The sequence below is a fragment of the Pseudomonas gregormendelii genome, assembly GCF_017114825.1.
GTDB lineage: Bacteria > Pseudomonadota > Gammaproteobacteria > Pseudomonadales > Pseudomonadaceae > Aquipseudomonas > Aquipseudomonas gregormendelii.
The window spans coordinates 1-57,125 of record NZ_JADEVO010000031.1 but is presented as its reverse complement, the minus strand read 5'-3'; the positions used below and the strand labels follow the sequence as shown (position 1 = coordinate 57,125).

The 57,125-nt window shown below is 59.3% G+C and carries 52 protein-coding genes (1 of these 52 running past the window's edge); 25 read left to right on the top strand and 27 right to left on the bottom strand.

The window, feature by feature from the left end; genetic code table 11:
- The 4 genes from IMW75_RS19970 to rpsU form a co-directional block, all read right to left on the bottom strand.
- Positions 1-748, bottom strand: the 5' portion of a protein-coding gene (locus IMW75_RS19970; RefSeq protein WP_205893524.1) for an EAL domain-containing protein. Its footprint begins 2,999 nt before the window's first position; only the first 748 of its 3,747 coding nucleotides appear in the window; it begins with the start codon at positions 746-748; its stop codon lies off the left edge, out of view.
- A gap of 122 nt (positions 749-870) precedes the next feature.
- Entirely contained in the window at positions 871-2,718 is a 1,848-nt protein-coding gene (gene rpoD, locus IMW75_RS19965; RefSeq protein ID WP_045059956.1) for an RNA polymerase sigma factor RpoD, read from the bottom strand.
- Between the two features lie 67 nt (positions 2,719-2,785).
- The gene (dnaG, locus tag IMW75_RS19960) at positions 2,786-4,765 is read right to left on the bottom strand and encodes a DNA primase (protein ID WP_205893523.1); all 1,980 of its coding nucleotides are present in this window, start codon (positions 4,763-4,765) and stop codon (positions 2,786-2,788) included.
- A gap of 480 nt (positions 4,766-5,245) precedes the next feature.
- Positions 5,246-5,461, bottom strand: a complete 216-nt coding sequence (gene rpsU / locus IMW75_RS19955; RefSeq protein WP_002551877.1) for a 30S ribosomal protein S21 — start codon at positions 5,459-5,461, stop codon at positions 5,246-5,248.
- Between the two features lie 199 nt (positions 5,462-5,660).
- Between rpsU and tsaD the strand changes: the two genes are divergently transcribed.
- Positions 5,661-6,686: a tRNA (adenosine(37)-N6)-threonylcarbamoyltransferase complex transferase subunit TsaD gene (gene tsaD / locus IMW75_RS19950; protein WP_045059958.1), complete on the top strand. Its 1,026-nt coding sequence runs from the start codon at positions 5,661-5,663 to the stop codon at positions 6,684-6,686.
- A gap of 34 nt (positions 6,687-6,720) precedes the next feature.
- Here tsaD and plsY read toward each other — a convergent pair whose 3' ends face one another.
- Positions 6,721-7,290 (bottom strand): glycerol-3-phosphate 1-O-acyltransferase PlsY, encoded by a 570-nt coding sequence (plsY, locus tag IMW75_RS19945; protein WP_045059959.1) that lies wholly within the window; start codon positions 7,288-7,290, stop codon positions 6,721-6,723.
- 74 nt (positions 7,291-7,364) lie between these two features.
- On the opposite strand from plsY, the gene folB reads away from it, so the two are divergent.
- Together folB and folK are read left to right on the top strand one after the other, a co-directional pair.
- Positions 7,365-7,721: a dihydroneopterin aldolase gene (folB, locus tag IMW75_RS19940; protein ID WP_045059960.1), complete on the top strand. Its 357-nt coding sequence runs from the start codon at positions 7,365-7,367 to the stop codon at positions 7,719-7,721.
- A complete protein-coding gene (gene folK / locus IMW75_RS19935) occupies positions 7,712-8,230 on the top strand; it encodes a 2-amino-4-hydroxy-6-hydroxymethyldihydropteridine diphosphokinase (RefSeq protein WP_205893522.1) in 519 nt (172 codons plus the stop codon). Before folB ends, folK begins: the two co-directional genes overlap by 10 nt.
- Positions 8,231-8,319: 89 nt before the next feature.
- Here folK and IMW75_RS19930 read toward each other — a convergent pair whose 3' ends face one another.
- The 11 genes from IMW75_RS19930 to IMW75_RS19880 form a co-directional block, all read right to left on the bottom strand.
- Complete coding sequence (locus IMW75_RS19930) at positions 8,320-9,543, bottom strand: multifunctional CCA addition/repair protein (RefSeq protein ID WP_205893521.1); 1,224 nt, start codon at positions 9,541-9,543, stop codon at positions 8,320-8,322.
- A gap of 63 nt (positions 9,544-9,606) precedes the next feature.
- Positions 9,607-11,169 (bottom strand): SpoVR family protein, encoded by a 1,563-nt coding sequence (locus IMW75_RS19925; protein WP_045059963.1) that lies wholly within the window; start codon positions 11,167-11,169, stop codon positions 9,607-9,609.
- Positions 11,166-12,437 carry a YeaH/YhbH family protein gene (locus IMW75_RS19920; RefSeq protein ID WP_045059964.1) on the bottom strand — a complete coding sequence of 424 codons (1,272 nt, stop codon included), beginning with the start codon at positions 12,435-12,437 and terminating at the stop codon, positions 11,166-11,168. Before IMW75_RS19920 ends, IMW75_RS19925 begins: the two co-directional genes overlap by 4 nt.
- Positions 12,438-12,578: 141 nt before the next feature.
- Positions 12,579-14,501, bottom strand: a complete 1,923-nt coding sequence (locus tag IMW75_RS19915; protein ID WP_045059965.1) for a PrkA family serine protein kinase — start codon at positions 14,499-14,501, stop codon at positions 12,579-12,581.
- 296 nt (positions 14,502-14,797) lie between these two features.
- Positions 14,798-15,127 carry a thiosulfate sulfurtransferase GlpE gene (gene glpE / locus IMW75_RS19910; protein ID WP_205893520.1) on the bottom strand — a complete coding sequence of 110 codons (330 nt, stop codon included), beginning with the start codon at positions 15,125-15,127 and terminating at the stop codon, positions 14,798-14,800.
- 33 nt (positions 15,128-15,160) lie between these two features.
- Complete coding sequence (locus IMW75_RS19905) at positions 15,161-16,045, bottom strand: symmetrical bis(5'-nucleosyl)-tetraphosphatase (RefSeq protein ID WP_045059967.1); 885 nt, start codon at positions 16,043-16,045, stop codon at positions 15,161-15,163.
- Positions 16,045-16,425 carry a Co2+/Mg2+ efflux protein ApaG gene (gene apaG / locus IMW75_RS19900; RefSeq protein WP_045059968.1) on the bottom strand — a complete coding sequence of 127 codons (381 nt, stop codon included), beginning with the start codon at positions 16,423-16,425 and terminating at the stop codon, positions 16,045-16,047. Before apaG ends, IMW75_RS19905 begins: the two co-directional genes overlap by 1 nt.
- Positions 16,426-16,539: 114 nt before the next feature.
- Positions 16,540-17,358 carry a 16S rRNA (adenine(1518)-N(6)/adenine(1519)-N(6))-dimethyltransferase RsmA gene (gene rsmA, locus IMW75_RS19895; protein WP_122841255.1) on the bottom strand — a complete coding sequence of 273 codons (819 nt, stop codon included), beginning with the start codon at positions 17,356-17,358 and terminating at the stop codon, positions 16,540-16,542.
- A complete protein-coding gene (gene pdxA, locus IMW75_RS19890; RefSeq protein ID WP_045059970.1) occupies positions 17,355-18,344 on the bottom strand; it encodes a 4-hydroxythreonine-4-phosphate dehydrogenase PdxA in 990 nt (329 codons plus the stop codon). Before pdxA ends, rsmA begins: the two co-directional genes overlap by 4 nt.
- A complete protein-coding gene (gene surA / locus IMW75_RS19885; RefSeq protein ID WP_045059971.1) occupies positions 18,341-19,657 on the bottom strand; it encodes a peptidylprolyl isomerase SurA in 1,317 nt (438 codons plus the stop codon). Before surA ends, pdxA begins: the two co-directional genes overlap by 4 nt.
- On the bottom strand, positions 19,638-22,436 hold the full coding sequence (locus IMW75_RS19880) for an LPS-assembly protein LptD (RefSeq protein ID WP_045059972.1): 2,799 nt from the start codon (positions 22,434-22,436) through the stop codon (positions 19,638-19,640). Before IMW75_RS19880 ends, surA begins: the two co-directional genes overlap by 20 nt.
- A 130-nt stretch (positions 22,437-22,566) precedes the next feature.
- Here IMW75_RS19880 and IMW75_RS19875 point away from each other — a divergent pair, with 130 nt between their 5' ends.
- From IMW75_RS19875 to IMW75_RS19865, 3 genes are read left to right on the top strand one after another with little or no spacing between them, the layout of a single operon-like run.
- Complete coding sequence (locus tag IMW75_RS19875; RefSeq protein ID WP_205893519.1) at positions 22,567-23,586, top strand: aminoglycoside phosphotransferase family protein; 1,020 nt, start codon at positions 22,567-22,569, stop codon at positions 23,584-23,586.
- A complete protein-coding gene (gene murU, locus IMW75_RS19870; protein WP_205893518.1) occupies positions 23,583-24,254 on the top strand; it encodes an N-acetylmuramate alpha-1-phosphate uridylyltransferase MurU in 672 nt (223 codons plus the stop codon). Before IMW75_RS19875 ends, murU begins: the two co-directional genes overlap by 4 nt.
- Position 24,255: 1 nt before the next feature.
- Entirely contained in the window at positions 24,256-25,023 is a 768-nt protein-coding gene (locus IMW75_RS19865) for a DnaJ domain-containing protein (protein ID WP_045059975.1), read from the top strand.
- Between the two features lie 5 nt (positions 25,024-25,028).
- On the opposite strand, the gene IMW75_RS19860 is transcribed toward IMW75_RS19865, so the two are convergent.
- Positions 25,029-26,015: an alpha/beta hydrolase family protein gene (locus IMW75_RS19860; RefSeq protein WP_205893517.1), complete on the bottom strand. Its 987-nt coding sequence runs from the start codon at positions 26,013-26,015 to the stop codon at positions 25,029-25,031.
- 73 nt (positions 26,016-26,088) lie between these two features.
- On the opposite strand from IMW75_RS19860, the gene IMW75_RS19855 reads away from it, so the two are divergent.
- From IMW75_RS19855 to trpE, 10 genes are all read left to right on the top strand, one after another.
- Complete coding sequence (locus IMW75_RS19855) at positions 26,089-28,485, top strand: PAS domain-containing sensor histidine kinase (protein ID WP_205893516.1); 2,397 nt, start codon at positions 26,089-26,091, stop codon at positions 28,483-28,485.
- Positions 28,486-28,640: 155 nt separating this feature from the next.
- Positions 28,641-29,270: a response regulator gene (locus IMW75_RS19850; RefSeq protein WP_003210977.1), complete on the top strand. Its 630-nt coding sequence runs from the start codon at positions 28,641-28,643 to the stop codon at positions 29,268-29,270.
- Positions 29,271-29,499: 229 nt separating this feature from the next.
- Entirely contained in the window at positions 29,500-30,624 is a 1,125-nt protein-coding gene (locus tag IMW75_RS19845; protein WP_045059978.1) for an ABC transporter ATP-binding protein, read from the top strand.
- A gap of 43 nt (positions 30,625-30,667) precedes the next feature.
- Entirely contained in the window at positions 30,668-31,711 is a 1,044-nt protein-coding gene (locus IMW75_RS19840) for an ABC transporter substrate-binding protein (RefSeq protein ID WP_045059979.1), read from the top strand.
- Between the two features lie 169 nt (positions 31,712-31,880).
- A complete protein-coding gene (locus IMW75_RS19835; RefSeq protein ID WP_045059980.1) occupies positions 31,881-33,128 on the top strand; it encodes an ABC transporter permease in 1,248 nt (415 codons plus the stop codon).
- Between the two features lie 12 nt (positions 33,129-33,140).
- Positions 33,141-33,965 (top strand): ABC transporter permease, encoded by an 825-nt coding sequence (locus tag IMW75_RS19830; RefSeq protein ID WP_045059981.1) that lies wholly within the window; start codon positions 33,141-33,143, stop codon positions 33,963-33,965.
- A 203-nt stretch (positions 33,966-34,168) separates the two neighbouring features.
- The gene (locus IMW75_RS19825) at positions 34,169-35,317 is read left to right on the top strand and encodes an iron-containing alcohol dehydrogenase (protein WP_122841264.1); all 1,149 of its coding nucleotides are present in this window, start codon (positions 34,169-34,171) and stop codon (positions 35,315-35,317) included.
- 80 nt (positions 35,318-35,397) lie between these two features.
- Positions 35,398-36,072, top strand: coding sequence for a ribulose-phosphate 3-epimerase (gene rpe / locus IMW75_RS19820; protein ID WP_028621492.1), 675 nt, complete (start codon positions 35,398-35,400; stop codon positions 36,070-36,072).
- Complete coding sequence (locus IMW75_RS19815; protein ID WP_045059984.1) at positions 36,069-36,887, top strand: phosphoglycolate phosphatase; 819 nt, start codon at positions 36,069-36,071, stop codon at positions 36,885-36,887. The genes rpe and IMW75_RS19815 overlap by 4 nt, the downstream gene beginning before the upstream one ends.
- A gap of 71 nt (positions 36,888-36,958) precedes the next feature.
- Positions 36,959-38,440, top strand: coding sequence for an anthranilate synthase component I (gene trpE / locus IMW75_RS19810; protein WP_045059985.1), 1,482 nt, complete (start codon positions 36,959-36,961; stop codon positions 38,438-38,440).
- Between the two features lie 78 nt (positions 38,441-38,518).
- Here trpE and estP read toward each other — a convergent pair whose 3' ends face one another.
- Positions 38,519-40,426 (bottom strand): esterase EstP, encoded by a 1,908-nt coding sequence (estP, locus tag IMW75_RS19805; RefSeq protein ID WP_205893515.1) that lies wholly within the window; start codon positions 40,424-40,426, stop codon positions 38,519-38,521.
- A gap of 407 nt (positions 40,427-40,833) precedes the next feature.
- Between estP and IMW75_RS19800 the strand changes: the two genes are divergently transcribed.
- The 4 genes from IMW75_RS19800 (at position 40,834) to IMW75_RS19785 (ending at position 44,118) form a co-directional block, all read left to right on the top strand.
- Positions 40,834-41,427, top strand: coding sequence for an aminodeoxychorismate/anthranilate synthase component II (locus IMW75_RS19800; protein WP_007980194.1), 594 nt, complete (start codon positions 40,834-40,836; stop codon positions 41,425-41,427).
- Positions 41,428-41,436: 9 nt separating this feature from the next.
- Positions 41,437-42,486, top strand: coding sequence for an anthranilate phosphoribosyltransferase (gene trpD, locus IMW75_RS19795; protein WP_045059987.1), 1,050 nt, complete (start codon positions 41,437-41,439; stop codon positions 42,484-42,486).
- Positions 42,483-43,319, top strand: a complete 837-nt coding sequence (gene trpC / locus IMW75_RS19790) for an indole-3-glycerol phosphate synthase TrpC (protein ID WP_045059988.1) — start codon at positions 42,483-42,485, stop codon at positions 43,317-43,319. The genes trpD and trpC overlap by 4 nt, the downstream gene beginning before the upstream one ends.
- Before the next feature lie 97 nt (positions 43,320-43,416).
- Positions 43,417-44,118, top strand: coding sequence for a lipoate--protein ligase family protein (locus tag IMW75_RS19785; RefSeq protein WP_205893514.1), 702 nt, complete (start codon positions 43,417-43,419; stop codon positions 44,116-44,118).
- Here IMW75_RS19785 and crp read toward each other — a convergent pair.
- On the bottom strand, positions 44,115-44,759 hold the full coding sequence (gene crp, locus IMW75_RS19780) for a cAMP-activated global transcriptional regulator CRP (protein WP_045059990.1): 645 nt from the start codon (positions 44,757-44,759) through the stop codon (positions 44,115-44,117). The two genes, IMW75_RS19785 and crp, sit on opposite strands and share 4 nt — an antisense overlap.
- A 260-nt stretch (positions 44,760-45,019) precedes the next feature.
- On the opposite strand from crp, the gene IMW75_RS19775 reads away from it, so the two are divergent.
- Together IMW75_RS19775 and speD are read left to right on the top strand one after the other, a co-directional pair.
- Positions 45,020-45,442, top strand: coding sequence for an OsmC family protein (locus tag IMW75_RS19775; RefSeq protein ID WP_045059991.1), 423 nt, complete (start codon positions 45,020-45,022; stop codon positions 45,440-45,442).
- A gap of 239 nt (positions 45,443-45,681) precedes the next feature.
- A complete protein-coding gene (gene speD / locus IMW75_RS19770; RefSeq protein WP_045059992.1) occupies positions 45,682-46,476 on the top strand; it encodes an adenosylmethionine decarboxylase in 795 nt (264 codons plus the stop codon).
- 190 nt (positions 46,477-46,666) lie between these two features.
- Here the strand turns inward: speD and coq7 are convergent, their stop codons facing one another.
- From coq7 to hemJ, 6 genes are all read right to left on the bottom strand, one after another.
- On the bottom strand, positions 46,667-47,314 hold the full coding sequence (coq7, locus tag IMW75_RS19765) for a 2-polyprenyl-3-methyl-6-methoxy-1,4-benzoquinone monooxygenase (RefSeq protein ID WP_045059993.1): 648 nt from the start codon (positions 47,312-47,314) through the stop codon (positions 46,667-46,669).
- Positions 47,315-47,532: 218 nt separating this feature from the next.
- Positions 47,533-47,871, bottom strand: a complete 339-nt coding sequence (locus IMW75_RS19760) for a histidine triad nucleotide-binding protein (protein WP_045059994.1) — start codon at positions 47,869-47,871, stop codon at positions 47,533-47,535.
- A gap of 80 nt (positions 47,872-47,951) precedes the next feature.
- Positions 47,952-48,740, bottom strand: coding sequence for an SDR family NAD(P)-dependent oxidoreductase (locus IMW75_RS19755; RefSeq protein ID WP_045059995.1), 789 nt, complete (start codon positions 48,738-48,740; stop codon positions 47,952-47,954).
- Positions 48,741-48,802: 62 nt separating this feature from the next.
- Positions 48,803-49,774 (bottom strand): DUF805 domain-containing protein, encoded by a 972-nt coding sequence (locus IMW75_RS19750; protein ID WP_205893513.1) that lies wholly within the window; start codon positions 49,772-49,774, stop codon positions 48,803-48,805.
- Between the two features lie 48 nt (positions 49,775-49,822).
- Positions 49,823-50,791, bottom strand: coding sequence for an NAD(P)H-dependent flavin oxidoreductase (locus tag IMW75_RS19745; RefSeq protein ID WP_045059997.1), 969 nt, complete (start codon positions 50,789-50,791; stop codon positions 49,823-49,825).
- Positions 50,792-50,824: 33 nt separating this feature from the next.
- Complete coding sequence (gene hemJ / locus IMW75_RS19740) at positions 50,825-51,253, bottom strand: protoporphyrinogen oxidase HemJ (RefSeq protein WP_045059998.1); 429 nt, start codon at positions 51,251-51,253, stop codon at positions 50,825-50,827.
- 134 nt (positions 51,254-51,387) lie between these two features.
- On the opposite strand from hemJ, the gene argC reads away from it, so the two are divergent.
- Both argC and erpA read left to right on the top strand, forming a co-directional pair.
- The gene (argC, locus tag IMW75_RS19735; RefSeq protein WP_205893512.1) at positions 51,388-52,422 is read left to right on the top strand and encodes an N-acetyl-gamma-glutamyl-phosphate reductase; all 1,035 of its coding nucleotides are present in this window, start codon (positions 51,388-51,390) and stop codon (positions 52,420-52,422) included.
- 168 nt (positions 52,423-52,590) lie between these two features.
- Complete coding sequence (gene erpA, locus IMW75_RS19730; RefSeq protein ID WP_007947969.1) at positions 52,591-52,941, top strand: iron-sulfur cluster insertion protein ErpA; 351 nt, start codon at positions 52,591-52,593, stop codon at positions 52,939-52,941.
- An 80-nt stretch (positions 52,942-53,021) separates the two neighbouring features.
- On the opposite strand, the gene IMW75_RS19725 is transcribed toward erpA, so the two are convergent.
- Together IMW75_RS19725 and IMW75_RS19720 are read right to left on the bottom strand one after the other, a co-directional pair.
- Complete coding sequence (locus tag IMW75_RS19725) at positions 53,022-54,113, bottom strand: anhydro-N-acetylmuramic acid kinase (protein ID WP_205893511.1); 1,092 nt, start codon at positions 54,111-54,113, stop codon at positions 53,022-53,024.
- A gap of 3 nt (positions 54,114-54,116) precedes the next feature.
- Positions 54,117-55,538, bottom strand: a complete 1,422-nt coding sequence (locus IMW75_RS19720; RefSeq protein ID WP_205893510.1) for a peptidoglycan DD-metalloendopeptidase family protein — start codon at positions 55,536-55,538, stop codon at positions 54,117-54,119.
- Positions 55,539-55,764: 226 nt separating this feature from the next.
- Here IMW75_RS19720 and tyrS point away from each other — a divergent pair, with 226 nt between their 5' ends.
- Complete coding sequence (tyrS, locus tag IMW75_RS19715) at positions 55,765-56,964, top strand: tyrosine--tRNA ligase (RefSeq protein ID WP_205893509.1); 1,200 nt, start codon at positions 55,765-55,767, stop codon at positions 56,962-56,964.
- The last annotated feature ends 161 nt before the right edge of the window (positions 56,965-57,125 follow it).

Below are 57,125 nucleotides of genomic sequence, written 5' to 3'. Positions count from 1 at the left end.
TGGCGCTGATTTCAGCCGGGCTCATGTCCGCCAGGACCTTGTCCAGGATGCCAACCAGTATTTTGTTGTCCTTGGGCACGGCCATGGCCAGTTGATAGCGGTAGGGCGTCTCGCCGCTCACATACAGGCCGTCGAGCTTCAACTGGCGCAGGCTCCAGACGCTGGAGGCGAGATCGCCGACCACGGCGTCTACTTCATCCGTCGCCAGCGCCTGCAGTGCCGAGCTGACGTTGGGCATGGCCACCAGGTTCAGGTCGGGATGATGGGTGCGTAGCAGTTCATGGGGGGCGTAGTTGTCCACCACGGCGATTTTCAGCCCGTATAAGTCCGCGATTTTGCGCGGCTGGGCGCCCCCCACGTGGGCGAGGATGACGATCGGAAAGTCCAGGTAAGGGCGCGTGAAGGATAAATAAGACTGGCGTTCCGGGGTCGACATGATGCCCGGCAACAGATCCAGCTTGCCTTGCCTGACCTGTTCCAGGACCACCGTCCAGCTGACGGGCTCGACCGGTTTGAGGTCGACCGACAGGCGTTGCCGAATCACGTCGATGTAGTCTGCGGCAAGACCCTGGTAGCGGCCCTGATCGTCCCGAAACTCGAAAGGTGGCCAGGACGCATCGACACCCAGGCGCAGGTGCGGATGGGCGTCCAGCCAGCTACGTTCTTCGTCGGTTAGAGTCAGAGCGCCAGCCGTTGTGGTCCAGGTGATCAGCGACAGTAAAAAAAGCACGGTCGGCAGTCTGGGCATAACGCTCTCGTTATGGCTCGGGGGAATGTTTCGAGTGTAGACGGGCAATTCGGCGGGAGGGAAGTGCGGGGGATTTAATCTACATAAAGCAAAACCCCCGGCCTGGGCCGGGGGTTTTGTGATCACTCGTCGAGGAAGGAGCGCAGATGCTCGCTTCTCGTCGGGTGGCGCAGCTTGCGCAGCGCCTTGGCTTCGATCTGACGAATCCGTTCACGGGTTACGTCGAACTGCTTACCAACCTCCTCGAGGGTGTGGTCGGTATTCATGTCGATACCGAAGCGCATGCGCAGTACCTTGGCTTCACGGGCAGTGAGGCCGGATAGTACTTCGCGAGTCGCTTCTTTAAGGCTCTCAACGGTAGCTACATCGATTGGCGACTGCATGGTCGAGTCTTCGATGAAGTCACCCAGGTGGGAGTCTTCGTCATCACCGATCGGGGTTTCCATGGAGATCGGCTCTTTAGCGATCTTCAATACCTTGCGGATCTTGTCCTCAGGCATTTCCATGCGTTCGCCCAGCTCTTCCGGAGTCGGTTCGCGACCCATTTCCTGCAACATCTGCCGGGAAATACGGTTGAGCTTGTTGATCGTCTCGATCATGTGCACCGGAATACGGATGGTGCGGGCCTGGTCGGCGATCGAGCGAGTGATCGCCTGACGGATCCACCAGGTGGCATAAGTCGAGAATTTGTAGCCGCGACGGTATTCGAACTTGTCCACCGCTTTCATCAAGCCGATGTTGCCTTCCTGGATCAGATCAAGGAATTGCAGGCCACGGTTGGTGTACTTCTTGGCGATGGAGATCACCAGACGCAAGTTCGCTTCAACCATCTCTTTCTTCGCGCGGCGGGCCTTGGCCTCACCGATCGACATGCGACGGTTGATGTCCTTGATTTCGGCAATCGTCAAACCGGTTTCGGTTTGCAGCGCGATCAGCTTCTGCTGGCAACGAATGATGTCCGGCTGCAGGCGACCAATGGCTTCAGCGTATTTGCTTTTGCCTTTGGCCAGTGCATCGGTCCAGCTTTCGTCAACTTCATTGCCTGGGAACTGACGCAGGAAGTCGGCACGCGGCATGCGGGCATCACGAACGCACAGTTGCATGATCGCTCGCTCTTGCTGACGCAGACGATCCAGGGCACTGCGAACACGCTCGACCAGGCCTTCGAATTGCTTCGGCACCAGTTTGATCGGCATGAACAGCTCAGCCAGAAGCACCAGCTCGGCAATCGCCAGCTTGTTGCCACGACCGTGCTTTTTCAGGGCCTTGCGGGTGACTTCCATCTGGTCGGAGACAGCGCCAAAACGCTGTGCTGCGATGACCGGATCCGGACCGCTTTCGGCTTCTTCTTCGTCGTCAGTTGCTTCGGCGTCGTCGTCATCGGTGTCGTCATCCGCTTTCACGGCTTTCGGATCGACTGGCGGCGGCACTTCTGCAGCAGGCGGCGCAATACCGTCGTCCGGGTCGATATAACCGCTCAGGACGTCGGACAGGCGGCCACCTTCGGTGGTGACGCGAGTGTACTCGGAGAGAATATGGTCAACCGTGCCAGGGAAGTGCGCGATTGCGCCCATCACTTCGCGGATGCCCTCTTCAATACGCTTGGCGATTTCAATTTCGCCTTCACGAGTGAGGAGCTCTACCGTACCCATTTCACGCATGTACATGCGCACTGGGTCGGTGGTGCGACCAATGTCGGTCTCGACCGCTGCCAACGCTGCTGCTGCCTCTTCGGCCGCAGCTTCGTCGGTATCGGCGTCGGCCAGCATAAGGGAATCCTTATCTGGCGCAACCTCGAATACGTTGATCCCCATGTCGTTGATCATGCGGATGATGTCTTCCACCTGTTCCGGATCTGAAATATCCTCCGGCAGGTGGTCGTTGACCTCCGCGTAAGTCAGGTAGCCCTGCTCACGACCAAGTGTGATCAACTCTTTGATACGAGACTGCTGTTGCGCTTTTCCGGACATAACACCCTATCCACTGAAGGTCTTGGCGGGCAAAAAACAAGCCGAGGATTATACCTGAGCTATGACCTCACGCGCCAGTTGAGGTCGGGTTTGATACAGCCACATTACGTTTTAATAGGTCGCGCATCTGATTTGCGATCTGATTTGCTTCCTCGGCAGTCAATCCTGGCTGCCTTGCTTTCCTGATCAGAACTTCCAGGCTGTCTGTGTGTTGACCTGCTGATAACCTAGTAATGGTGTCTAAAAACTGTTGTTCAAGGTTGTCGCCGTCAATCAGCCACTCCTTTTCCGCCAAAGCCTTGAGCAGGCGACCCTGTTCGGTGCCGTGCCAGCGGGCCATCAACTGGATAGAGTTTAGCTTAGGATTTTTCTGCACCGCCTCGATAAGGGCGACCAGCAGTTGTGCGTAGGTATTGCTTTCATTGGCGAAATGGTCGGCGGTTTCCACCTTGCCGGCCAGTTGCGGATGATGAATCAGCGTGCGCAGTGCAATCAGTGTAGGGGCTTCGACAGCGATCGGCGTGCGTGGTGCGCTCTGCTGATCGCGATCACCGCCACGCTTGCCGTTCTTGTCCCAGGGCTTCTTGTCCCACTTCTTGCCGCCGGCGCCAGGCTTCTTCGGCGTCCACTCCTGCTGCGGCGTGTACATGTCGGGTGATTGCGGCTGATGATAGTCGCTGTAGTCGGGCATGGCGTCATAGTCGATGCCTGGATCGTAGGCCGGCGGCGCATCTTGCGGAGCGCTTTGCACCAACTGGCTGACGGCTTCGCCACTCAGGCCGGTGATTTCACTCAGGCGCTGGCGCATCAGGATACGCAGGTTGGCGCCGGGCACCTTGTCGATCAGCGGTGCGGCCAGCGTGGCCATATGGGCCTTGCCTTCGAGCGAGCGCGGGTCCGATTCTTCAGTCAACTGCTGGAAAAAATAGTCGGCCAGCGGTTGTGCGTGCTGGTTGATCCTTGCGCGGAAGGCATCGGTGCCCTCCGAGCGGACCAGGGTATCCGGGTCCTCGCCTTCGGGCAGGAACAGGAACCGCGCACGCCGCCCGTCCTGCAGGCACGGCAGCGTCGCTTCGAGCGCGCGCCAGGCGGCATTGCGGCCGGCCTGATCGCCGTCAAAGCAGAACAGCACGTTGGGCACGACGCGAAACAGTCGCTTCAAGTGTTCTTCGCTGGTGGCTGTGCCCAGCGTTGCCACGGCGTTGCGCAGGCCTTGCTGCGCCAGGGCGATGACATCCATGTAGCCCTCAACCACGATGATTTCATCGAGATTGCGGTTGTTCTTGCGTGCTTCGTAGAGGCCGTAGAGTTCCTGGCCTTTATGAAACACCGGGGTTTCCGGCGAGTTCAGGTATTTGGGCTTGTCGTCGCCCAGCACCCTGCCGCCAAAGGCAATAATGCGGCCGCGGCTGTCGCGGATCGGGAACATCACGCGATCGCGGAAGCGGTCATAGCGTTTGCCGGTTTCGGCGTTCTCGATCAGCAGGCCGGCATCGACCATGGCTTTCTGCTGCAAGGTGTCGCTGCTCAAGTGCTTGAACAGGTTGTCCCAGCCAGGCGGAGCGAAACCAAGGCCAAAGTCCCGGGCTATTTCGCCGGTCAGGCCGCGCCCCTTCAGGTAATCCACGGCAGCCTTGCGCGACGGATGGCTCTTGAGCGCCTGGCGATAAAATTCGGCGGCGGCAGTCAGCAGGGGATATAACGGGGAGTCGGTGGGCTGTCGTGGTTTGTGCGGCCGGCCACTTTCTTCCCTGGGGATTTCCATGCCTGCGGCTTTGGCAAGCTCTTCGACGGCCTGGACGAAATCCAGGTTGTCGTGGTCCATCATGAAGCCGAGGGCGTTACCGCCAGCACCGCAGCCGAAGCAATAGTAGAACTGCTTGTCGGGGCTGACACTGAAAGACGGGGTTTTTTCTTTGTGGAACGGGCAGCAGGCAGTGTAGTTCTTGCCGGCTTTTTTCATTTGCAGGCGCGAGCTCACCACATCGACGATGTCGGTGCGGTTCAGAAGGTCGTCAATGAAGCTCTGGGGAATTAGCCCGGCCATGGCGTTCTCGTCATCTGCGCTGAATGGATCCAAAACCTGCGGCGAGCGAGCGCGGTCCGTTGCTTGAGGCGCGTGTTAAGGCGGCTCGAACCTGTCGTTTGCGTAATCGCCGTAGGGAAGTGTATCTGTCGAAAATCAACTGACGTTAGTACCCATCAGTATTCGACCATTTGAAAATATTGCGCTGAAATCCGCTACCGCCAGTCGGTGGCCTCGGATAGCTCATAAGCGGGCACGCAAGAGGGTGCCTTGGGCTGATCGTCGTGAGAGGAATCAGTGGGTGTGCTCGTCAGTAGCCTTGGAAGGCTCGTCAGAAAAGACGTGCACCGCTGGCAAAAGAGCCAGGTCTGACGCTGTGAAGCGGATTTTGTCTAGGTCGCGTCTGCGGCTTTGACGGTGAAGCATCAAGCGTTTTCCGCAAATGCCATAAGCCCGGCTGAGGGCCGGGCTTGGCAGAAGCTTGCTACGAACGTCTGTGTATTAGTACAGACGAACGGCGCGGCGCTGTTCGCGCTGTACTTTCTTGGCGTGACGCTTAACAGCGGCTGCTGCTTTACGTTTACGCTCAGAAGTAGGCTTCTCGTAGAATTCGCGGCTACGAACTTCAGCCAGTACACCGGCTTTTTCGCAGGAGCGCTTGAAACGACGCAGAGCTACGTCGAAGGGTTCGTTCTCTTTTACTTTGACGGCTGGCATCCAGAGCTACCTTCATTCATTACCGGGGTCAACATCCTCGTGGCAAAAGAGCACTTGAAGACGTCGGTTTTTAAGGGTTGCGGATGTTAACCCCTCATCGCTCGGAATGCAAAGCCTCTGATCGAAAACCGCTGGTCGGGGCATCGCGTGGCGACTATTATGCGCGCCTTCGAATTCAGCCTAAACAAGGCGCAAACCCATGCTAGTACTGGGATTAGAGACTTCTTGCGACGAAACTGGTGTCGCATTATACGACAGTGAGCGCGGTCTGCTCGCCGACGCGCTGTTCAGCCAGATAGACCTGCATCGCGCCTATGGCGGGGTGGTCCCGGAGCTGGCCTCGCGTGACCATGTCAAGCGCATGCTGCCCTTGATTCGTCAGGTGTTGGCCGAGGCCGACTGCGTGCCTACCGAGATCGACGCGATCGCCTACACCGCAGGTCCCGGGCTTGTCGGTGCATTGCTGGTGGGGGCGTCTTGTGCCCAGGCGCTGGCCTTTGCCTGGGGCATTCCGGCCCTCGGCGTGCATCACATGGAAGGCCACTTGCTGGCGCCCATGCTGGAGTCGCAACCGCCGCAATTCCCGTTCGTCGCTTTGTTGGTGTCAGGCGGTCATACGCAGTTGGTTCAGGTCGACGGGATCGGCCAATACACCCTCTTGGGCGAGACGCTCGACGATGCTGCCGGTGAAGCTTTCGACAAGACCGCGAAGATGATGGGGCTCAACTATCCGGGTGGTCCTGAAATTTCGCGCCTGGCTGAGCAGGGCGTCGCCGGACGTTTCACCTTTCCGCGGCCAATGTGCGACCGCCCGGGCCTGGCCTTCAGCTTCAGCGGCTTGAAAACCTTCGCGCTGAACACCTGGCAGCAGTGCGTGAGCGCCGGGGACGACGGTGATCAAGCCCGTTGCGACATCTCGCTGGCGTTCCAGCAGGCCGTGGTGGAGACTTTGACCATCAAGTGCAAGCGCGCCCTGAAACAGGCCGGCATGAAGCGCCTGGTGATCGCTGGGGGCGTCAGCGCCAACAAGGCACTGCGCACCTCGCTGGAAAAAATGCTCGGCGAAATGCAAGGCGATGTGTTTTATGCGCGTCCGGAATTCTGCACTGACAACGGTGCGATGATCGCGTTTGCCGGTTGTCAGCGTTTGCAGGCTGGCCAGCATGAAAGCCTGGCGATCAGTGTGCAGGCCCGCTGGCCGATGGAACAGTTGTCGGCGCTTTGAGCCGCCTGCGATGCACGGCGCTCACAGCGCTGAATTAGAAATGCCGTTCGCGCCCGGCAAACAGGTCGCGTAGATTGCCACGGTGACGCCAGACAATCAGGCCGGTAAGCGCGCTCATCGGTAGCAGGGCAGCGGGCTCTTGCCACGCCAGCAGTGGCAGGGTCAGAGGGGTGGCAATCAACGCGGCGAGCGAGCTGGTGCGGGTCAGGTAGAACGTCAGCAGCCAGGCGCAAACGGCCAGTAATGCCGCTGGGGGGTAAAGCCCCAGCAGCATCCCGGCAGCGGTGGCGACACCCTTGCCGCCGCGAAATCGGAAGTATAACGGGAACAGATGGCCGATCACGGCGCAGACGCCGATCCAGGCTTGCTCCTGCAGTGAAAGGCCGGCAACACCCGCGATCAATACGGGCACCAGGCCTTTGCAGAGGTCTCCGATCAAGGTCAGGACCGCCAGTTTCTTGCCGGCCAGACGCAACATGTTGGTGGCGCCGGCATTGCCCGAGCCACTCATTCGCGGATCGGGATTACCGGTCAGGCGGCTGAGCAAGATGGCAAAGGACAGCGAGCCGAGCAGGTAGGCGAGAGTCGCCAGTAACCAAAACATGCTAACTATTCCGGGCGAGGACGCCCTGATTCTAACGGCGCATTGCGCCCTTGTCGTGCAGCGGAGAAAAGTGCTTGGACAGAGTGTTTATCGAGGGCCTGGAAGTCGACACCGTCATTGGTGCCTACGACTGGGAGCGAGGCATCCGGCAGTGCTTGCGTCTGGATCTGAGTTTTGCCTGGGATAACCGCCCGGCTGCGGCGGGAGACGACCTGACCCTGGCACTCGATTACGCCAGCGTTTCAGCGCGCATCCAGGCTTTTGCCGAGCAGGCGCAGTACCAACTGGTCGAGACTTTTGCCGAGCGTCTGGTGGAAGTCCTGATGAGCGAATTCGAGATCACCTGGGTTCGGCTCAAACTGACCAAGCCAGGTGCTGTCCCCGCGGCGACCGGGGGTGTGGGTGTGGAGATCGAGCGCGGATGTCGCTGACCCAGGTTTATCTCGGGCTCGGTAGCAATATCGAGCGCGAAGCCCATCTGCAGGCGGGCCTGGAAGCCCTTGCGGGTTTTCTGGTGGATATACGCTGCTCGGCGGTGTTCGAAAGCCAGCCGGTGGGCATCAAGAGTGGGCCGTTTTTCAATTTCGTGGTATCGGCCTGGACTGATCTGCCGTTAATCGAGCTGGACCGTCGGCTCAAGTTTATCGAGGCGGATAACGGTCGTTATGCGCCAGATCGCCGAGGTTTGCCCCTGGATATCGACGTGTTGCTGTTCGGTGACCTGGTGGGCAACTTCGATGGCCTGGTACTGCCGAGGGCAGAAATTCTTAAAAATGCCTTTGTGTTGTGGCCGTTGTCGCTGATTGCCCCGGACCGTGTGCATCCGGGTGTAGGAAAAAGCTTTGCGACCTTGTGGAGTGAAGCTCAGATTGATCAGGTGTTGGCCCCGGTGGCGTTTGAGTGGCGCGGTGAGCAACTGACGCCTGCTGAGCTGCTGTAATAGCAAAAGATCGCAGCCTTCGGCAGCTCCTACAGAATTTGCGTCAATCCATGTAGGAGCTGCCGAAGGCTGCGATCTTTTGATCTGCTCTACGCGTGCTCCTTATAGGCTTTGAGTGCTTTGAGCCTTTCGCGCTTGATCGCTTCTCCCAGTTCAGGCCCTTTGAATCCCTGCTCCAGCAGCGGCTGAACCGCCACACCGCGGGCTGCCGCTGCAGCCCCGCGCAGGTAGTCCGCCTGCGGATAACTTCGCTGCTCCAGCCCCTTGCGCCCGCGCGCATCCATCTCGCACGCCGCAATAAACTCCTCAAACCGCTGTGGCCGGCGGTACACATCGAAACTCTGCAACAGTTCCAGCAAGGTCGAGGGCTTCAGCTCCAGGGCGCGGTGGCCATGGGTGTGGTATTGCCCCACCAGCAACGCCAGTTCCTGACAGTCCTTCGGTGCCTTGAAGCGTTCGTTGACCGCCTTGATCAGCTTCAGCCCGGTGTGCTCGTGGGCGATATGGCGTGGCCATTCCTCCGTGGGGGTCAGCCCCTTGCCCAGATCGTGCAGCAGGCAGGCCCAGCGCACGGTCAGGGGGAGCTTGTGCAGGGCAGACTGCTGCAACACGCTCAGGGTATGCACCCCGGTGTCGATTTCCGGGTGATGGGCTTCCGGTTGCGGTACCCCGAACAGGGCGTCGACTTCAGGCATCAACACCTTGAGCGCGCCACATTCGCGCAACACCTCGATAAATATTTGCGGCTGGTCTTCCATCAGTGCGCGGGAGATTTCCTTCCAGCTGCGTTCAGCCGTCAACGCCTGCAATTCACCGGAATCGGCGAGCTGGCGCATCAATTCCAGCGTTTGCGGAGCCACCGTAAATCCGAGCCCGGCGTAGCGAGCTGCAAAGCGGGCAACGCGCAGTACTCTGAGCGGATCTTCGGCGAACGCAGGTGAAACATGGCGCAGAAGGCGATCCTTCAGGTCCTGCTGGCCGTGGTAGGGATCGGTCAGATTCTGCTGATCGTCCTCGGCCATGGCGTTGATCGTCAGGTCGCGGCGGATCAGGTCTTCTTCGAGGGTGACTTCAGGGCTGGCATGGAAGGTGAAGCCACCGTAGCCGCGCCCGCTTTTGCGCTCGGTGCGGGCGAGGGCATATTCTTCACCGCTTTTGGGATGCAGGAACACCGGAAAGTCTGCGCCCACGGGCCGGAAACCCTTGGCGAGCATCTCTTCGGTGGTGGCGCCTACCACTACCCAATCGATATCGGTGACCGGAATACCCAGCAGGCGATCGCGCACTGCACCGCCGACTTTATAAATCTGCATAAAAAACCTCCGTTAGCTCGACAGAATAACCTTTGCGTCGAACCACCGGAGGCACTAACGGATTCAAAGATGAATGACAGCCAGGTCCAGCCGGCCGTAATCACCTTCAGCGTGTTCGCCTTTGGGAGGCACATGTTGGGTCTTCATCACCTTCTCCCCTTGCAGGGTTTCCAGATGAATATCGAAGCCCCACAGCCTGTGAAGATGTTTGAGAACCTCGTCGGTCGACTCGCCCAGCGGTTTGCGATCGTGCTGCTGATGGCGCAGGGTCAGGGAGCGGTCGCCGCGCCGATCGATGCTGTAGATCTGCACGTTGGGTTCACGATTGCCGAGGTTGTACTGCGCCGCCAGGGTCTCCCTGATGGTGCGGTAACCGCCTTCGTCGTGAATGGCCGGAACCAGCAGATCGTCCTTTTGATCATCGTCGAGAATGCTGAACAGCTTCAGGTCACGTATCACTTTGGGTGACAGGTACTGCAGGATGAAACTCTCGTCCTTGAAGCTGCTCATGGCGAATTTGATGCTCGAAAGCCAGTCCGTACCAGCAATGTCTGGAAACCAGCGGTAGTCCTCCTCGGTAGGGCTTTCGCACATGCGGCGGATGTCGCGGTACATCGCAAAGCCCAGGGCATAAGGGTTGATGCCACTGTAGTACGGGCTGTCGAAGCCCGGTTGCATGACCACGCTGGTGTGAGAAGTCAGGAACTCCATCATGAAACCATCGGTGACGAGGCCTTCATCGTAAAGGTCGTTCATCAGCGTGTAATGCCAGAACGTGGCCCAGCCTTCGTTCATGACCTGGGTCTGGCGTTGCGGGTAAAAATACTGGGCGATCTTGCGCACGATGCGCACGATCTCACGCTGCCAGGGCTCCAGCAACGGTGCATGTTTTTCGATAAAGTACAGGATATTTTCCTGAGGTTCGGCGGGGAAGCGCGCATTGTCCTTCTCGCTGTACTTGTCCGCGCCTTTGGGAATGGTGCGCCACAGGTCGTTGATCTGCTTCTGCAGATGCTCTTCGCGATCCTTCTGACGGCGGCGTTCTTCCTCGGCTGAAATAGGGTAGGGGCGCTTGTAGCGGTCGACCCCGTAGTTCATCAGCGCATGGCAGGAATCCAGCAGGTCCTCTACCGCGTCGATGCCATGCCGCTCTTCGCACTGCATGATGTACTGCTTGGCAAACACCAGGTAATCGATGATCGAACTGGCGTCGGTCCAGGTGCGGAACAGGTAGTTACCTTTGAAGAAGCTGTTGTGGCCATAGCAGGCATGCGCTACCACGAGTGCCTGCATGCAGATGGTGTTCTCTTCCATCAGGTACGCAATGCACGGGTCGGAGTTGATCACGATCTCGTAGGCCAGCCCCATCTGGCCGCGGCTGTAGGATTTTTCGGTGCTGAGGAAGTGCTTGCCGTAGGACCAATGGTGATAGCCCAGCGGCATGCCCACTGATGCATACGCATCCATCATCTGTTCGGCGGTGATCACTTCTATCTGGTTGGGATAGGTATCGAGTGCGTAGCGAGCGGCGATACGACTGATTTCGCGGTCATAGGCCTGGATCAGCTCGAACGTCCACTCGGAGCCGGTGGAAATGGGTTGGCGCTTCTGCTCTTTGGCGGTCATGTCACTAACCTGCGCTGGAAGAGTTCACGGAAGACCGGATAGATATCCCCGGCCGAGACCAGTTGCTGCTGGGCAAAAGTGTCAGAGAAGGCTTCGGCAATGCGTTCGTACTCGAACCACAGAGCCTGGTGCTCCCGAGGGGTAATCTCGACATAAGTGTAGTACTGCACGAACGGCATGATCTGATTGATCAGGATGTCGCGGCAAATCGGTGAATCGTCGTTCCAGTTGTCCCCGTCGGAGGCCTGTGCCGCATAGATGTTCCACTCATTGCTTGGATACCGCTCCTGCATGATCTCCTGCATGAGCTTCAGGGCGCTGGAAACGATGGTGCCGCCGGTTTCGCGAGAATAGAAAAACTCTTCCTCGTCCACTTCTCGTGCGCTGGTGTGGTGGCGAATGAACACCACGTCGATCTTGTCGTAGTTACGTTTCAGGAACAGGTACAGCAAGATGAAAAAGCGCTTGGCGATGTCCTTGGTCGCCTGGGTCATGGAGCCTGAGACATCCATCAGGCAGAACATGACCGCCTTCGAACTGGGGTTGGGTTGCTTGATCAGCAAGTTGTACTTGAGGTCGAAAGTGTCCAGGAAAGGCACGCGATGGATGCGCGCACTGAGTTTTTCGATTTCTGCCTCTATTTCCTGGATATCGCCGAAGTTGTCCGGTTCATCCCGCTTCAGTCTCAGCAACTCCTCCTTGGCTTCACGCAATTTTGCCCGGCTGCTGCCAGACAGAGCAATACGCCGTGCATGGGCTGAGCGCAGGGTGCGGATGATGTTAATCCGCGACGGATTGCCTTCGTTGCTGATGCCCGCGCGGACGGTCTTGAAGGTGTCGGTACCGGTCAGGTTGCGCTTGACCAGGTTGGGCAGTTCAAGATCCTCGAACATGAATTCGAGGAATTCTTCCTGGGTGATCTGGAAGACGAATTCGTCCATGCCCTCACCGGAGTTGCCGGCCTTGCCGGGCCCTCTGCCGCCGCCACCGCCCGGTGGACGGGCAATGTGCTCGCCGCTGGTGAACTCCTTGTTGCCCGGGTGCACGACGGTCTGCTTGCCACCACGGCCGTGGTGAAGCACTGGCTCATCGATATCGCGACCAGGGATGCTGATCTGCTCGCCGTGTTCCATATCGGTAATGGAGCGCCGGCTCACCGCCTCTTCGACGGCTTTCTTGATGTGGTCACGGTAGCGCCGTAAAAACCGCTGGCGGTTTACCGTGCTCTTGTTCTTGCCATTGAGACGTCGGTCGATCACATAGCTCATAGGCCCTCCGGGGAGCTTCGAGTCATAAGCTTCAAGCTGCAAGACAGAAGCTTCAGAAACAAGCGGCGCGCGACATATGGCCACAAATACGCAAACACCGCGTGTCTGTGGAGGGTTCGTTGTTTGCCGCCTGCAGCTCCCTTACTGGGACTTTCTCACCCGCAGATACCACTCGGATAGCAGCCGTACCTGTTTGTCGGTATATCCACGCTCGACCATTCGTGTAACGAAGTCGTTGTGTTTCTGCTGGTCCTCTTTGCTGGCCTTGGCATTAAAACTGATGACTGGCAGCAGGTCTTCGGTGTTGGAGAACATTTTCTTCTCGATGACCACCCGCAGTTTTTCGTAGCTGAGCCAGGTCGGATTCTTGCCGTTGTTATTGGCACGGGCACGCAGTACGAAGTTGACGATTTCGTTGCGGAAATCCTTCGGATTGCTGATGCCTGCCGGTTTTTCGATTTTCTCCAACTCTTCGTTCAGCGCTACACGGTTGAGGATCTCGCCGGTTTCCGGGTCGCGATACTCCTGATCCTGGATCCAGAAATCCGCATACAGCACATAACGATCGAAGATGTTCTGCCCATACTCGCTGTAGGACTCGAGGTAGGCGGTCTGGATCTCCTTGCCGATGAATTCGATGTAACGCGGGGCCAGGTATTCCTTGAGGAACCGCAGATAACGTTCGCGTGTTTCGGCCTGGAACTGCTCCTGCTCGATCTGTTGTTCCAGCACATAGAGCAGATGCACCGGGTTGGCGGCGATCTCGTGCGGGTCGAAGTTGAAGACCTTGGACAGGATCTTGAACGCGAAGCGGGTCGAGAGGCCGTTCATCCCTTCATCGACGCCTGCATTGTCACGGTATTCCTGGATCGACTTGGCCTTCGGATCGGTGTCCTTGAGGTTTTCGCCGTCGTACACCCGCATCTTCGAGTAGATGTTCGAGTTTTCCGGCTCTTTGAGGCGCGAGAGCACGGTGAACTGGGCGAGCATTTTCAGGGTGTCAGGTGCGCAGTGGGCTTTGGCCAGCGAGCTGTTGAACAGCAGCTTGTCGTAGATTTTCACTTCGTCGCTGACGCGCAGGCAGTAAGGCACCTTGACGATGTAGATCCGGTCGATGAAGGCTTCGTTGTTCTTGTTGTTGCGGAAGGTGTGCCATTCCGATTCGTTGGAGTGGGCGAGCAGGATCCCGGTAAACGGGATCGCGCCCAGGCCTTCGGTGCTGTTGTAGTTACCTTCCTGGGTAGCGGTCAGCAATGGGTGCAGCACCTTGATCGGCGCCTTGAACATTTCGACGAATTCCATCAGGCCCTGGTTGGCCCGGCACAGGGCCCCCGAGTAGCTGTAGGCGTCGGCGTCGTTCTGCGGGAATTCTTCCAGTTTACGGATATCGACCTTGCCCACCAGCGCCGAGATGTCCTGGTTGTTCTCGTCCCCAGGTTCGGTCTTGGCCACGGCGATCTGGTTGAGGATCGACGGATAGAGTTTCACTACACGGAACTGGCTGATGTCGCCACCAAACTCAGCCAGGCGCTTGGTGGCCCATGGCGACATGATGGTATTGAGGTAGCGCCGGGGAATACCAAAGTCTTCCTCGAGGATCGCGCCATCTTCTGTGGCGTTGAACAGACCCAGGGGTGATTCGAAGACCGGCGAGCCCTTGATCGCGTAGAAGGGCACTTTTTCGATCAGCTGTTTGAGCTTCTCGGCCAGGGACGATTTACCGCCACCGACGGGGCCGAGCAAGTAAAGAATCTGTTTCTTCTCTTCCAGGCCCTGAGCGGCATGGCGGAAATACGACACGATCTGGTCGATGCATTCTTCCATCCCGTGGAAGTCTTCAAAGGCCGGATAGCGACGGATCACCTTGTTGGAAAAGATTCGCGACAGCCTCGAGTTGGTCGAGGTGTCCAGCAGTTCCGGTTCTCCGATGGCCAGCAAAAGACGCTCGGCGGCAGAAACGTAGGCACTGCGGTCCTGTTTGCACAGCTCAAGATACTCTTGCAGCGAGAGTTCTTCCTGGCGTGTGGACTCGAAGCGTTGTTGGAAGTGGCTAAAGATACTCATGACGTCACCTCGCTCGATACGTGGAGCCGACGCCGGATCACTCAGTCGATGCTGGCAGCAACCGAACAGGCGGTCGCTGTTTACCCCCCAGAACTCTTTCAGAGCTGACGACTCCGAAAGCTACTCCCGATGACCCGCGCGCCGGTGTACCGGCTCTCCCCTGTTTTGGATGGCCTGGGCTTAAGGATAGTTGGGAATTCGGGAGGTAAAGGCGAGATACGCAATTAGTTGTGGCAGACCGTTCGTCTGCCACGGCGCTAGCCCACAGTGGCTGGGGCTTACGCGTTACAAAAATATTATTCCGAGGTGCCTTGCGCGGTTTGCGCAGGATAAGTCGTACGCCACAGCTCAAAACCGCCATCCATGCTGTAGACATCGGAGAAGCCCTGGCTGATCAGATAAGCGGCCGCGCCTTGGCTGGAATTGCCGTGGTAACACACAACGACCGTCGGTGCATCAAGGTCGGCGCCCTGGATGAACGCGTGCAGGGAGTGGTTATCCAGGTGCCTGGAACCTGCGATGTGCAGCGCGGCAAAAGTAGCGGGGTCGCGGACGTCGACCACTACAGCGCCTTGTTCGCGCAGGGCTTGTGCCTGCTCTGGGGGGATACGTTTGAATTCGCTCATGGCGGGCTCCTGTGGCTCGGCTGAAAGCGTAGCCTAGCGCTGAATGCTGGCTGACGATGATGCGGTGAGTGTGGGGGCGATGGGCTCAGCGGCGACATGGCCGTGCGCGTCGCATTTGCAAGACAGGCGTTCGCCGGTGTCGACGTTCATCAGGGTCAGGGCGCCGCCCCAGACGCAGCCGGTGTCGAGGGCCGAGATGCCCGGCTCCACAACGTTGCCCTCCAGCGCTGCCCAATGGCCGAAGATGATCTTCAAGCCTTTGGTCTTGCGTTCTTTGTGCTGGAACCAGGGCTTGTAGCCCGGTGGTGCCGAGTCCAGGCCTTCCTTGCTCTTGAGGTCGAGCTTGCCTTCGGCCGTGCAGAAACGCATGCGGGTGAAATAGTTGGTGATTACTCGAAGGCGCGTGATGCCTTTGAGTTCGCTATCCCATTTCGCTGGTTCATTGCCGTACATGCCGTCGAGAAAGGGTGGCAACAGGTTGTCGTCGCGCAAGGCTGTCTCGACTTCGGCGGCACATTTCAAGGCTTTGCGCAGCGACCATTGTGGCGGGATACCCGCATGCACCAGCGCCATGTTGCGCTGTTCGTCGTAATGCATGAGCTTTTGCTGGCGTAACCAGTCCAGCAGGTCTGCGCAATCGGGCGCATCGATGATCTCACGCAGGGTGTCGCCTTTTTTCAGGCGCTCGATGTTCCTCCCGGCTGCCAGCAAATGCAGGTCGTGGTTGCCCAGTACGCATACCAGCGACTCGCGCATGCCGTAGAGGAAGCGCAGGGTTTCCAGCGACTGCGGGCCACGGTTGACCAGATCGCCGACCAGCCATAGCCGGTCATGAGTCGGGTCGAAGACAACTTTTTTGAGCAGGCATTGCAGTGCGTCAAGGCAGCCTTGGAGGTCTCCGACGGCGTACGTTGCCATCAGTGCAGGGCTCCGGGCACCGCCAGGCGGAACGGCGCAATGACGGCGTCGAAGTGCTTGCCGTCGTCGGCAATCATTTCGTAGGTGCCCTGCATGGTGCCGACCTTGGAGGTCATGACCGTGCCGCTGCTGTAGGTGTGGCTCTTGCCTGGATCGATCAGCGGTTGCTGGCCGACGACGCCCGCACCGCGAACCTCCTCGACATGCCCGTCGCCATCGGTGATCACCCAGTGCCGCGACAACAGCTTGGCCGGGAGCTGGCCATTGTTCTGCACGGTGATGGTGTAGGCGAAGGCAAAGCGTTCGTGCTCGGGTTGCGATTGTTCTGCCAGATAGCGGGTGACGACGCTGACGTCGACCTGATAGCGAGGATCGGACATGCAAGAGGCCTTAAAAACGAAGCGGGACGCGGGGCGTAGCTGAGGGAGTCAGTCTAGGCCAAGTACCGGGTAGTAAACCAGACTGGCGTCCTACCCGATAGCGCTCATCGCTGGTCAGTCGGCAGCAGGTGCCTGGGGTACCTGCTCGCTGAGCTTGTCGGCCAGGCGCACGAAGGCGGCCAGGTCGAGTTGCTCCGGACGCAGGCTGCCATCAACGCCGGCGGCTTCGATTTCGTCATTGCTCAGCAACAGCTTGAGGGTGTTGCGCAGGGTCTTGCGACGCTGGTTGAAGGCTTCGCGAACCACGCGCTCCAGCAGCTTGTGGTCTTTTGCCGGATGCGGGAGCACCGCGTGAGGCACCAGACGCACGATCGCCGAATCAACCTTGGGCGGCGGATTGAACGCGCCAGGGCCGACATTGAACAGGTGCTCGACCCGGCAGTGATACTGAACCATGATCGACAAACGGCCCCAGTCTCCGCCCCCCGGGCCTGCCGCCATGCGCTCGACCACTTCTTTTTGCAGCATGAAGTGCATGTCGCGGATCAGGTGGGCGTTGTGCAGCAGGTGGAAGATCAGCGGGGTAGAGATGTTGTACGGCAGGTTGCCGACCACCCGAAGACTGGCAGGCGCTGCGTTCAGGCTGTTGAAGTCGAACTTCAGTGCATCGCCCTGGTGCAGGTTGAAATTGCTCTTGCCGGCAAACTGCTGGTTGAGGATCGGGATCAGGTCCTTGTCCAGTTCCACCACGTCGAGCTGGCCGCCGCTGCTGAGCAGGCCTTGGGTCAGCGCGCCCTGGCCGGGGCCGATTTCCAGCAGGCGATCTTCAGCCTTGGCATGGATGGAGCGCAGGATGCGGTCGATGACGCCGGCATCGTGCAGGAAGTTCTGGCCAAAGCGTTTGCGCGCCTTGTGTTGGTAATGCTCGGTCATATACGGGTCTCGGCCATCTGGTAGGCGGTTTCCAGGGCGACTTGCAGGCTGCCGGTGTCGATTTTGCCGCTGCCGGCCAGGTCCAGGGCGGTGCCGTGGTCGACCGACGTGCGGATGATCGGCAAGCCGAGAGTCACATTGACTGCCGCGCCGAAGCCTTTGTACTTGAGCACCGGCAGGCCCTGGTCGTGGTACATCGCCAGCACTGCGTCGCAGTGCTCCAGATATTTGGGGGTAAACAGAGTGTCGGCGGGAAGGGGGCCGCGAAGGTCCATGCCCTCACCGCGCAAGCGCTCTAATGTAGGTTCGATGATGTCGATTTCTTCATGGCCCAGGTGACCGCCTTCACCGGCGTGCGGGTTGAGCCCGCACACCAGGATGCGCGGCTGGGCGATGCCGAACTTCTCTTTCAGGTCGGTGTGCAGGATACGTGTCACGCGCTCCAGGCGCTCAGGCGTGATTGCGTCGGCAATCTCGCGCAGCGGCAGGTGAGTGGTGACCAGCGCCACGCGCAGGCCACGGGTCGCGAGCATCATTACCACTTGTGCCGTGTGGGTCAGGTCAGCGAGAAATTCTGTGTGCCCGGAAAAGGCGATGCCCGACTCGTTGATGACGCCCTTGTGTACCGGGGCGGTGATCATGCCGGCGAAATCCCCGTCCAGGCAGCCTTGGCCAGCCCGGGTCAGGGTTTCCAGGACGAAGGCGGCATTGGCCTTGTCCAGTTGCCCGGCAGTGACCTTGGCATTGAGCGGGGTGTCCCACACATACAGGCTGTTGGCTGGCGCCGGGGCGTCTGGCCAACTGTCCGGTGTCACTGCCAGCAGATTAACGGCCACTCCCAGTTGCGCGGCCCGCTCAATGAGCAGGTCGCGACTGGTGATGGCAATCAGGGGGTGTGGCTGGGCTTGCGAGGCGAGTAGCAGGCACAGGTCAGGACCTATGCCCGCCGGCTCGCCGGGTGTCAGCGCGAAACGTTTGGGGTTCACTGCGCTGCCTGGTCTGCACCAGGGAGTTTGATCTCGACGTACGCTTCGTCACGGATCTGACGCAACCAGGTTTGCAGCTCTTCGTCGTATTTGCGGTTACGCAGTACGGTCATGGCTTGCTGTTCGCGGGCCTGGTTGGTGCTGTCGGTAGCGCGGCGGCCCAGGACTTCCAGGACGTGCCAGCCATATTGAGTCTGGAACGGCTTGGACAGCTTGCCTTGTGGAGTATTGGCCATCACTTCGCGGAACTCTGGCACCAGGGCGTTCGGGTCGATCCAGTTGAGGTCGCCGCCGTTGAGGGCAGAACCCGGATCTTCCGAATAGCTTTTTGCCAGCTCGGCGAAGTCTTCGCCCGACTCGATACGGGTGTAGAGCGACTCGACCAGCGCCTTGGTCTTCGCTTCGTCACGGATCGGACTTGGCTTGACCAGGATGTGGCGTACATGCACTTCGTCACGCACCTGAGCTTCACCGCCACGCTTGTCGAGGATCTTCAGGATGATGAAGCCCCCTGGTGTGCGCATCGGCTGGGTCACGTCGCCCACGGCCATGGTGCTCAGCATGCGGTCGAACGGTGGTGGCAATTGAGCAGCTTTACGCCAGCCCATGTCGCCGCCTTCCAGTGCGGTTTCGCTGGCGGATTTGGCGATGGCCAATTGACCAAAGTCAGCGCCTTGCTTGAGCTGCTGGTAAACCGAGTCTGCCTGCTTGGCAGCATTCTGAATCGCTTCAGAGTTGGCGCTTTCCGGTGTAGGAATCAGGATGTTGGCCAGGCGGAACTCTTCGGACAGCTGCATCTTGCCCAGGTCGGAAGCGAGGAAGTTCTTCACTTCCTGCTCGGACACCTGGATGCGCTCCGCCACACGGCGCTGACGCACGCGGCTGATGATCATTTCGCGACGAATCTGCTCACGTGCGTCGTCGTAGGACAGGCCGTCACGTGTCAGGGCGGCGCGGAACTGATCCACCGACATGTTATTGCGCTGTGCGATGGTGCCGACAGCCTGGTTCAGTTCTTCATCGGTAATGCGGATGCCCGAGCGCTCGCCGATCTGCAACTGCAGGTTTTCGACGATCAGGCGCTCAAGAACCTGCTGGTCCAGCACACCAGGCGGCGGCGCGGCGGCGCCACGCTTGGCGATGGTTTGCTGAACTTCATGAACCCGTTGATCCAGCTGGCTCTGCATGACCACGTCGTTATCGACGATGGCCACCACTCTATCGATGGACTGCACTGCGGCGTTGGCCGCGGTACCCAGGAACAGCGCGCCCAGCATGAGCGGGCGCAGACAATCAGAAAGCTTGGTCTTCACGTTCACGATAACCTTGGATGCCTTTGTCGAGGAAGCTCTCTACTTTGGCGCCGGTGAGGCCGCCGAGTCCCTTCAGAACAATTTGGAGGAAGACGCCATGGTCGCCTTTTTCGTTTTGCGGAGCGTCTTGACTGGTTTCGTCGTAGTCAACCCAGTAACGGTTGATCACGCGCAGTTTCCAGCAGCAGTTGTCGTACTCAAAGCCACCAAAGGCTTCCAGGGTACGGTTGCGGTTGTAGTCATACTGCCAGCGGCTGATAGCGTTCCATTGCGGCACGATCGGCCAGATAACCGAGAAGTCGTGCTGCTGGATCTTGTAGTAGTCCTTCACGTAGCCCGGCGTACCAGGGGTGCCGTAGTCACCGCCACCAACCTGCCATTTACCGGAGGTTTGGTCGTAACGAACCTGGTCATTGCGATAACGATAACCGGCGTTGATGACCTTGTTCGGGTTGTCTTCAGGCTGGTAATGGAACATCGCGCTGCCCGAGCGAGGGCTGCGGCTGTCCGGGTCCCAGTTGTAATCGGCAGTGGTGCGCCAGTCACGGTTCCAGCGGTATTCGTATTCCAGTGCGTAGGGCGAAACATTGGATCTCGCGTCATCACGGGTCTTGGCATCGATACCCGGCAACTGGACTTCACGGTCCTTGAAGTAGAGCGCCTGGCCGACGCTGATACGCTGACGTTCAAAGCCGTTTTCTTCGATCCAGCGGCTGGTGACGCCCAGGGACAGTTTGTTTTCGTCGCCGACCCGGTCGGAGCCGGAGAAGCGGTTGTCACGGAACAGCGACGAATAGTTGAAGGTATATTCGCTGGTGTCGAAGACAGGAATATCTTCCTGATCCGTCTCAGGCACATATAGATAGAACAATCGCGGTTCAAGAGTCTGGTTGTAGTTCTTGCCAAACCACGTGGTTTTGCGATCGAAATAAAGGCCGCTGTCAATACTAGCAATCGGCACGCCACGGTTCTGATTGGTGTCGAAGGTGCCGTTGAGCTTGTCCTGTTCCGCATTCTGGGTGGCAATTTGAGATTTGCCGATACTGTCCAAGTCAAGTTGATACTGGGTGTATTGATACTTCAGCGTTGGCTTCAGGAAACCGTATGACCAATCCAGTGGCAAGCTGACGGCAGGCGCCAAATTTAAACGATCGCCGGTAGCGCGGGCGAGGCCGGTAACATTATTGTCCAGACGGGGAGTCACAACGCCATCTTCGTCCGAGAAATCGCCGTTTTTCAAATCACGGTCGAATCGCACGAGTTCAGTGTCATAGGTGAAATTCAGGCCGCCTGGAGTATAGGGCAGCGCACCGTTGAAGGTGATCTGCGGCAAACGGTCGTACGGAGTGATGTCCGACACAGTAGCAAGTTGATAAGCCTGAGCGTTCACGCGAGCGGTATAGCTATCACCGCGGTACGTCACCGACCCCTGCTGATTCACATAATCCGCGCTTTTCACGCCAATCTGGTCAGTCTGCAGATCCTGGAAGTAATAAGGATCGCTGATCTTGGTGTAATCGACCTGCGTGAGAACACGCGAGTCGAGGCCACCCTTGTGCTGCCAGTTGTACATGTAGCGGGTTTTTTCGTAGTCGGTCTGTTTGCTGCGCTCGGTGTCGTCGTCGTTCAGGTACGCAGCGCCGAACTGGCCTTCGCTGGACGGCGTCAGGTAGCGGAACTCGCCTTCCATCAACAGGCCGCGCTTGCTCATGTAGCGTGGGTACAACGTGGCGTCGTAGTTCGGTGCCAGGTTGAAGTAGTACGGAGTTACCAGCATGAAGCCGGTATCGGTGCCCGTGCCGATGGTCGGCGGCAGGAAGCCGGACTGGCGACGGTCGTCGATCGGGAAATAGATGTACGGCGTGTACAGGACCGGAATGTCCTTGACCCGCAAGGTCACGTTGGTCGCGGTACCGAAGCCGGTGGCCGGGTTCAGGGTGATGTTATTACCCTTGAGCTGCCAGGCATTGCTGTTCGGTTCGCACGTGGTGTACGTACCGTCCTTCAGGCGGATGATCGCGTTTTCGGCACGCTTGGCGTACAGGGCGCTACCGCGGATACGGGATTTGTGCAGAACGTATTCGGCGTTGTCGACCTTGGCTTCACCGGTGTCCAGTTGCACATCGGCGTGATCGCCAACGATCAGTGCACCATTGTCGCGAATGCGCACGTTGCCGCTCAGCTCACCGCGGCTCTCGGCCTGGTACAGGTTGGCTTCGTCGGCTTCGACCTGCATGCTGCCCTGGCGCATGACGACGTCACCGGCCAGTGCTGCAACCTGTTCTTCCTGCTTATAGCGAGAGGCCTTGGCGCCGATAAAGGTCGGGGCGTCACTTTTATTCGTCTTGTCATTCATGCCAGGACGAGTGGGTTCGATATAGGAACCCGAGCAGTAAGGGCCGGTTTCAGCCAATTGCGCTGCGGTGAGGTTCTCGCGCGGAACCCAGTCGAGGTGACTGTAGTCTGCACTGCGAGACTTCAGGCCGCGGCCCTTGGCTTCGGTCACCAGTGCCGGTTTGGCGCCGGTGTCGTCGCTCGTACCGCTGTCGGCAGGCGTCTCGCCGCTTGCACTTACCGCGCTGCCGTCATGGACGGGGCGAGGTGGCAAAGCAGCGGCTGGGGATTTTGGCGCACAGTCCCAGGCACCCGAAGCAGAGACTGAGCAGTCATACTGTTCCGCGGCGACCACGAACGAAGTGGCTAGAGGTTGAAGGGCCAGCAGACTGCCGGTAACCAACAACGGAAATTTTTTACGAAACGCGGGGGATTTCAATGCCATCTTATTAGTCCGGGCTTCCTGCGTGCCATCTGCCCGCGGTGTGGGCCGCACGCCTCTCGATGGTCTGAAAAAGATGCTGGATAATAAAGCATGACCCGCTTGACGGCTAGCGCCGTCGGAGACCCTTGCAATGCCTGACCAAGATGTACGTTTGCAACACCTGAAAGTTTGGCTCGAAGAACAGTTGGCCACCCTCTTTGCAGAGCAGGGCTGGGGAGCCGTACCCCCAGCCACGTTGACTGCGGCCAGTAGCGATGCGAGTTTTCGGCGCTATTTCCGCTGGGAGGGCGCGGGCCGCAGCTTTATCGTGATGGATGCGCCGCCGCCCCAGGAAAACTGCAAACCCTTCGTTGACATCGCTTTTTTGCTGGCGAAATCCGGCATCAATGTGCCGAAAATTTACGCCGAAGACCTGGAACGCGGTTTTCTTTTGCTCAATGACCTGGGCAACAAGACCTACCTGGACGTGATCGACAGCGAAAATGCCGACGATTTGTTCAAGGATGCCTTGCAAGCCTTGCTGGCCTTTCAGCAACTGCCAATGGTGGCGCCGCTGCCAAGTTATGACGTGGCCTTGCTGCGCCGTGAGCTGGAGTTGTTCCCGGACTGGTATGTGAAGCACGAACTGGGCGTCGAATTCGACTCCACCCAGCAGGCACTGTGGCAGCAGGCCAGCGACCTGTTGATCGACAGTGCGCTGGCGCAGCCAAAAGTCCTGGTGCATCGCGACTATATGCCGCGCAACCTGATGCTCAGCGAACCGAATCCCGGCGTGCTGGATTTCCAGGATGCGGTCTACGGCCCCGTCACTTATGACGTCACTTGCCTGTTCAAAGACGCTTTTCTCAGCTGGCCCGAAGAACGCGTACGCGGCTGGCTCGAAGATTACTGGCAGCAGGCCGGTGCCCTGGGCATTGCGGTGCAATCGGACTTCGAAAGCTTCCTGCGCGCCAGCGACCTCATGGGCGCGCAGCGTCATCTGAAGGTCATCGGCATCTTCGCCCGCATCTGTCACCGTGATGGCAAACCCCGCTACCTGGCCGACGTGCCGCGCTTCTTTGCTTATATAGATGCTGTGGTCGCTCGCCGGCCGGAACTGGCGGATCTGGGTGCATTGCTTGATAGCTTGCGTGCCGGAGTTCAAGCATGAAGGCGATGATTCTCGCGGCAGGCAAGGGCGAACGAATGCGCCCGCTGACGCTGACCACTCCCAAACCGCTGGTGCGTGCCGGCGGCATACCGTTGATCGAATATCATCTCAAGGCGCTGGCGATTGCCGGTTTTACCGAGATTGTGATCAACCATGCCTGGCTCGGCCAGCAGATCGAGAACTACCTGGGTGACGGATCGCAATACGGCGTGCGGATTCACTACTCGCCTGAAGGCGAACCGCTGGAGACCGGCGGCGGCATCTTCCGAGCGCTGCCATTGTTGGGTGACGACGCTTTCCTGGTGGTCAACGGCGATATCTGGACCGACTATGACTTCAGCGTGTTGAAACACCCCATCGACGGGCTGGCGCACCTGGTGCTGGCGGACAACCCCGCGCATCACCCTGCCGGGGATTTCAGCCTGCGCGACGGGCTGGTGCGCGACGGGCAAGCAGATGATGCGACGCTGACCTACAGCGGGATTGCGGTGCTGCACCCGCAGTTGTTCAAAAATTGCTCAGCGGGTGCGTTCAAGCTGGCGCCGTTGCTGCGCGCGGCCATGACGCAGGGGCAGGTGACTGGTGAACGCCTCGATGGACGCTGGGTAGATGTCGGCACCCACGAGCGCCTGGCAGAAGTGGAAACCTTGATAGAAGCGAGTCGCTGAGATGCTGTGGCCAGGGACTCTGATTGGAGCCGGGGCGGGCTTTGCCATCGCCAGCATTCCGGGGGCCATGCTCGGCGCGCTATTGGGGCAGGCGCTGGACCGGCGTCTACAGCTGCAGAGCTGGGGACACTTGCGGGAAAAGCTCGGCGGCCGGCCAGTCCTGCGCAACGATGAACTGCTGTTCATCCTGCTCGGGCGGTTGGCCAAATGCGATGGACAGGTGGTGGCAGGTCACATTCAGCAGGCCCGAGAGGAGATGCGATCGCTGGAAATGACCGAGTCCGCGCAACGCCGGGCGATTGTCGCATTCAATCGCGGCAAATCAGGACATGACCGGCTGCGCGGATACCTGCAACGCCTGAGCGCCCAACCTTTCGCTGCCGAAGGCGTGTTGCGCGCCTGTTGGCGCATGATCTGGGCGGATGGGCGTGCCGGTCGCAGTGAGCTGGAGCTGATTGCCCAATGGGGTCGTTGGCTGGGCTGGACGCCACAGCAGGTGCAGGCCCTGGCGAGCGAATATGAACCGCAGAAACGTCCTGCGATCAGCAGCGCGCTGACCTATCAGGACGCGATGCGGCTGCTGGGGGTGTCGGCTACCAGTGAGCCGGCGCAGATCAAGCGCGCCTACCGTCGTCTGCTGAGTCGGCATCATCCGGACAAGATCGCCGGCAGTGGGGCAACCACGTTGCAGGTGCGCGAGGCGACGGACAAAACCCGCGAGTTGCATAACGCCTACACGGTAATCCGTCAGCGTCGGGATTTTCGCTAGCGTTTTCATCCCGCCGGCTGAGGGCTCAACCAACCCCGCACCCGGCGGACCAGCTGCTCTTGTTGATCCTTGGCATTTCCTGGCAAGGCTTTCAACGAAACCTGGCTGAACGCTGCCGTCTTCAGCCGCTTGCTCGCCTGCAATCGCTTGAGCGCTTCATCGCGGTCCAGCGGCTTGTCCATGTAGAAAATATCTGCGGTGGGCAGTTTGAGCGTCGAGGCCAGCTCGACTAGCTCGGGCTTGGTGGATGCCGGCGTCTTGACCGCGACCATTACCAGCTTCTCGACCTGCGGTGGCTGCTTCTCGCTCAGGTATCGGGCTGCCCAGTAGCCGCCGGTGCCATGTCCCAGCACGACGATGCTGCGAGCGCTTTGCCCTTCGGCGTAGGCCACTGCCGCGTCTATTCGCGCGAAAATCCGTTCGGCATCGACCCTTCGCTGTTCGTCGACGCTTTCGACCACAGCCTTGTCTGCCACATCGGCCTCGCCGCCGGCGGCCTGTTCGATGGGCGTGGAAGTGGTCGAATCCTTGGTCCCTGTGTCAGGGGCCTTGATCGCCGGGGGCACTTCGAGGACGCGAGGGGCAATGGCGTCGCTTTGCAGGTCTGGCAAGGTGATACTCAGGCTGCTCCAGCCGGCATCCGGTAATTTACGACGCAATGGGCCGATCGCTTGCGGTGAGTCAGCTGTCTCGCCGACGCCCGGGACGATAATCACCGCACCTTTGGGCTCTGCAGTATTCGCCGGCTTCCACAGCGCCAGGAAGGTCTCGCTGCCCGCTTGCAGCTGTTGCTGTTCCTGAGCGGGCAAGGTGCGTTCGAGTGCGGCCGCGTCTTCCTGACTACGCTCAAGCAGCGGTTGGCGTTGCGTTGGCGCAGATGCAGCAGGGGAATCAGCAGCAGGGGCCGGGTCGGCCGCCTTGACGGAAAACGCGCAAGGCAGGATCAGCGACAGGCACAATGCTGGCAGTGCCAGGTGGTAGACAATGGGCATCGGATATTCCAGGCCAGAAGTGATTCCGGCAGCCTAATGGGTTAGTCAGTATTTGTCAGTGTGTGGGGCTTTAATGATGGTTGTGCGCTGCCTGTTAATGATTGCCTGTCTGTGCTTTTCCCTGGCGGGTTGGTCGGCCTCCGCGCCTTCCGAGCATCTTGCGCAACTGTCGCCGGCGCAGCGCCAGTGGTTGGCCAGTCATGGCGAGTTGCGCGTCGGGGTGGTGCTGCAAACGCCTTATGCCCAATACGATCGGCGCTTGCAGCGGCTGTCCGGGGTCAATGTCGAGCTTATGAAGTGGGTGGCCAAATCCCTCAAGGTCGAATTGAGCTGGCGCAATTTCCCCGACCTGGCGCAACTGGAGGCGGCGGCCCGAGAAGACGAAATCGACATTGCCCCTGGGCTGACGCAAACCCCGGGAGGTCTGCGGCTATGGCAGTTTTCCGACCCTTATATGCGGGTGCCCCAGCTGGTGGTCAGTGATCAGAAGAGCGCTGGCGTGGTAGAGCTGGAAAAACTCGATAGCCAGACCCGGGTGGCGGTGCGCATGCCAGGTGCGACTGCTGACTACCTGCGCGGCAATTACCCGCATCTGAATTTGCAGGGCGTGCCGATCGAGCGCCAGGCCTTGCAACTGCTGCTGAGCCAGCAGGCCAGCTACGCAGTAGTCGATGAGGCGCAGCTCGGTCGATTGTCCGCCGAACCGGAGTTTGCCGGATTGGTGGTGGTGGGTGACATTGGCTTGCCGCAGTTGCTGCGGGTTGCGACCCGCCGTGACTGGCCTGAACTGGCAGGCATCGTCGAGGCGGCGTTGCGGGCGATTCCGGCCAAGGACCTCGAACAGTTGCACAACCAGTGGCTGCAGCCCAAATACCCTCGGCTGGCCGAGTCGCCAGGCTTCTGGCAAAACCTGTGTCTGTTGTTTGCGGTGCTGATGTTCAGCAGCATGGCCATCGTCTTCTGGCAACGGCGCCAACAGCACAGTCTGGAGCAGCGGCTGGTCGCGGCACGTGAAGACATTGCCTTGCGTGCAGCCAGCGAAGAAGCGCTGCGGCTCACGCAGTTTTCCATCGATCAAAGTACGGTCGGCATTCTGTGGGTGAATTGGGACAGCCATGTGCGCTATGCCAACCGTGCAGCCGAGACCATGCTGGGTTATGCCGCCGGCGGAATCATTGACCGGCCATTGATCGATTTCGAACCCGGCCTGCACATGGATCGCTGGCTTAACCTGTGGAAGCGAGCCCGTGCCAGCGAGGAGGGGCCGCAAAGTTTCGAAACCAACTGCGTGCGGGCGGACGGCAGTATCTTGCCAACGGACGTGTCGTTGAGCTTCCTGCGATTTCGCGAAGGCGAGTACCTGGTGGTTTACCTCAACGACGTCACTGAACGTCGCCGTGCCCTGGCCGCACTGCAGGAAAGTGAAGCGCGGCTGCAGGGGATCGCCGCCAACGTCCCGGGATTGGTCTTTCGCCTGGAGCGGGCGCCGGTGACAGGGCAGATCGACTTTGCCTACATCAGTGAAGGAAGCGAAACCCTGGTCGGTTACTCCCCGGCGACTCTCGCCCATCGCGACAAGGGCCTGCGCAGCCTGGTGCATCCGGATGACAAAGCCAGCTACCACAGGACCCAGGACCTGGCGCTGGACACCGACAGCGACTGGTCATGGCAAGGACGAATTCTTACCCGCCAGGGCGAACAGCGCTGGGCCGAGATCAAGGCGATTACCCGTCGACTGGAAGACGGCGCCTACGTCTGGGATGGCATCGTCTGGGACATCAGCGAAAGCAAGCGCATCGAACTGGAGCTGGCCAGCTCGCGCGAGCAGCTACGGGAGTTGTCCGCGCACCTGGAAAGCGTGCGGGAAGAGGAGAAAGCGCGAATTGCCCGGGAGGTCCACGACGAGCTGGGGCAAATGCTCACCGTGCTGAAGCTGGAGACCTCGATGTGCGAACTGTCCTACGCGCAGCTTGATCCTGGCCTGCAGGATCGCTTGAACAGTATGAAGCGCCTGATTGCACAGTTGTTCCAGCTGGTTCGGGACGTGGCGACAGCGTTGCGCCCGCCAATTCTCGACGCCGGGATCGCTTCGGCGATTGAATGGCAGGCCCGGCGCTTCGAAGCGCGCACCCATATTCCCTGCCTGGTGCAGGTGCCGGACAACCTGCCAGTGCTCAGCGACGCTATGGCCATTGGACTGTTCCGGATCCTTCAGGAAGCGTTGACCAATGTCATGCGTCATGCCCAGGCGCATACTGTCGAACTGACGCTGGTTCGCGAGGGCAACGAGTTGCTCATGACGGTCAGCGATGATGGCGCAGGATTTGTCGCCTCAACCGGTCGGCCTACTTCCTTTGGCGTGGTGGGCATGCGCGAACGGGTGTTGATCATGGGCGGCGAGTTGTCGCTTGAGAGTGAGCCGGGTGAGGGTACGACGCTGATGGTGCGAGTGCCGCTGGATGGGGCCTGAAGGTTTGTGTTGTCAATGATGAAGCCTTCGCGAGCAAGCCCGCTCCCACAGCAGTTGGAGTGTAATAGAGATCTGTGCCTCGACCCGGTCTCCCTGTGGGAGGGGTTTTGCTCGCGAATGATCCTGGATCTGAAACAAGAAGAATGGAGAACAATGTGATCCGTGTACTGGTAGCCGAAGACCACACCATTGTCCGCGAAGGCATCAAGCAGTTGATCGGCCTGGCCAAGGACTTGCTGGTGGTAGGGGAGGCGAGCAATGGCGAGCAGTTGCTCGAGACCCTGCGTCATGTTCCCTGCGAAGTGGTGCTGCTTGATATCTCCATGCCCGGGGTCAATGGGCTGGAAGCCATTCCGCGGATTCGCGCGCTGAACAATCCCCCGGCCATCCTGGTGCTATCGATGCATGACGAGGCGCAAATGGCTGCCCGCGCTTTAAAAGTAGGCGCGGCAGGCTACGCGACCAAGGACAGTGACCCGGCGCTGCTGCTGACGGCCATCCGCAAGGTCGCAGCGGGTGGGCGCTACATTGACCCCGACCTGGCTGACCGAATGGTCTTCGAGGTGGGTCTGACCGATTCGCGGCCGCTGCATTCGCTGCTGTCAGAGCGTGAATTCTCGGTGTTCGAGCGCCTGGCCCAGGGCGCCAACGTCAACGACATTGCCCAGCAACTGGCGCTGAGCAGCAAAACCATCAGCACCCACAAGGCGCGGTTGATGCAGAAGCTCAACATCACCTCCCTGGCGGAGCTGGTGAAATATGCGATGGAACACAAACTCCTCTAATTGCGACATATCTATCTGCGACATCCCTTCAAGCCGCTTTTGCCTGTGCTTCAAGCCTGTAGCTGGCAAGGTGCCGGTGCATTTGCCCAAACGCGCCATCCTTGTAGGGCAATCCCTACCCCCAACCTTCCAGCCGGCTGAGGCGATTCTCTCCTGCCCCCCGATTTGCGTGGTCCCCAGCGTCCACTAGGCTTAGTCCACAGCAGTCATCAACAACAAAGGTGTGGGTATGAGCCAGGTCGATTCAAGCGCAGGGGCCAGCGACATTCTGGTCAGCTTTCGTGGAGTGCAAAAGAGCTACGACGGCGAGAACCTGATCGTCAAAGACCTCAACCTGGATATTCGCAAAGGCGAATTCCTCACGTTGCTCGGGCCGTCCGGCTCCGGCAAGACCACCAGCCTGATGATGCTCGCCGGTTTTGAGACCCCGACCGCTGGCGAAATCCTGCTGGCCGGGCGCTCCATCAACAACGTGCCGCCGCACAAGCGTGACATCGGCATGGTGTTCCAGAACTACGCGTTGTTCCCGCACATGACCGTTGCCGAGAACCTTGCGTTCCCGCTGAGCGTGCGCGGCCTGAACAAAAGTGATGTCAGCGACAAGGTGAAAAAAGTCCTGAGCATGGTTCAGCTCGACGCCTTCGCCCAACGCTATCCGGCGCAGCTGTCTGGTGGCCAGCAGCAGCGCGTGGCCCTGGCCCGGGCGCTGGTGTTCGAGCCGCAACTGGTGCTGATGGACGAACCGCTGGGCGCACTGGACAAACAACTGCGCGAACACATGCAGATGGAGATCAAGCATCTGCACCAGCGCCTGGGCGTGACCGTGGTCTACGTGACCCACGACCAGGGAGAAGCATTGACCATGTCGGACCGCGTGGCCGTGTTCCACCAAGGCGAAATCCAGCAGATCGCCCCGCCGCGCAGCCTCTACGAAGAGCCGAAGAACACCTTCGTCGCCAACTTTATCGGTGAGAACAATCGCCTCAATGGCCGCCTGCACAGCCACACCGGTGACCGCTGCGTGGTCGAGTTGGGCCGTGGCGAGAAGGTTGAAGCCCTGGCAGTGAATGTCGGCAAGACCGGCGAGCCAGTCACGCTGTCAATTCGCCCGGAGCGCATAAGCCTCAACGGTTCGAGCGAATCCTGCGTCAACCGCTTCTCAGGACGGGTGGCGGAATTCATCTACCTGGGCGACCACGTCCGGGTACGCCTGGAAGTCTGCGGCAAGACCGATTTCTTTGTTAAACAGCCGATAGCCGAGCTCGATCCCGCGCTGGCCGTTGGTGACGTAGTACCGCTTGGCTGGCAAGTCGAACACGTTCGCGCGCTCGACCCACTTCTAGAGGCGAATTAATCGCCCCCTGCAACACCAACCCTGCACGTGGAGAACAATATAAATGTTGAAATCCCTGAAATTCACCGCCCTGGTCATGGGCATGATCGGTGCGGCACACGCAATGGCGGCAGGTCCCGACCTGACTGTCGTGTCCTTTGGCGGGGCGAACAAGGCGGCGCAGGTCAAAGCCTTCTACGCACCTTGGGAAGCGGCGGGCAACGGCAAGATCGTGGCGGGCGAATACAATGGCGAGATGGCCAAGGTCAAGGCCATGGTCGACACCAAGAGCGTGTCCTGGGACCTGGTGGAAGTTGAATCGCCAGAACTGTCCCGCGGCTGCGACGAAGACATGTTCGAGCAACTCGACCCGGCACTGTTCGGCAAGACCGAAGACTACGTCAAGGGCGCCATCCAGCCGTGCGGCGTAGGCTTCTTTGTGTGGTCGACCGTGCTGGCCTACAACGCCGACAAGCTCAAAACCGCGCCGACCAGTTGGGTGGATTTCTGGGACACCAAGCAGTTCCCGGGCAAGCGTGGCCTGCGTAAAGGCGCCAAGTACACCCTGGAATTCGCCTTGATGGCCGACGGCGTAGCGCCCAAGGACGTCTACAAAGTGCTGGCGGGTAAAGACGGTCAGGACCGCGCGTTCAAGAAGCTCGACGAGCTCAAGCCAAGCATCCAGTGGTGGGAAGCGGGCGCACAACCGCCGCAGTACCTCGCTTCGGGTGATGTGGTCATGAGCTCGGCGTACAACGGCCGCATCGCCGCCGTGCAGAAGGAAAGCAACCTGAAGGTCGTGTGGAACGGTGGCATCTACGACTTCGATGCCTGGGCCATTCCTAAAGGTCTGGACAAGGCGCGTGCTGAAGCGGCGAAGAAATTCATCGCGTTCTCGGTGCAGCCACAGCAGCAGAAGACCTACTCGGAAAACATCGCCTACGGCCCGGCCAATACCCAGGCCGTACCGTTGCTGGCCAAGGATGTCCTGAAGGACATGCCGACCACCCCGGAAAACATCGCCAACCAAGTGCAGATCGACGTCAGCTTCTGGGCTGACAACGGTGAGCAACTGGAGCAGCGTTTCAATTCCTGGGCGGCCAAGTAGGAGCTGCCGAAGGCTGCGATCTTTTGATCTTGATCTCCAGCGATCTCAAGGCCGCCAAAAGATCGCAGGCTGCGCCAGCTCCTACAGGGGGCGGCGTGTTTCATGAATGTTGATGTAATGCGGCATTACTTCGGTAATGCCGCCCATCCAAAGATTTCCGGAGTACGCCATGGCCACCGCCATTCCCCTGAACGCGGGCACTGACCCCACCTTGAAGCAGCGGCTCAAGCACGCCGAGCGGATCAACCGCTGGAAAGCGCAAGCCTTGATCGCGCCGCTGGTGCTGTTCCTGCTGCTGGTGTTCCTGGTGCCGATTGTGGCGCTGCTCTATAAAAGTGTTGGCAACCCGGAGGTGGTCGGCGGTATGCCGCGCACCGTGGCTGCCATCGCCAGTTGGGATGGTCGAGGCCTGCCCGCTGAACCGGTCTATAAAGCCGCCAGCGAAGACCTTGCCGAAGCGCGCAAGAATCAGACCCTGGGTGACCTGTCCAAGCGCCTGAACATGGAATTGGCCGGCTACCGCAGCCTGTTGACCAAGACTGCGCGTGCCTTGCCGTTCGCCACTGAACCAGCCTCTTATAAAGAAGCGCTGGAAAGCCTCGACGAGCGTTGGGGCGACCCAGCTTATTGGCAAGCCGTGCGCCGCAATACCAGCAACATCACGCCTTATTACCTGCTGGCTGCTGTCGATCACCGCATCGACGACCTCGGCGAAGTGGCCCCGGCCACTCCCGACCAGGCGATCTACCTCGACATCTTCGCCCGTACTTTCTGGATGGGTCTGGTCATCACGGCGATCTGCCTGGTGCTGGCGTATCCACTGGCTTACCTGCTGGCCAACCTGCCTTCACGGCAAAGCAACCTGTTGATGATTCTGGTGCTGTTGCCTTTCTGGACCTCGATTCTGGTGCGAGTCGCAGCCTGGATCGTGTTGCTGCAATCGGGCGGCCTGATCAATAGCGGGCTAATGGCCATGGGCATCATCGACAAGCCGCTGGAACTGGTGTTCAACCGTACCGGGGTCTACATCTCGATGGTGCACATCCTGCTGCCGTTCATGATCCTGCCGATCTACAGCGTGATGAAAGGCATCTCGCCTACCTATATGCGCGCGGCGATTTCCCTGGGCTGCCATCCGTTCGCCAGTTTCTGGCGGGTGTACTTCCCGCAGACCTATGCCGGTGTAGGTGCCGGTTGCCTGTTGGTGTTCATCCTCGCCATCGGCTACTACATCACGCCCGCGTTGTTGGGTAGCCCGAACGACCAGATGGTCAGCTACTTCGTCGCCTTCTACACCAATACCAGTATCAACTGGGGCATGGCGACCGCACTGGGTGGGCTGCTGCTGTTGGCGACCGTCGTGCTTTATCTGATTTACAGCTGGCTGGTAGGCGCCAGTCGCCTGCGCCTGAGCTAAGGGGAGAACGGAATGCTGAGTCCTTACATGTCGCCCATCGAACGGGTGTGGTTCTACAGCTTGCGGATTCTCTGCGGCTTGATTTTGTTGTTCCTGATTCTGCCGGTGCTGGTGATCATTCCGCTGTCGTTCAACTCGGGCAGTTTCCTGGTGTACCCGCTGCAAGGCTTTTCGCTGCACTGGTATCAGGACTTCTTCGCCTCGGCGGAATGGATGCGCGCCCTGAAGAACAGCATCATCGTGGCCCCGGCGGCCACGGTGCTGGCGATGATCTTCGGCACACTGGCAGCGATCGGCCTGACCCGGGGCGATTTCCCGGGCAAGGCGCTGGTGATGGCCCTGGTGATTTCGCCGATGGTGGTGCCGGTGGTAATCATCGGTGTGGCGAGTTATCTGTTCTTCGCACCACTGGGGCTGGGCAACAGTTTCTTCTCGCTGATCGTGGTGCACGCGGTGTTGGGTGTGCCCTTTGTGATTATCACCGTGTCGGCGACGTTGCAGGGGTTCAACCAGAATCTGGTGCGCGCCGCAGCAAGTCTGGGGGCTTCGCCGCTGACTGCGTTCCGTCGTGTGACCTTGCCGTTGATTGCACCGGGGGTGATTTCCGGGGCGCTGTTTGCTTTTGCGACTTCGTTCGATGAAGTGGTCGTGACGCTGTTCCTGGCCGGTCCTGAACAAGCGACCTTGCCACGGCAGATGTTCAGCGGAATTCGCGAAAACCTCAGCCCGACGATCGCCGCAGCTGCGACGCTGTTGATCGCCTTCTCGGTGATCCTGCTGCTGACCCTGGAATGGCTGCGCGGGCGCAGCGAAAAACTGCGGACCGCACAGGTCTGACACGACCCTTCCTGTAGGAGCTGCCGAAGGCTGCGATCTTTTGATCTTAGGAATCAAGGTCAAAAGATCGCAGCCTTCGGCAGCTCCTACAGAGGGTTTGTGCGGGATTGAGTGTTCCAGGTCATTCACACCCTGAATACCAGACAACCTCCAATCCCCAGCTACTATTGTTGCCCAGCTCCTACCTATAAGAGGCTGCGCACATGAGTCTTTCCTCTTTCAAAATCGCCCACAAACTGATCACCGGTGCAGGTGCCATCGAGCAGCTGGCCGCTGAGCTCACCCGGCTGGACATCGACCACCCCCTGATCGTCACCGACGCTGCGCTGGTTAAATCCGGCACAGTCGAGCTCGCGCTGGCGCAATTGGGCGGTCGCACTTATGAGATCTTTGACCGGGTGTTGCCGGATCCGGAAATCGCCATCGTTGAAGATTGCATGCAGGTCTATCGCGAAGGCGGGCACGACGGGCTCATCGGCCTGGGCGGTGGCAGTGCGATCGACATCGCCAAGAGTGTCGCAGCCTATGCCGGTTATCACGGTGCGCTTGAGGATTTGTTCGGTGTCGACCAGGTGCCCCGCAAAGGCCCGCCGTTGATCGCCATACCGACTACTGCCGGTACCGGCTCGGAAGTGACCAATGTGGCGATCCTGTCCGACAAGGTCGCGCAACTCAAAAAAGGAATTGTCAGCGACTACCTGTTGCCGGACGTGGCGCTGGTCAGCCCGCAGATGACCCTGACCTGTCCGCGCGGCGTCACGGCAGCGAGCGGCGTCGATGCGCTGGTGCATGCCATCGAGTCCTACCTTTCGGTCAATGCTTCGCCCATTACCGATGCCTTGGCCATCGGCGCGATCAAGCTGATTTCCGGGGCGCTGCCCAAGGCCTACGCCAACCCCTCCAATCTGCAGGCCCGCGAAGACATGGCCACTGCCAGCCTGATGGCCGGCATGGCGTTCGGGAATGCCGGGGTCGGTGCGGTGCATGCACTGGCGTATCCGTTGGGCGGGCGCTTCAATATCGCCCATGGCGTCAGCAATGCGTTGTTGCTGCCCCATGTCATGACGTGGAACAAAATGGCCTGCGTTGAGCGAATGCAGGATATTGCCGAGGCCATGGGGGTCCGTACTGCTCATCTGAGTGCCAATGAGGCCGCGCACAAAGCCGTCGAGGCGATGGCGGCATTGTGCGCTGCGGTTGAAATTCCCCAGGGCCTGCGCAGTTTCGGCGTTCCCGAGGATGCGATCCCGGCCATGGCCGTGGAAGCCGCGGGGATCGAACGTCTGATGCGCAACAATCCTCGTCAATTGAGCGCCGTCGATATCGAGAAGATCTACCGGGCGGCTTACTGATCATCGCAGTCACGTCGCGCGCGTCAAAGCATGAGGTATACAATGCGCGCCATCGTGATTTTGCTCAGAAAAGGTGCGTCATGCAGCCCTTCGTAATTGCTCCGTCGATTCTCTCCGCCGACTTCGCCCGCTTGGGCGAGGAAGTGGACAACGTCCTGGCCGCTGGCGCCGACTTCGTCCACTTCGACGTCATGGACAACCATTACGTGCCGAACCTGACCATCGGTCCGATGGTCTGCGCGGCGCTGCGTAAATACGGCGTGACCGCGCCGATCGACGCGCACCTGATGGTCAGCCCGGTAGACCGTATAGTCGGCGACTTCATCGAAGCCGGCGCGACCTACATCACCTTCCACCCGGAAGCGACGCAGCATGTCGACCGCTCCCTGCAACTGATCCGCGAGGGAGGCTGCAAGTCTGGCCTGGTGTTCAACCCGGCGACTCCGCTCGACGTACTCAAGTACGTGATGGACAAGGTCGACATGATTCTGCTGATGAGCGTCAACCCCGGCTTCGGCGGGCAGAAGTTCATTCCGGGCACCCTCGACAAGCTGCGCGAAGCGCGGGCACTGATCGATGCCAGCGGTCGCGACATCCGCCTGGAAATCGACGGCGGCGTTAACGTGAACAACATTCGTGAAATTGCGGCGGCGGGGGCTGACACCTTTGTCGCCGGCTCGGCCATCTTCAACGCGCCGAACTACCAGGAAGTGATCGAGAAGATGCGCTCCGAACTGGCGTTGACCCGTCCATGAGTGGCTTTGAGCAGCTGTTCCCGGGGGCGTTGCCGCGCCTGGTGATGTTCGATCTGGATGGCACGCTGATCGATTCGGTCCCCGACCTGGCTGTCGCCGTGGACAACATGCTGCTCAAGCTCGGCCGCCAGCCTGCGGGCCTCGAGTCGGTACGCAAGTGGGTCGGCAACGGCGCGCCGGTGCTGGTACGACGTGCGTTGGCCGGTGGCATCGATCACTCAACGGTTGATGACGGTGAAGCCGAAGGCGCGCTGGATATCTTCATGCAAGCCTACAGCGAGAGTCATGAGCTCACGGTGGTCTACCCTGGTGTTCGCGACACGCTCAAATGGTTGCACAAGCAGGGCGTGGAAATGGCGCTGATCACCAACAAGCCGGAGCGTTTCGTCGCGCCGCTGCTGGACCAGATGAAGATCGGTCGCTATTTCAAATGGATCATCGGCGGCGATACCCTGCCGCAAAAAAAACCCGACCCGGCCGCGCTGTTCTTTGTGATGAAAATGGCCAACATTCCGGCTTCGCAGTCGTTGTTCGTCGGTGATTCGCGCAGCGACGTGCTGGCGGCGAAAGCGGCAGGGGTCAAGTGCGTCGCGCTGAGCTACGGCTATAACCATGGCCGGCCGATTGCCGAAGAATCGCCGGCACTGGTGATTGACGACCTGCGCAAGCTAATTCCCGGTTGCCTGGATACGGCCTCTGGGATAACGTTGCCCGACGCTGTTCAATCCCCTAATGGAAACGCCATCGTGGTGGTCACCCGCAAACTCTGGATGAAAGTCATCAAGGCCCTGGCCCGCTGGCGTTGGCGCGCCTGACTCGATTCTGGCCGGCGTTCCGGCGCGTTTGCATACCTGACTGTTAGCACCTCAAGCCACGAGGCTACCCCATGATCCGCGAAGAATTCCTGCGTTTGGCCGCTGCCGGCTATAACCGCATTCCCCTGGCCTGCGAAACCCTGGCCGACTTCGATACGCCGCTGTCGATCTATCTGAAACTGGCCGACCAGCCGAACTCCTACTTGCTCGAATCGGTACAGGGCGGGGAAAAGTGGGGCCGTTATTCGATCATCGGCCTGCCGTGCCGCACGGTGTTGCGGGTGCATGATCACCACGTCAGCGTGACCCACGATGGAGTCGAAATCGAAACCCACGAGACGGAAGACCCGCTGGCCTTCGTCGAAGAATTCAAGGCGCGCTATAACGTGCCGACCATTGCTGGTTTGCCACGCTTCAATGGCGGCCTGGTGGGTTACTTCGGTTATGACTGCGTGCGCTATGTCGAGAAACGCCTGGGCAAGTGCCCGAACCCGGACCCGCTGGGCGTGCCGGATATCCTGCTGATGGTCTCGGATGCGGTGGTGGTTTTCGACAACCTGGCCGGCAAGATGCACGCCATTGTCCTGGCTGATCCAGCTCAGGAAGGTGCATTCGAGCAGGGACAGGCACGGCTGCAGGAGTTGCTGGAGCAACTGCGCCAGCCAATCACTCCGCGCCGTGGCCTGGACTTCAGCAAGCAGCAAGCGGCGGACCCGGTGTTCCGCTCCAGCTTCACCCAGGACGATTACGAAAAAGCCGTCGACACCATCAAGGAATACATCCTCGCTGGTGATTGCATGCAGGTCGTACCTTCCCAGCGCATGTCGATCGACTTCAAGGCGGCACCGATTGATCTGTACCGGGCACTGCGCTGCTTCAACCCGACGCCCTACATGTACTTCTTCAACTTCGGTGATTTCCACGTCGTTGGCAGTTCGCCGGAAGTGTTGGTGCGGGTCGAAGACAACCTGATCACCGTGCGCCCGATCGCCGGCACCCGTCCACGGGGCGCCAACGAAGAAGCGGACCTGGCGCTGGAGCAAGACCTGCTGTCCGACGACAAGGAAATCGCCGAGCACTTGATGCTCATCGACCTGGGACGTAATGACACCGGTCGCGTATCGGAAATCGGCTCGGTGAAACTCACCGAGAAGATGGTCATCGAGCGTTATTCCAACGTGATGCATATCGTTTCCAACGTCACCGGGCAATTGAAAGCCGGGCTGACCGCGATGGACGCGCTGCGGGCAATTCTGCCGGCTGGCACCTTGTCGGGTGCACCGAAGATTCGTGCGATGGAAATCATCGACGAGCTGGAGCCGGTCAAACGCGGAGTCTACGGTGGAGCGGTGGGTTATTTTGCCTGGAACGGTAACATGGACACCGCCATCGCGATCCGCACGGCGGTGATCAAGAATGGCGAGCTCCACGTGCAGGCCGGTGGCGGGATCGTTGCCGACTCGGTGCCGGCCCTGGAATGGGAAGAAACATTGAACAAGCGACGCGCCATGTTCCGCGCGGTGGCGCTGGCCGAGCAAACCCCGGACGCATGAGTTGACACAAAGGGGGGCACCCCCAAAAAAAGCGGCGCCTGTGAGGGCGCCGTTTTTTTTCACCTGTCGATCAGCCGATCAGAAATCCAGCGCCACACCCAGGTTTACGCCTTGTTGGGTAAAGTCGTCATCCTTGCGAATGATGTAGCTCGCGCGCAGTGCGAGGTCTTTGGTGAGGTTGTGACTCACCCCCAGGTTCACCCGGTTCAAATGACTCTGCGGGGTATAGCCTTGCAGGGTGAAATCATTGGCCGGCAAGCTATTGAGGGCGATGTTGATCTTCTGCACATCGTCCTCGTACTCGCGCTCGTAGGCATACTCACCAAACACCCGGGTTTGCGAGGTGATCTGGTACTTGCCCTGCAGGCCAACGCCCAGGCGTTTCGAGTTACGGGTCTGGTCATCAAAACTCAACGCGGTTGCGCGATTGCTATTCTCCGAGTACCCGTCGACTTCCACCTTGGCGTAATCGGCGCTGACAAACGGTGACAGGTGCCACTCGCTGCCTGGTTGGGCAATGTCGTAGCCAATGCGCGTGCTGAATGCCCACAAATGCCCGTCAGTATCGCCTTTCTCGGCACCTTCGCTGGCGCCCAGGTCGAACTTGCGCTTGAGATTGTCGTAGTCCAGCTTTCCAGCTGTCAGCGCAGCATCCGCCCACCAGCGGTTCTGCTGGAACTGGGCAAATGCTGTAGCCAGGTAGCTATTGAGCTTGTAGTCCGAGTCGTTATTGCCGGCATCCAGGTTCTGCCGGTAGAAACCTGCGGCGACACCTACGCGCCAGGCGTCGTTGAGCCGGTAGCTGCCGCCCACATTCAGGTTGTAACCGCTGCCGTCGGCGCTGGCGCCGCTGCTCTGGCTGTCGAGGTCAAGATGCTGGCCTCCCCCGGCAACAATGGCTCGCCATTGCCCGACCGCTTGCCAGTCTTCCCAGTCCGATTGCCATTGGCTGCGCAGTTCGTCCTGATGCGCGCGCAAGGTGGCGTGGGCCATTTCCGGCAGCAGCGTCAGCTCCCATGGCGCGGCGAGCAGGGAATAGGCGTAATCGGCGATCAGCTTTTGCCCGGCTTCGGTCGGATGGACCCCATCGTTGTAGATCAGCTTGGTCGGGTCTGGCGTGGCACTGTTGATGCCATAGGTAGCGTTTTCCGTGCAGCCATTGCCACTGAAGCAGGTTGCCGTCAGGTTCTGGTCAGTCGCCAGGCCGAAACGTCCCGGATCTGCAAAGCTCTCCTGCAGCAGCAGGGGAATGTTCAGCGGGATGATTTCGGCGTTGATGCCCTGCAGGCGCTGCACCAGCTGCAGGTTGAACTGATTGCTGAGCTGGGTGGCGGCCGTTTGCAGGCCGGTGCTATTGATGGCCGGCGTCAGGCCGATGTCCGGCAGCAACCAGACCATCACGTATTTCGCGCCGGCGGTCTGCAGCACTTGCACGCTGTCGGCCAGGCGGTCTGCGGCAGCGTTCGCCTCGGCGGGGCTGAGGATGCGCCCCTGAAGGAAGTCGTTACCACCTCCCGAGAGGTAGTACAGCGCGTTTGGGTCGGCCTGGAAATTGTTCGACGGCAGATAACCGACCCGGGTGCGCTCCCCTGTAGCGGACTGGGTGGTGATCGAGTCAAGGATCTGGTCGGTGCGGTAGCCGCCGACCGCCCAGTTGTTACCATCCGCCAAACCCTGGTTGGCCCGCACGGCCGAAGTCGACGCTGCGGTTTCGTCGGCAGAGAACCCGAGTCGGCCACCCAGCAATTGGGTAGAGTTGAGCGAGCGCGACTCGCCGCTGCCATCCTGATAAACCGGCCCCGTCCGGTTGGTGTAGCGCTGGGTCGCACCTGCCGGCCCGCCTGAATCGGTAAAGGTCCCGGCATCGTTGAGGCTGTCGCCGAACACGACAAAATTGGAGTATGGGTTTGGAGCGGCGATCGCTTGGGTGCAGGCCATTGCGAGCAAGCATCCGGCGAGCGGTACAAACAGCGTCTGTTTGATCATGAGCAAGTCCGTTTATTTATTGTTGTAGTGAACGAAACGACAGTACCAAAAAAAACCGGCCTTTCGCCATCCGTCGCGATCCCTTCTAATGATTCGCCTGCGGGCGTCACCGCGATATTGCACGCTCCGCCCAGCTAAGTTACTGTGCCAAGACGTATGAATGAGACCTTCCCCGTGTTGATCATCAGCAAACTCCTGGATCAAGTCATCAAGGCACACGCCCGCTGGCGTTGGCGCGCCTGAATTCTTTGCCGGCCTCGCCGGACCTGTACCGATTTACCTTCGTTGCCCGTTTTACCTGCCGCTTTGCTGGCGCCACTCCAGCACCCGACAAAGCGCAGCGCCCTGCGGGTAATCATCTGAAGGTCATGTTCAAAAATCAGTGAATTCAAGAGGTTCCCAGCGCCATGTTGCTGATGATCGATAACTACGACTCCTTTACCTACAACGTTGTGCAGTACCTTGGTGAGCTCGGCTCCCAGGTCAAAGTCGTGCGCAACGATGAGCTCACCATTGCCGAAATCGAAGCCCTCAACCCTGAGCGCATCGTGGTGTCCCCCGGTCCTTGCACACCGACCGAAGCCGGCATTTCCATCGAAGCCATCAAGCATTTCGCCGGCAAGCTGCCGATCCTGGGCGTGTGCCTCGGGCATCAATCCATCGGCCAGGCCTTTGGTGGTGACGTGGTTCGCGCGCGCCAGGTCATGCACGGTAAGACTAGCCCGGTATTCCACGAGGACAAGGGCGTATTCGCCGGCCTGAATCGACCGCTGACGGTCACTCGTTATCACTCGCTGATCGTCAAGCGCGAAACCCTCCCCGACTGTCTGGAGCTGACGGCCTGGACTCAGCTGGAAGATGGCTCGGTCGACGAAATCATGGGCTTGCGCCACAAGACGCTGAACATCGAGGGGGTGCAGTTTCACCCCGAGTCGATCCTCACCGAGCAGGGCCACGAACTGTTCGCCAACTTCCTCAAACAAACCGGCGGCACGCGCTAAGGACTTTCCATGGATATCAAGACAGCCCTGAGTCGTATCGTCGGCCAACTCGACCTGAGCACGGACGAGATGCGCGATGTGATGCGCGAAATCATGACCGGACAATGCACGGATGCGCAGATCGGCGCATTCATGATGGCCATGCGCATGAAAAGTGAGAGCATCGACGAGATCGTCGGCGCGGTGTCGGCCATGCGCGAGCTGGCGGACAAGGTCGAACTCAAGACCCTTGACGGTGTGGTCGACGTGGTGGGTACCGGCGGTGACGGTGCCAACATCTTTAACGTGTCGACCGCGTCTTCGTTTGTAGTCGCGGCCGCCGGCTGCACCGTCGCCAAGCACGGTAACCGTGCGGTGTCTGGCAAAAGCGGCAGCGCGGACCTGCTGGAGGCTGCTGGCATCTACTTGAACCTGACGCCGGTCCAGGTGGCGCGCTGCATCGATAACGTCGGCATCGGCTTCATGTTTGCCCAGACCCACCACAGTGCCATGAAGCACGCCGCCGGCCCGCGCCGCGAGCTGGGCTTGCGCACGATGTTCAACATGCTCGGCCCGCTTACGAATCCGGCCGGTGTCAAACATCAGGTAGTGGGTGTGTTCAGCCAGGCGTTGTGCCGTCCCTTGGCCGAAGTCTTGCAGCGGCTTGGCAGCAAGCACGTGCTGGTGGTGCATTCCAAGGATGGCCTGGATGAATTCAGTCTTGCCGCGCCGACTTTCGTTGCGGAATTGAAGAACGACCAGATCACAGAGTATTGGGTAGAGCCTGAAGACCTGGGCATGAAGAGCCAGAGCCTGCACGGCCTGGCTGTCGAGAGTCCGGCGGCATCGCTGGAGCTGATTCGCGATGCCCTGGGCAAGCGCAAGACCGAGAACGGTCAGAAAGCGGCCGAGATGATTGTGCTCAACGCCGGTGCGGCGTTGTACGCCGCCGACCATGCCACCAGTTTGAAAGAGGGCGTTGCCCTGGCGCACGATGCGCTGCACACAGGTCTTGCTCGGGAAAAGCTTGAGGAGCTGGGTGCATTTACCGCGGTATTCAGAGTGGAGAATGAAGGATGAGTGTACCGACGGTTCTGGAAAACATTCTGGCGCGTAAAGTCCAGGAAGTCGCCGAGCGCAGTGCTCGTGTGAGTCTGGCCGAGCTGGAAAGCCTGGCCAAGGCGGCCGATGCCCCCCGTGGTTTTGCCAACGCATTGATCGCCCAGGCCAAGTCGAAGCAGCCTGCCGTCATCGCTGAAATCAAGAAAGCCTCACCCAGCAAAGGTGTGATCCGCGAGCACTTCGTACCTGCCGATATCGCCAGAAGTTACGAAAAGGGCGGCGCCACCTGCCTGTCGGTACTCACTGATATCGATTACTTCCAGGGTGCCGACGCTTACCTGCAGCAGGCGCGAGCGGCGTGCAAACTGCCGGTGATCCGCAAGGACTTCATGATCGATCCTTACCAGATCGTCGAAGCCCGGGCATTGGGCGCCGACTGTGTGCTGTTGATCGTTTCCGCCCTGGACGACGTGAAAATGGCCGAGCTGGCGTCTGTCGCCAAAGGTGTTGGCCTGGACGTGCTGGTGGAAGTTCACGATGGAGACGAGCTGGAGCGGGCCTTGAAAACCCTCGACACTCCGCTGGTGGGCATCAACAACCGCAACCTGCATACCTTCGACGTGAGCCTGGAGATTACCCTGGATCTGTTGCCGCGAATTCCGCGGGATCGTTTGGTGATTACCGAAAGCGGCATTCTCAACCGTGCCGATGTGGAGCTGATGGAAATCAGCGACGTCTACGCGTTCCTCGTGGGTGAAGCGTTCATGCGCGCGGAAAGCCCGGGTACTGAACTGCAGCGTCTGTTTTTCCCCGAGCGTGGTACTGCAGTCAGCGGTTCTACCCTCGACTGAGTGCATTTTCGTAGGCAACCCAATCCCTGTGGGAGCGGGCTTGCCCGCGAAGAGGCCATCAAGAACCCCACAGATGTCATGTCTTGCTGAGTCATCCATGCCCCAGCCAATCTCTCATTCTGTAGAAGCCGGCTTGCTCGCCGAACAGGAACTGCTTGCGCAGGTCTGCACCGGTGAATCGGAATTCGGCCTGCTGTTTTGGCAGCCCAATGATCAGGCGCTGGTCATGCCGCGTCGTCTCAATCGCCTGCCTCAGTTCGAATCCGCCTGCGAAGTTTCCGCTGCCGCCGGTTGGCCAGTCTTGTTGCGTGAAACCGGCGGCGAGCCCGTGCCGCAGTCCGCTGCCACGATCACCATTGCGTTGGTTTATGCTCCACCGCGCAGCGAGGGTGACCAGAATCGTATCGAAACAGCCTATCGCCGCCTCTGCGATCCTATCTGTCAGCTGCTGGATGAGTTGGGCGGGGCGTCGTCCATCGGTGAAGTGGAAGGTGCATTCTGTGATGGTCGCTTCAACGTCAACCTGGACGGTCGGAAAATGGTTGGCACCGCTCAACGCTGGCGGCAAAGCATGGGTGGTACGCGGCCGGTCGGCCTGGTGCATGGGGCCTTGCTGCTCGATAACCAGCGCGAATCCATGGTGGCTGCGGTCAATCGTTTTAATCAAGCCTGTGGCCTGGAGCAGCGAGTACGCGCCGAAAGCCACATTGCGTTGCATGAGAAATTCGCCGCACCGCAAGCGTTGATGCGACTGGACCAACTCTACCGGCAAATGCTCAAGCAGATGTTCGGCGGTTAACGCGTGCCGAAGATCACCATGGTCTTGCCTTTGACGTTTACCAGGTTGCGCTCTTCCAGATCCTTGAGCACGCGACCGACCATCTCCCGGGAACACCCGACAATCCGCCCGATTTCCTGACGGGTCACCTTGATCTGCATCCCGTCGGGATGAGTCATGGCGTCGGGTTGCTTGCACAGTTCCAGCAGGCAGCGCGCGACGCGGCCCGTCACGTCGAAGAAGGCCAGGTCACCGACTTTGCGGGTGGTATTGCGCAGGCGCTGGGCGATCTGTCCGCTGAGCACGTAAAGAATGTCTGGGTCCTGCAGGGATAATTCGCGAAATTTCGCATAGCTGATCTCCGCGACTTCGCATTCAATCTTCGCCCGCACCCAGGCGCTGCGTTGCTGCTCCTGGCCGGCCTGTTCGAACAGGCCCAGCTCACCGAAAAAGTCCCCGGAGTTCAGGTACGCGATGATCATCTCGCGGCCATCATCGTCTTCGATCAGGATCGTGACCGAGCCCTTGATGATGAAGAACAGGGTGTCGGAGCGGTCGCCGGCACAAATGATGTTGCTCTTGGCCTGATACCGACGGCGCTGGCAATGCATGAGCAGCTTGTCGAGGTTCTTGATCTTGGGGGTGGGGGCAATAGCAACCATGGTTGTATCCCGAAAAGACTGCGCAGTAAGTTGGATTTATTTGCACGAGCTGACGACAGTTCAGGCCGCGATCGGACGATCTTGTTGTTCGCTTCAGGTCTGGCAAGGCGCCAGCGATTTGGCGCCAGCATAACAGACACTTTCTGCAGTTTTCGAGATTTTGCCTGGGGCGAGTGGTTATGTCCTGCACAGGTGAACGCTGCCAACCATGGGCCCTGTGCTAAGCTGGCGACCCTTTTTTATGTAGTGGAGTCTGGGCGATGAAGGCACGCATCCAATGGGCTGGCGAAGCCATGTTCCTCGGCGAATCCGGCAGCGGTCATGTCGTGGTCATGGACGGTCCTCCCGATGCCGGCGGCCGTAATCTGGGTGTCCGGCCGATGGAAATGCTCCTTCTGGGCGTCGGCGGTTGCAGCAATTTCGACGTCGTCAGCATTCTCAAGAAGTCGCGCCAGGCTGTCGAAAGCTGCGAAGCCTTCCTCGAGGCCGAGCGCGCGAATGAAGATCCAAAGGTATTCACCAAGATCCACATGCATTTCGTGGTCAAGGGCCGCGGGCTCAAAGAGGCTCAGGTCAAGCGTGCCATCGAGCTGTCAGCGGAGAAATATTGCTCGGCTTCGATCATGCTTGGGGCGGCGGGCGTGGCCATCACCCACGACTACGAAATCATCGAACTCGGTTGAATCGACATTCAACTATCATAAATGCAGTGCAGACTCTGGCGATCCCAAGCTGACGTCTGCATAATGCGCCACTTTTTTCAGGGTCGTGGACCGTCTGCCGACAGGCCACTCACCCGAACAGACAACCAAAATCGCCATCGCGAAGAGGTGTTAACCGTCCTACGCAGCTGCGTTGTTCGCATCTGACGGGCATGCTTGATCACGCGGCCCGGGCCGCAATACATAGAGAGTTTTTAACGGTGAAAAGCAAACTCAAGCTCCACGGGTTCAATAACCTGACAAAGACCTTGAGCTTCAACATCTATGACATCTGCTACGCGGAAACCCCGCAAGACCAACAGGCTTACGTCGAGTACATCAATAAAGAGTACAACGCCAAGCGCCTGACGCAGATCCTCACTGAAGTTGTCGATATCATTGGTGCCAACATCCTGAACATTGCCAGTCAGGACTATGAACCCCAGGGTGCCAGCGTCACGATTCTGATCTCGGAAGAGCCGGTCACCCCGACCGACAGCCAGATCGAAGAGTCTCCGGGGCCGTTGCCTGAAATTATCCTGGCCCACCTCGACAAGAGCCACATCACGGTGCACACCTACCCGGAAATCCATCCGGATGACGGTATTGCAACGTTCCGTGTAGACATTGACGTATCGACCTGTGGCGTCATTTCACCGCTTAAAGCGCTCAATTTCCTGATTCACCAGTTCGATTCGGACATCGTGACCGTGGATTATCGTGTGCGCGGTTTCACCCGTGACGTTGAGGGCAAGAAGCACTTCATCGACCACGAGATCAACTCGATCCAGAACTACCTCTCCGAAGACACCCGCGCCAGTTACCAGATGACCGACGTGAACGTGTACCAGGAAAACCTGTTCCACACCAAAATGCTGTTGAAGAACTTCGAACTGGATAACTACCTGTTCGGCGATGCCACCAACAGCCTGTCCTCTGAGCAACGCGCCCGGGTGACCGACCGTGTGAAGCACGAAATGCTGGAAATCTTCTACGCGCGCAACATGCCGACCTAAGATTTACGGGTACAAAAAAGGCGACTTCCTCACGGTAGTCGCCTTTTTTATGGTTTCCGCACACCTCTGGCTGATGCAGCGCTCTTGTGGGAGCAAGGCTTGCCCGCGATGGCGATCCGGAGAATGCCATCGCGGGCAAGCCTTGCTCCCACAGATCAGATCAGATCAGATCAGATCAGATCAGATCAGATCAGATCCGGTAGGTGCTCTTGGTCATCACCTTGGCCAACAAGCTCATCCCGAACTTCACCGGCGCCGGAAAACGAAACCCGCCCGCATCCAGCGCGCTTTCCGCGTGGTGTTCTTCATCAGTGCGCATCTGCTGCAATATCGCCCGGGACTTTTCGTCCTCGGCCGGCAACTGCTCAAGGTGTTCGTTCAGGTGTTTGCACACCTGGTGTTCGGTGGCGGCAACGAAGCCCAGGCTAACCTTGTCGCTGATCAAACCGGCCACTGCGCCAATACCGAACGACATGCCGTAGAACAGCGGGTTGAGAATGCTGGTGTGGCTCCCCAACTGGTGGATGCGTTGTTCGCACCAGACCAGGTGATCGATCTCTTCTTCTGCAGCATGTTCCATGGCAGCGCGCACGTGCGGCAGCTTGGCGGTCAGGGCCTGGCCTTGGTACAGCGCCTGGGCGCAGACTTCGCCGGTATGGTTGATGCGCATCAGGCCGGCGACATGCCGGGTGTCTTCGTCGCTCATCTGCACATCCGGTTGCACGATAGCGGGCGATGGGCGGTACGGCTGGCCACTGAAGGGCAGCAGGGTACGCATGGCAGCATCGGCTTGCAGCAGTAGACGGTCAATGGGCGAGTAGTGACGTTGGGTAGTCATGCTGACCTCCGGGAAGAATCTCGGCTACCAGTTTAACCGAATCGGCCGGGGAAGGTTTGCGTTGGGTCATTTGCCACGCGGTGATGTTTTATACGCTTATGTAGGAGCTGCCGAAGGCTGCGATCTTTTGATCTTGTTTTTGATACCTAGAAGATCAAAAGATCGTCCGAACGCGGCCCGAGCCTTCGGCAGCTCCTACACACAGGTCGCGGTATGTCTTAGCCCGGTGGCCAGGTCATCTGCCGTTGACCCAGTACGTGCATATGGATGTGATAGACGGTCTGCCCGCCATCTTCATTGCAGTTCATCACGACACGAAAACCCTTCTCGCAACCCAGTTCCAGTGCCAGGCGCTGGGCGGTGAAGAGGATGTGCCCGGCCAGCGTTTTGTCTTCCTCGGTGAGGTCGTTGAGGGTGCGCACCGGCTTCTTCGGGATCACCAGGAAATGCACCGGTGCCTGTGGCGCGATGTCGTGGAAGGCCAGAACCTGGTCGTCTTCGTAAATGATCCTGGCCGGGATCTCCCGGTTGATGATCTTGGTGAACAGAGTATCCACAGCTGTTTTCTCCGTTGTTTGGTCTGGCCTGAGTGTACCCACGGAGCTGGCCCGGGCCCAGGGTTTTACCTTGCAGGGTATCAGCGCGGGCAATAGGCCTTGTTGACCATGCCCGCGATTGTCCGGTTGAGCCAGCGTGAACCCAGGCGCGGCAGGAACGCCCGCCAGCGGTTGCGTCGCCCCGGGATGATGATCGCGCGATTTTTTTCCAGGGCGCGAACGGTATAGAGCGCGACTTCTTCGGGGCTCATTGTCAGCCGGGTGTTGTTCAGCTTGTCGGTGTTCAGTTGGGCCGTGCGGAAAAATCCGGTACGGGTAGGGCCAGGGCAAAGCACCGAAACCTTGATCGCACACTTCTTCAGTTCTACGCGCAACCCTTCGGAGAAATTCAGTACGTAGGCTTTGCTGGCGTAATAGGTGCTCATCCAGGGACCTGGGTGGAAGGCTGCGACCGATGCCACGTTGAGGATTTGCCCGCCACCGTGCAGCGCCATGCTATTGCCGATGGCATGACACAGGCGAGTCATCGCCAGGATGTTCACTTCGATCAGGTCCTGCTCGGTCATCCAGTCCTGTGCGAGGAACGGGCCGCAGGTGCCAATACCGGCGCAGTTCACCAGCAGGTCGATCTGCCGGTCGCCTTCTTCAAGCTCCAGCAGGAAACCGGACAGCCGCAAGGGTTCGCCCAGGTCGCAGGCGCGAAAAAGCACCTCCACGCCAAAACGTTGAGTCAGTTCAATGGCAATGCTTTCCAGCTGATCACGCTGTCGGGCCACCAGGAGCAGGCTACGGCCGCGCCGGGCCAGCGCTTCGGCCATCGCCAGGCCGATACCGCTGGAGGCACCAGTGATCAGAGCGTAACGGGTCATGCAGTTCTCCATCGCAACAGCTCCGCGCCCGCGACGCAGGTGTCACCGGCGGGGAGTGCTGTTCATTCTTTCGCAGAGTCTACAGGTGGCTGGGCTTCTTCGGCTGCATCGTCAGCTGAATTCGGCACCGGCTCTGTTTCCACCGCGGTTTGATCTTCGATTTCGGAAGGGCTGATGGAGTCACTTTCATAAGCGCTTTGGGTCGCGCTCTGGTACTCATCCTGAATGGCCGAGAGACCACCGGCCAGGCCGCCAATGAAAACCAGGGCAATAAATACCACCCACAAGCAAGACAGGACTTTGACGGCATTGCTGTTGGGCGGAGGCGGAGCACCATAGCGGTTGGCGACACTGTTGCCCGGCATGATCATCATGACAAAGGGAAAGAAGCTGCCAACAAAAGGCACCAGGTTCAGCAGCCATAGCCAGCCCGACCAACCAATGTCATGCAGGCGCTGGACGCTGAACTGAATGCTGACGAACCCGAGCGCGGCGATCAGGATGAAAGCCAGCAGACCGGCGAGAATCAGGCCGCCGCTCGAGTCCGAACTCAAGACGGCCAGGCCCATGAGCGCCAATACGCTGCCCAGGCCAAGTGTCACCAACGTCAGGACCATCGTCCAGGCGAGAAAGCGCAAGCGACCGATACGACCCTGGAAGCTGAACGGTTTGAGTGGGGCGAACCCCGTCACCGTTTCACCAACTGCTGCGTACGGGGGCGCGTAAGGCGATTGCGGATCCTGGACGAAGGCTGCCACAGGGGCGGGTTCAGGGACGTCAGACAGGTTCAGCTCGATCGAAGGTTCACTTTCGATCCGTGCATCAATGCCGGTTTTTGCCAGTGCCTGAAGATAGGTCTGGGCATCGGAGTGCGACAGGTCGCGTTTGAGCGCAACCGGCCGGCCGCTGAATAGCCGTTCGATGGCAGCCACATCGCTCTTGAACAGCTCGGCAAGGTTGAGCTTGGCGGTGGTGATGTCAACGCCTGGCAGCAGAGCGCCGTCGAACATGATCTTGAAACGGTTTTCGCTCATTGCGAGGCATCCTTGTCGCGAGTGGTCATTGAGGAGGCGGGTAGGGGCTCATCGCGGCCAGCGTTTGGGCAGCGTCGAGGCCAGTTCCAGCGCCTTGCGGTATTCGGCATCAAGGCGTGCCACCAGTTCATCCACGCTTGGCAGGTCGTCGATTTCACCAACGCCCTGGCCCGCGGACCACACCGTCTTCCACGCCTTGGCTTCGTCGCTGATCGGCTTCAGTTTGGCACCGAAGTTCACTTCGCCCTTCCCTTGCAAAGCCGCGGTATCGAATCCGGCCGCTTCCAGGCTCTGGCGCATGAAACTGGCCGGCACACCCGACACGGCTGGAGTATGGACGATATCCGCCGCCCGGGAGTCCAGCAGCATTTGTTTATAGGCTTCAGGCGCATGGCTTTCGGTCGTACCGATAAACCGTGTACCGAAATAGGCGAGATCAGCCCCCAGCAGTTGCGCGGCGAGGATCTCGTGGCCGTGGTTCAGGCAGCCAGCCAGTAGCAGCGTCTTGTCGAAGAATTGACGGATCTCGGCAATGAGCGAGAACGGGCTCCATGTTCCGGCATGGCCCCCGGCGCCGGCCGCTACCGCGATCAGGCCATCCACTCCAGCCTCGGCAGCTTTCTCGGCATGGCGACGAGTCGTCACGTCGTGAAACACCAGGCCGCCATAGCTGTGAACCGCGTCTACCAACTCCTTGACTGCGCCCAGGCTGGTAATCACGATCGGCACTTTATGCTCGACGCAAATGTGCAGATCCGCCTGCAGTCTGGGGTTGCTGTTGTGGACGATGAGATTTACTGCGTAAGGCGCCGGGTTGTCCAGAACCGCCAGACCCGCTTCGATCTCTTCCAGCCACGCCTTGAAGCCGCTGCTTTCGCGCTGGTTCAGTGCTGGAAAACTCCCAACCACGCCATTTCTGCAGCAGGCCAGCACCAATTGCGGGTTGGAGATCAGGAACATCGGCGCCGCCACTACAGGCAGGCGCAGACGTTGTTCGAGCAAAGCGGGCAGCGACATTGGAAGTACCCCGGTGAGTTGTGTCTGTTGAGTTTAGAACGGCCGAACCACGACCAGAATTACGATAGCCAGCAATAACAGAACCGGCACTTCATTGAACCAGCGAAAGAAGACATGGCTGCGGGTGTTTTCGCCACGGGCAAAACGTTTCACCTGAGCGCCGCACATATGGTGGTAGCCAATCAGCAACACGACCAGCGTTAGCTTGGCGTGAATCCAGGCGCCCTGGGTGAAGATGCTGGGGTTGAGGTAGATCAGGGCGACACCGAAGACCAGCGTGGCGATCATCGCCGGGCCCATGATGCCGCGGTACAGCTTGCGTTCCATCAGGCTGAAGCGTTCCTTGCTGACGGTGTCCTCGCTTTGCGCGTGATACACGAACAGGCGCGGCAAGTAGAAAAGGCCGGCAAACCAGCAGACCATGCTGACGATATGAAGCGCTTTGAGCCACAGATAAAGCATTTTAGTTATTCCCAGGTTCACGGTAGCCCGAATAGTAGAGGCTTGAGCGCCCGCACGTCACCTTGCCGGTTGTCGCAGAACGATACGGGCCCTATTATCGTCGGCTTTCCAGTGGGTTCGTTGAGGGCAGGTTTATGGTCAAGGTCGGTATCGTCGGCGGCACGGGTTACACCGGTGTCGAACTGCTGCGTCTGTTGGCACAGCATCCGCAAGCTGAAGTGGCAGTGATCACTTCCCGATCCGAGGCCGGTCTGGCCGTGGCTGATATGTATCCCAACCTGCGCGGTCATTACGACGGCCTGGCCTTCAGCGTTCCGGACATCAAGACCCTGGGTGCCTGCGACGTGGTGTTTTTTGCCACACCCCACGGTGTCGCGCACGCCCTTGCTGGCGAGTTGCTGGCGGCGGGGACCAAGGTCATCGACCTGTCCGCAGACTTCCGCTTGCAGGACGCAGATGAGTGGGCCAAGTGGTACGGCCAGCCTCACGGTGCCCCGCAATTGCTTGAGGAGGCGGTATACGGTCTGCCTGAAGTTAACCGTGAGCAAATCAAGCAGGCGCGCCTGATTGCGGTGCCGGGTTGCTATCCAACCGCTACGCAATTGGGTTTCCTGCCGCTGCTCGAAGCCGGTCTGGCCGACACCTCTCGCCTGATCGCCGACTGCAAGTCCGGCGTCAGCGGAGCCGGTCGTGGGGCTGCAGTCGGTTCGCTGTACTCCGAGACGTCGGAAAGCATGAAGGCTTACGCCGTCAAAGGTCACCGTCATTTGCCGGAAATTCGCCAGGGCCTGCGTCGTGCCTCGGGCAAGGATGTCGGTCTGACCTTCGTTCCGCACCTCACGCCAATGATTCGCGGTATTCACTCGACGCTGTACGCAACGGTTGTCGATCGCTCCGTCGACCTGCAGACATTGTTCGAAAAGCGCTACGCCAACGAACCGTTCGTCGATGTAATGCCCGCTGGCAGCCACCCGGAAACCCGCAGCGTGCGCGGCGCAAATGTCTGCCGTATTGCGGTGCATCGTCCGCAGGATGGTGATCTGGTCGTGGTGTTGTCGGTCATCGACAATCTGGTGAAGGGCGCCTCCGGTCAGGCCGTGCAGAACCTCAATATCCTGTTCGGCCTCGATGAGCGCCTGGGGCTGTCCCACGCAGGCATGCTGCCGTAACGCCTTACCTTGATCGGCAAAAAGGCCCGTTAAGCGGGCCTTTTTGCATTCTGGTCTGACAATAGGTGTGATTGATATACCGTAACAATAGTTGACCAATTTTCTAGGAGAAGCGGATAATGCCCGTCATCACGCATTATGGCGGCGTAACGCCGGGAGATAGTTAGCATGAGCGTCGAATCCTTCACCCCCACGGCTTTGCAATTTACCCACGGTGCTGCGCACAAGGTGAAGAGCCTGGTCGATGAAGAGGGGAATGATCGCTTGAAGCTGCGCGTATTTGTTACGGGCGGCGGTTGTTCAGGTTTTCAGTACGGCTTCACCTTCGATGAAGAAGTGGCCGATGACGACACCATCGTCGAGCGCGAAGGTGTCAGCCTGGTTGTGGACCCTATGAGTTTCCAGTACCTGGCGGGTGCCGAGGTCGACTATCAGGAAGGGCTGGAAGGGTCGCGCTTCGTGATCAAGAATCCGAACGCTTCGACCACCTGTGGTTGCGGTTCTTCGTTCTCGATCTGATCGCACGTCTATTCCAAATCAAGCGCCGCACACTCCCATTGGGTTGTGCGGCGTTTTGCTGTGCGGGATTCGGTGGATGTTCAGGCGGGATAGATGGCGCCAAGCACGCGCAAGCCGCGAGCGCCGGTGACGCTAGGGCGATTGGCTGCGATACCTTCAAGGCAGCAGTGAGCCAGCCAGGCGAAGGCCATGGCCTCGACCCAGTCAGGATCTACGCCATAGGCGCCGGTGCTACTGACTGTTGCGTCGGGCAGCAGGCTGGCCAAGCGTGCCATCAACGCGAGGTTATGCGCGCCTCCTCCGCAGACCAGCAGTTCCCGAGTCGCCGATTGTGCCTGTTGCAGCGACTCGACGATGGTCAATGCCGTGAGCTCCAGCAGCGTTGCCTGCACGTCTTGTGCAGCGAATGCCGTCAGCCGGGACAGATGCTGTGTCAGCCATGGCAGGTTGAACACCTCGCGCCCGGTACTTTTCGGGCCTTGGGTCACGAAGAATGGATCGCTCAGCAAGGCCCGCAATAACGCTGGTTCAACCTTGCCGCTGGCCGCCCACTGGCCATCGCGATCGTAATTATCGCCGCGTTGCTGGTGAATCCAGGCATCCAGCAGCACATTTCCCGGGCCACAATCGAAACCCGATACCGCTTTGCCGGGTTCGATCAGGCTCAGATTACTAAAGCCGCCGACATTCAAGACTGCGCGGTTGCCAGGCTGTTCTTCAAACAGCGCTTCGTGGAAAGCGGGAACCAGCGGCGCACCTTGACCTCCAGCCGCTACGTCACGGCTGCGGAAATCACTGACTACGGTGATGTTGGTCAGCTCGGTGAGCAGGGCAGGGTTGCCGATTTGTACCGTGAAACCCCGCGCCGGTTCGTGCCGAATGGTCTGGCCGTGACTGCCGATCGCGCGGATATCTGCGGGCTGCAGGTTCTGTTCAGCGAGGAGGGTGGCGATGCCCTGCGCCGCAAGCTTGACCCAGTTTTGCTGGGCAATTGCCGAGCGGGCTATTTCGTCGGGGCCACTGGCGCACAATGCCAGCAGCTCACAGCGCAAGGAGTCGGGCATGGGGATGTAGTGGGTGGCGATCAAATTGATCGCCGGGTCCAGCTCCACCAGCGCGATGTCCAGGCCATCCAGGCTGGTTCCAGACATCACGCCTATGTAGAGCGTCATGGCTTAGCGCTTCGAAGCCAGCATGGTGGATTTTTCCTGGTCCATGCGGGCCATCAGCGGCTGGCTCTGGGCCAGGAAGCGTGCGCGTTCGGCCTTGGAGATCGGGTCTGCCATCGCGACTTTCTGGCCCAGGGGATCGACGTGCACGCCATTGACCTGGAATTCGTAGTGCAAATGCGGGCCAGTGGAGAGGCCGGTGGTGCCGATGTAGCCGATGACCTGGCCCTGTTTGACGGAACCGCCGGTCTTCACGCCCTTGGCGAAGCCTTGCATGTGGCCATACAGCGTACGGTAGGTGTTGCCGTGCTGGATGATCACCGTGTTGCCGTAGCCGCCGCGACGACCGGCCAGCAACACCTTGCCGTCACCGGCGGCCTTGATCGGCGTGCCGCGAGGGGCGGCGTAGTCGACACCCTTGTGCGCACGGATCTTGTTCAGGATCGGGTGCTTGCGGCCCATGGAAAACTTGGAGCTGATGCGGGCGAAATCTACCGGTGTACGGATGAATGCCTTGCGCATGCTGTTGCCGTCAGCCGTGTAATAGCTGCTGTTGCCTTGCTTGTTGGTGTAGCGAACAGCGGTATAGGTCTTGCCACGGTTGGTGAAGCGCGCAGAGAGGATAGGGCCATTGCCCACGGCCTTGCCGTTGACGACTTTCTGTTCGTAGATCACATCGAACTCGTCGCCCTGGCGAATATCCTGGGCGAAGTCGACGTCGTAGCCAAATACGCTGGCCATGTCCATGGTCAGGCTGTGGGACAGGCCGGCGCGAGCGGCAGACTGCGACAGCGAGCTGTTGATCACGCCGTGGGCGTAGGCAGAGCGCACACTCGTCTTGGCGGTTACGCGGTTGAAGGCATAGCCCTTGTCGTTCCTGGTCAGGGTGATGGTTTCGAGATCGCTGACCTTGCTGTGCAGCGTGGCCAGCTGGCCGTCCGGGTTCAGTTCGAATTCGAGTTTCTGGCCGCGCTTGAGCTGGCTGAACTGCTTGGCTTGTTTGTCGCTGGCCAGTACATCGTGCACGGAAGTGGCGGGCAGGCCGACTTTCTCGAACAGGGTGGACAGCGTGTCCCCTTTGGCAACTATCACTTCCCGATGGGTTGGGGCTTTCTTTTCTTCAACCACTGGCGTAGGCGCTGGCTCGGCCTGAGCGGTTTCCTGGGGCTGTTCAGCGCTGTTGTCGATCTGTGCGAAAGGCGAAGCGGCGGTTTCATTTGTGGCTTGAACGGCTTCTGCGGCGTCTTGATCTTGTGTCAGTTGTTCAGCAGGGCTTTCCAGTTCAAGGCTCAGGGTTGTCTTTTTGGCTTCTACATCACTGGAAGGGAATACCAGAAGTGCCAGGCTCAGCAGGGCGGCGATACCGCTTGCAGCGAGCAGATGGGTCTTCGGGTAAAGCGGTGGCGCTTTAGACGATTCTTTGGTCATGGGTAATTTTTGACTTTGAAAAAGATGAATTGGAAAAGATGAATTGGAAAAGATGAATGACATGATGAAGATGAAATAACTGTATAAAATATAACCAAATCATCCTTGAAGCAAGTCCGCGGTCACTCTGCCGGCGGATTGGCGTCATTGCGCCGGCCAAACTTTGTATTTGACCCGTGATCTTGTATGGTTGGTTCCCTTTGAATTCGAGCCTTGCGGGTCTGTTATGAAGTCGGTTGAAGAGCAGCTAGCGCTGATCAAACGTGGTGCGGAAGAACTGTTGGTCGAGTCCGAGCTGATCGAAAAGCTCAAGCGTGGCCAACCGCTACGTATTAAGGCCGGCTTCGATCCGACGGCGCCGGATTTGCACCTGGGTCACACGGTGCTTATCAACAAGCTGCGCCAGTTCCAGGAGCTGGGGCATCAGGTGATCTTCCTTATAGGTGACTTCACCGGGATGATCGGCGATCCGAGCGGCAAGAGCGCCACGCGTCCGCCGCTGACGCGCGAGCAGGTTCTCGACAACGCCGAGACCTACAAGACCCAGGTGTTCAAAATCCTCGATCCGGCCAAGACCGAAGTGGCGTTCAACTCCACCTGGATGGATCAGATGGGGCCGGCGGACTTCATTCGCCTGACGTCGCAATACACTGTCGCTCGCATGCTTGAGCGCGATGACTTCGACAAGCGCTATACCACCAACCAGCCAATCGCTATCCATGAGTTCCTGTACCCGCTGGTCCAGGGCTATGACTCCGTTGCCTTGCGCGCAGACGTGGAGTTGGGCGGCACCGATCAGAAGTTCAACCTGCTGATGGGGCGTGAGCTGCAGCGGGGTTATGGGCAGGAGCCTCAGTGCATCCTGACCATGCCGCTGTTGGAAGGTCTGGATGGCGTGAAGAAGATGTCCAAGTCGTTGGGCAACTACGTGGGTATCCAGGAAGCACCGGGTGTGATGTACAGCAAGCTGGTTTCGATTCCTGATGCGCTGATGTGGCGCTACTTCGAATTGCTCAGCTTCCGCTCGATGGATGAGATCAATGCCTTGCGTGCCGACGTCGAAGCGGGCGCTAATCCGCGTGACATCAAGATCAAGCTGGCCGAGGAGATCGTTGCGCGTTTCCACGGCGAAGAAGCGGCGGCCAATGCCCATCGTGCTGCAGGCAACCGGATGAAAGAGGGCGAGTTGCCCGATGACCTGCCTGAAATCGAATTGACCGCAGCTGAAAACATGCCGATCGCAGCCGTCCTTAATAAGGCAGGCCTGGTGAAGAATTCGGCAGTGGCGCGTGACCTGCTCAATTCTGGTGGTGTGCGTATAGATGGTGAAGTGGTTGATCGCACCTTTATATACGTACTGGGCGCAACCCACGTTTGCCAGGCTGGCAAGAAGGCATTTGCGCGCATTACGCTCAAATCCGAGTAAAGCTGAAATAAGCGCTTGACGGCGAATTGTAACGGTCTATAATTCGCCCCACTTCCGGCGCAGTCGAAACGGAAAACTCCTTGGTAAACAATGAGTTACGCAGTTTTGACGGTCAGCTGCTTCAGGTCATCGAAGCGCAAAAGAAGTTGAAAAAGAGGTGT

Coding starts and splice junctions, on each gene's coding strand:
- rpoD (WP_045059956.1), bottom strand. CDS start 2,718: ATGTCCGGAAAAGCGCAACAGCAGTCTCGTATCAAAGAGTTGATCACA.
- dnaG (WP_205893523.1), bottom strand. CDS start 4,765: ATGGCCGGGCTAATTCCCCAGAGCTTCATTGACGACCTTCTGAACCGC.
- rpsU (WP_002551877.1), bottom strand. CDS start 5,461: ATGCCAGCCGTCAAAGTAAAAGAGAACGAACCCTTCGACGTAGCTCTG.
- tsaD (WP_045059958.1), top strand. CDS start 5,661: ATGCTAGTACTGGGATTAGAGACTTCTTGCGACGAAACTGGTGTCGCA.
- plsY (WP_045059959.1), bottom strand. CDS start 7,290: ATGTTTTGGTTACTGGCGACTCTCGCCTACCTGCTCGGCTCGCTGTCC.
- folK (WP_205893522.1), top strand. CDS start 7,712: ATGTCGCTGACCCAGGTTTATCTCGGGCTCGGTAGCAATATCGAGCGC.
- IMW75_RS19930 (WP_205893521.1), bottom strand. CDS start 9,543: ATGCAGATTTATAAAGTCGGCGGTGCAGTGCGCGATCGCCTGCTGGGT.
- IMW75_RS19925 (WP_045059963.1), bottom strand. CDS start 11,169: ATGACCGCCAAAGAGCAGAAGCGCCAACCCATTTCCACCGGCTCCGAG.
- IMW75_RS19920 (WP_045059964.1), bottom strand. CDS start 12,437: ATGAGCTATGTGATCGACCGACGTCTCAATGGCAAGAACAAGAGCACG.
- IMW75_RS19915 (WP_045059965.1), bottom strand. CDS start 14,501: ATGAGTATCTTTAGCCACTTCCAACAACGCTTCGAGTCCACACGCCAG.
- glpE (WP_205893520.1), bottom strand. CDS start 15,127: ATGAGCGAATTCAAACGTATCCCCCCAGAGCAGGCACAAGCCCTGCGC.
- IMW75_RS19905 (WP_045059967.1), bottom strand. CDS start 16,045: ATGGCAACGTACGCCGTCGGAGACCTCCAAGGCTGCCTTGACGCACTG.
- apaG (WP_045059968.1), bottom strand. CDS start 16,425: ATGTCCGATCCTCGCTATCAGGTCGACGTCAGCGTCGTCACCCGCTAT.
- rsmA (WP_122841255.1), bottom strand. CDS start 17,358: ATGACCGAGCATTACCAACACAAGGCGCGCAAACGCTTTGGCCAGAAC.
- IMW75_RS19880 (WP_045059972.1), bottom strand. CDS start 22,436: ATGGCATTGAAATCCCCCGCGTTTCGTAAAAAATTTCCGTTGTTGGTT.
- IMW75_RS19875 (WP_205893519.1), top strand. CDS start 22,567: ATGCCTGACCAAGATGTACGTTTGCAACACCTGAAAGTTTGGCTCGAA.
- murU (WP_205893518.1), top strand. CDS start 23,583: ATGAAGGCGATGATTCTCGCGGCAGGCAAGGGCGAACGAATGCGCCCG.
- IMW75_RS19865 (WP_045059975.1), top strand. CDS start 24,256: ATGCTGTGGCCAGGGACTCTGATTGGAGCCGGGGCGGGCTTTGCCATC.
- IMW75_RS19860 (WP_205893517.1), bottom strand. CDS start 26,015: ATGCCCATTGTCTACCACCTGGCACTGCCAGCATTGTGCCTGTCGCTG.
- IMW75_RS19855 (WP_205893516.1), top strand. CDS start 26,089: ATGATGGTTGTGCGCTGCCTGTTAATGATTGCCTGTCTGTGCTTTTCC.
- IMW75_RS19845 (WP_045059978.1), top strand. CDS start 29,500: ATGAGCCAGGTCGATTCAAGCGCAGGGGCCAGCGACATTCTGGTCAGC.
- IMW75_RS19840 (WP_045059979.1), top strand. CDS start 30,668: ATGTTGAAATCCCTGAAATTCACCGCCCTGGTCATGGGCATGATCGGT.
- IMW75_RS19835 (WP_045059980.1), top strand. CDS start 31,881: ATGGCCACCGCCATTCCCCTGAACGCGGGCACTGACCCCACCTTGAAG.
- IMW75_RS19830 (WP_045059981.1), top strand. CDS start 33,141: ATGCTGAGTCCTTACATGTCGCCCATCGAACGGGTGTGGTTCTACAGC.
- IMW75_RS19825 (WP_122841264.1), top strand. CDS start 34,169: ATGAGTCTTTCCTCTTTCAAAATCGCCCACAAACTGATCACCGGTGCA.
- rpe (WP_028621492.1), top strand. CDS start 35,398: ATGCAGCCCTTCGTAATTGCTCCGTCGATTCTCTCCGCCGACTTCGCC.
- IMW75_RS19815 (WP_045059984.1), top strand. CDS start 36,069: ATGAGTGGCTTTGAGCAGCTGTTCCCGGGGGCGTTGCCGCGCCTGGTG.
- trpE (WP_045059985.1), top strand. CDS start 36,959: ATGATCCGCGAAGAATTCCTGCGTTTGGCCGCTGCCGGCTATAACCGC.
- estP (WP_205893515.1), bottom strand. CDS start 40,426: ATGATCAAACAGACGCTGTTTGTACCGCTCGCCGGATGCTTGCTCGCA.
- IMW75_RS19800 (WP_007980194.1), top strand. CDS start 40,834: ATGTTGCTGATGATCGATAACTACGACTCCTTTACCTACAACGTTGTG.
- trpD (WP_045059987.1), top strand. CDS start 41,437: ATGGATATCAAGACAGCCCTGAGTCGTATCGTCGGCCAACTCGACCTG.
- trpC (WP_045059988.1), top strand. CDS start 42,483: ATGAGTGTACCGACGGTTCTGGAAAACATTCTGGCGCGTAAAGTCCAG.
- IMW75_RS19785 (WP_205893514.1), top strand. CDS start 43,417: ATGCCCCAGCCAATCTCTCATTCTGTAGAAGCCGGCTTGCTCGCCGAA.
- crp (WP_045059990.1), bottom strand. CDS start 44,759: ATGGTTGCTATTGCCCCCACCCCCAAGATCAAGAACCTCGACAAGCTG.
- IMW75_RS19775 (WP_045059991.1), top strand. CDS start 45,020: ATGAAGGCACGCATCCAATGGGCTGGCGAAGCCATGTTCCTCGGCGAA.
- coq7 (WP_045059993.1), bottom strand. CDS start 47,314: ATGACTACCCAACGTCACTACTCGCCCATTGACCGTCTACTGCTGCAA.
- IMW75_RS19755 (WP_045059995.1), bottom strand. CDS start 48,740: ATGACCCGTTACGCTCTGATCACTGGTGCCTCCAGCGGTATCGGCCTG.
- IMW75_RS19750 (WP_205893513.1), bottom strand. CDS start 49,774: ATGAGCGAAAACCGTTTCAAGATCATGTTCGACGGCGCTCTGCTGCCA.
- IMW75_RS19745 (WP_045059997.1), bottom strand. CDS start 50,791: ATGTCGCTGCCCGCTTTGCTCGAACAACGTCTGCGCCTGCCTGTAGTG.
- hemJ (WP_045059998.1), bottom strand. CDS start 51,253: ATGCTTTATCTGTGGCTCAAAGCGCTTCATATCGTCAGCATGGTCTGC.
- argC (WP_205893512.1), top strand. CDS start 51,388: ATGGTCAAGGTCGGTATCGTCGGCGGCACGGGTTACACCGGTGTCGAA.
- erpA (WP_007947969.1), top strand. CDS start 52,591: ATGAGCGTCGAATCCTTCACCCCCACGGCTTTGCAATTTACCCACGGT.
- IMW75_RS19725 (WP_205893511.1), bottom strand. CDS start 54,113: ATGACGCTCTACATAGGCGTGATGTCTGGAACCAGCCTGGATGGCCTG.
- IMW75_RS19720 (WP_205893510.1), bottom strand. CDS start 55,538: ATGACCAAAGAATCGTCTAAAGCGCCACCGCTTTACCCGAAGACCCAT.
- tyrS (WP_205893509.1), top strand. CDS start 55,765: ATGAAGTCGGTTGAAGAGCAGCTAGCGCTGATCAAACGTGGTGCGGAA.